Source organism: Bacillus sp. ISO11 (assembly GCF_003458115.1).
Lineage (GTDB): Bacteria > Bacillota > Bacilli > Bacillales > Bacillaceae_G > Bacillus_A > Bacillus_A cereus.
Genome location: NZ_QXCO01000023.1, coordinates 1 through 57,671, shown reverse-complemented (window position 1 = coordinate 57,671; position 57,671 = coordinate 1). Strand labels below are relative to the sequence as shown.

Sequence of the window (57,671 nt, the reverse complement as noted above, 5' to 3'; positions counted from 1 at the left end):
GAATACGTTTGCAAGAAACGTTTTCTTTTGTTCCTTTGAAATGTTCGGTTGCGTTAAAAAGCTATGTAGTTCTCCGTTCTTTACATAAACGTTTTGTACAAGGCGTAATTCCTCTTCAAACATTTCTAATACGTGTTTTTCTTTAGCAATTTTAAAAAGAGCGACAGCATAACGTTTTGCTACAATCCCATTGCTCATCGCGCTTCTCCTACTTCTTTAATATAATCGCGAATTAACTTCACTTGATCTTCTTCTTTTAATTCTTTTTCAATTACTTTAGAAGCAATTTGAACAGATAAAGAAGCAACTTGTTCTTGTAAAGCAGCAATTGCTTGCTCTTTTTCGCGTTGAATTTCTTGTACAGCAGATGCTTTAATTGATTCTGCTTCTTCTTTCGCAGCAGCAACAATAACATCTTTTTGATCTACAGCTTGCTTTTTCGCTCTTTCGATTAACTCTTGTGCTTCAACACGTGATTGTTTTAACATTTCACGTTGTTCTTCTACTAACTTCTTCGCCTCAGCATTACTTCTTTCTGCAGCGTCGATTTCATTAGTAACATGCTCTTCACGTTCTTTCATAATTCCCATTAAAGGACCCCACGCAAATTTGCGTAGCATTACTAATAGAAGTAAGAAAATGAACAATGTATAAGCAATCGTTCCAAATGGAATGGCAGCACCTAATAATAAAGTTGGCACAAGGATTCACTCCCTTCAAAATATCTAAATTGATCATATGAAAAAAAAAGACATACGTTTCATTCATAAAGCAATGGCGAAGAAAGTTCGGAAAAACACTCTTCGCCATCTATGTAAGGGGAGTCTCCCTTATTTGTTCATTACGATGAATGCAATAACTACACCGATGATTGGAAGTGCCTCAACTAAAGCAACCCCGATGAACATAATTGTTTGAAGTGCGCCTTTTAATTCTGGTTGACGAGCAACACCTTCGATTGTACGTGATACGATAAGACCGTTACCAATACCTGCACCTAATGCTGATAAACCAATTGCAATTGCAGCTGCGATTACACCTAAACTCATTTAATTTGTCCTCCTTTGTATTATAAAAAATAAATTTTTTCTTACTTAAATTATATTAATGGTCATGGCTTACTTTATGAGCCATATAAACCATCGTTAACATAACGAAAATAAATGCTTGGATTGATCCAACGAATACACTGAATCCCATCCATGCTAACATTGGTACAAGCGCACCTAATGCCCCAAGGACTGATGCTCCGCCCAACTTAGCAAGTAATCCTAATAAGATCTCACCTGCATAAATGTTACCAAATAAACGAAGACCTAACGTTAATGTGTTAGCAAACTCCTCAATAACCTTTAATGGGAATAAGAATTTCATAGGTTGGAAATAACCTTTTACGTACTCTTTCGTACCCTTCATCTTAATTCCATAATAATGGGTGAGGGTAACTACCATCACGGCTAATGTTAATGTAACTGCTGGATCAGACGTTGGTGATCTCCACCATGCAATATGTTCGCCAGCTTCAGTTGCTGAATACATGAATGGTAAACCAAGGAAGTTCGATACGATGATAAACATGATAAGCGTAACGCCAAGCGTTAAGAAACGTCCACCTGTTTTCCAGTCCATCGTACTATTGATAATCCCTTTCACGAAGTCAAACACCCATTCCATGAAGTTTTGCATTCCGGTTGGGCGAAGAGCTAAGCTGCGAGTTCCAATAACAGCGATTAAGAAAACAATAACTGCTGCTACAGTAACCATCATAACTGATGACAAATCGAACGTTAAACCTAGAAATTCAACTAATTTACCGTGTTCCACTAGTAATTCACCTCTCTTCCCTGCTCTTATACTCTAAATAAAGAAAATCTATGATCATGACAAGGTATCCTGTCAGCAATCCTACACCTAGGCCCCACATCGCGATTAACTCTTGATATTTGGCTGCAAATAAAATTAATAACCCAATCGTGGCGAATCTTGAATATGTACTTACCGCTGTTGCCTTGAACTTCACGTTTTCTCCATTTGTTACGCGATCTAGCAGCTTGTCTGTTCTACGTGCAATGATGCGCAAACTAAGAAAACTGAAAATCGTCCCGATAATCAGTCCAAGAAATACATCCTTGTAAGAGGTAAATCCCCATCCTAGCACTAGAAGCGCAAGCAAGTAGTACATATATTTCTTTTGTCTTTGGACAAGTCCATGTACGTCTATCATCATTGCTCTCCCGAATAGTAATGTCGAATGAGTCGAATCATTGCGTATACCCCTGTTCCTAGTCCGAGTAATAACCCTATAATAAGAAACAACGGAAACGTTCCAACCTTATTATCAATCCACTGCCCACCAAAGATTCCAACAAGAATAGAACCGACTAATTGAGCAAGAATACCTGACATTAAAGCATAAGCTTTTATATGGCTGCGATCGTTTTTTTGCAAGGATTCATCCCTCCAATATGTAACCCTCATTCACGATGTGTTAATAATAACTCATTTTTTTGCATAAATCCTATACAAAACAAAAAGTTTACATTTTCGTCACGGAATAGATGTAATTTTGTCACTGAAAGCCCTACCATCTATCCCCGTTGTTAGCATACAATAGGGTATTAACAGTGTCAACGAGAAATCGTAAAAAATCTAAAAATTTGAGTATTAGGCATTTCCTCCCAAAAATGAAAACGTTCCCCTTCTAAATACTGGTTACATATATGCAATTTCTAACAGTTTTCTCTTTATAATAGAAGGAAATGTTCACAAGTTTGTCACTATTATATTTTCGAGATATAACGCTTTTCTTCCATAATATAGTGTTCCTCAGACGTAAGACTTCTATATTATATGTGAGGTGTATGCAACTTATGTTGTATATACGATGTATATTTATCCTCTCCCCCTCCCCTACTTGCTTACAACAAAAAAGACGAGCTGGGGAATCTCCCCTGCTCGTCAGTTGTCTTACTTCGTTCCGAATAAACGGTCACCAGCATCACCAAGACCTGGTACTACATATCCGTGGTCATTTAATTTCTCATCTAATGCTGCTACATAAATATCAACATCAGGATGTTCTTCTTGTACTACTTTTACCCCTTCTGGAGCTGCAACGATACACATTAATTTAATTTGTTTCGCACCGCGCTTTTTCAGAGAGTTAATTGCTTCAGCCGCAGAACCACCTGTTGCTAGCATCGGATCTAGTACGATAAAGTCACGCTCTTCTACATCCGTTGGAAGTTTCACATAGTATTCTACCGGTTGCAATGTTTTAGGGTCACGGTATAAACCAACGTGTCCTACTTTTGCTGCTGGAATTAATTTCAGAATTCCATCAACCATTCCTAAACCTGCACGTAAAATCGGAATTAAACCAAGTTTTTTACCAGCGATCACTTTTGTTGTCGCTTTGCTTACAGGTGTTTCAATTTCAATGTCCTTAAGTGGAAGGTCGCGAGTAATTTCGAAAGCCATTAAGCTTGCTACTTCGTCCACTAATTCACGAAAATCTTTCGTACCTGTATTCTTATCGCGAATATATGTAATCTTATGTTGAATTAACGGGTGATCAAATACATACAGTTTTCCCATGTGAATCTCTCCTTTAGATGATATTCATGCGTTTGCACGCTTTTTTACACTATTTACGATTGTAAAGAAAACGCTACTAATATTCAAGGGCAAATTTGGCAAAATCATGATTTTACGATGAATCTATCTAGTATCTTTACCAATTATGGGAGCTGTATCCTTCATTATATCGCCAAAATTTATTCATCATTTGTATACATACTTTAAAAATAATATATGTCCACAAAAAAGACCGCCAAAACAATTAAGTCTCGGCAGTCTTCTTCAATCTATTATAGATTTGGATACATTGTGAATTTGCTAGTTAACGCTTCTACACGCTTACGTACTTCTTCTAATGCAGCTTCATTTTCATGATTTTTTAATGTATAAGCAATAAGTGACGCAATTTCATCCATTTCTTCTAAACCGAAACCACGAGATGTTACAGCTGCTGTACCGATACGTACACCACTTGTTACAAATGGGCTTGCTGTTTCAAATGGAATTGTATTTTTGTTCACTGTAATACCAACTTCATCTAATACGTGCTCTGCTACTTTACCTGTGATTTCTAAGTTACGAACATCAATCAAGATTAAGTGATTGTCTGTTCCGCCAGAAACAAGTGTAAGTCCTTCTTTTTGAAGACCTTCAGCTAAGCGGTTCGCATTGTTAATGATATTTTGTGCATATGTTTTGAAATCATCTTGAAGTGCTTCACCAAATGCAACAGCTTTTGCAGCGATTACGTGCATAAGTGGACCACCTTGAATACCAGGGAAGATTGATTTATCAATTTGTTTTGCAAATTGCTCTTCACATAAAATCATACCACCACGCGGACCACGTAACGTTTTATGTGTTGTCGTTGTAACGAAATGTGCATGTGGTACTGGATTTGGGTGTAAACCAGCAGCTACTAAACCAGCGATATGTGCCATATCAACCATTAAATAAGCGCCCACTTCATCTGCAATCTCACGGAATCGCTTGAAATCGATAACACGAGGGTATGCACTTGCACCTGCAACGATTAATTTTGGTTTATGTTCTTTCGCTTTTGCTAATACATCATCGTAATTAATACGGTGAGAGTCAGCATCCACGCCATATTCTACGAAATTATATTGTACTCCACTGAAGTTAACAGGGCTTCCGTGTGTTAAGTGACCACCATGAGATAAGTTCATACCAAGTACTGTATCGCCTTGCTCTAAAATCGTAAAGTATACTGCCATGTTCGCTTGTGCACCAGAGTGTGGTTGAACATTTACGTGCTCTGCGCCGAAAATTTCTTTCACGCGATCACGTGCGATATCTTCTACTACGTCTACGTGTTCACAGCCACCATAGTAACGTTTTCCAGGATATCCTTCAGCATACTTATTCGTTAAAACAGAACCTTGTGCCTCCATTACTGCTTCACTTACGAAGTTTTCCGAAGCAATTAACTCAATCTTTGAACGCTGTCTTCCTAGTTCTGCCTCAATTGCAGCAAATACCTTTTCATCTTGACGTTTTAAATGATCCACCAAAATCCCCCTTTTCTGAACGAATTACATCGATTCCCAACAGTTTTTTCTTATTTATTCAGAAAAAACGAAAATTCAGGTTGTAATTCTTTCGAACCTTCATGTTTTCAACTACATTCTAACATGACTTTCTATATCATAAAAGAAAAAAAAGACCGAAAATCGGTCTTTTCTTTCTTCTATTATAAAGTCAGACAACATACCTTTTATCTTATGATAAACAGTTACTATATGACTTCCTAATTTCTCATATTTAACGGCAAGTGGTAGTCTCTTCCACTGCCGCATAGACAGCACGCGCTCCACCAATTAGTTTTCCACGTGTTTTGGCCATCGTTACATGCGCACTTCCAATTGCCTTCACACTTGTACGAACCGGAACAGCTACATGCTTTAAATGCATACCGATAAATGTATCACCAATATCCATTCCTGCATCAGCTTTAATAAACTCAACTACTACCGGATCTTTCAAATTGTGATACGCGTATGTCCCCAATGCACCACCTGCTGATCTAACAGGCGTAACTGTTACAATTTCAAATTGATATTTTATCGCTACTTCTCTCTCAACTACTAAAGCACGGTTTAAATGCTCACAACATTGAAACGCTAATTCAATACCTGTTTGCTCTTGAAATTGTTTTAACTCAGAGAAAATCGCCTCTGCTACTTCCATCGTTCCTGATGTTCCAATTCTTTCGCCTAGCACTTCGCTCGTGCTACAACCCACTACAAAAATTTGACCGCTTTGTAATGAAGCTTGTTCTTGGAAATCAGAAAGCGACATTTGTAGCTGTTCTCTTACCTTTACGATTTCTGTCATTACGCCTCTTCCTTTCACAGGTTGGTTCACCAAATTATATTTCACACTACTGATAGTTAGAATCTATTACTTTGTTTCGTATGTTTTAATTTTTCCTACGCGGTTTTCGTGACGACCACCTTCATAGTCAGTTGTTAACCAGATTTTCGCGATATCACGCGCTAGACCAGCACCAATTACACGCTCACCCATCGCTAGCATATTAGTGTCATTATGCTCTCTCGTTGCTTTCGCGCTGAAAGTATCATGAACTAACGCACAACGGATACCATTTACTTTGTTTGCTGCGATTGACATACCAATGCCTGTCCCACAAACTAAAATACCACGATCTACTTCACCATTCGCTACCATTTCAGCTGCTGGAAACGCAAAGTCAGGGTAATCAACAGAACCAGCTTCACATTCACAACCTAAATCAATATATTCAATATTTAACTCTTCTAATAAACTTACAAGTTCTTTGCGGATATTCATACCGCCGTGATCAGATGCTATTACTACTTTCATTTTTACCCCTCCAAAGTTTCAATCAATTATCTTCATTTCACACTCGCTACCTCACATAGGAAGAAGTGATCTCCAATATCGTATTATACACGAAACATCAACCTACTGAATGTTTTTTCAGTAAAGTTTGTACAAGTTTTTCCATCTCATCTAACGTTTCTTTATAAATAGAAAGCGAGCCTCCAAATGGATCTGAAATGTCCTTGCCTATACCTTCAGTTAATCCATATAACGTATTTAATTTCTTTTCAACGCTCGGATAATGCCCAAGTACAATTTGCTTATGGTTTTCTGTCATCGTTACGACAATATCAGCCCAATCAAGCAAAGTTTCATTTATTTGCTGCGCCGCATGATCAATTAAAATTCCTTTTTCAGCTAAAGCTTCCTTCGCATGTACCGATGCATCGCTCCCAGGATAGGCGAAAACACCAGCAGATTGCACTTCAAACTTATCTCCTCCGTGAAGACGAAGCAACGCCTCAGCCATTGGACTACGACATGTATTGCCAGTACAAACAAATAACACTCGTTTCATTCAAACCCACCCCTATATTCGATTTCTTACCATTCATCATAACTTACATTAGAATAGAACAAAAGAAATGTGAATATACAAAAGGCGCATTTCTCTTATATTTTTTCTAAGAAAAATGCGCCTTATCCACATATATGTGAAACCCTATTTCCAAGTGCCTAGAGTATTTTAACATACATGCTGAACATGCAACAAAAATAAGGAATCCATTTCATACGAAACGGATTCCTCTTATATTGCAATTATTTCATTGTAACTTTCATTACTTCTGTTGAACCTTTTGTAGCTGCTACGCCTACAGTTGTCTTAATAGACTCAGCTGCATCTGTGTTTGTAATAACAATTGGAGTAATTGTGCTTTTCGCTTTTTCACGGATTAATTCTAAGTCGAATGAGATTAATTTATCTCCAGCTTTTACAGCTTGGCCTTCAGAAACGTGAGCTTCGAAACCTTCGCCTTCCATTTTTACAGTTTCTAATCCAACGTGGATTAAAATTTCTGTACCGTTTTTCGCTTTAATTCCGATAGCATGTTTTGTGTGGAATAATTGTACGATTTCACCATCAACTGGAGATACAACTACACCTTCAGTAGGATCGATTGCAACACCGTCACCCATCATACGACCAGCAAATACTGGATCTGGTACTTCTTCAATATTTTTCACTGCTCCAGTTAATGGAGCTACGATTGTTTCTTCATTTGTTTTTGAACCAAGACCGAATAATTTTTTAAACATAGGATAGTCCTCCTTATAATTTACCTAAAAGTTTATAGGGCAATCCCTAGTAAAGCTCGGGATACATGTAAGACTTCATACTTCGAATATTATACTGTAAAAACGCTTTCGAAATAAATTACGTCATTACTAATAGACTCTTATTGTAGCGCTTCACAAAATTCCAGTCAATTCTGATTGTCTGAATAACAATTAGAAGTTAACTTCTATTTATATTTTCTCTTTTTTTGCCCAACTTGTCTAGAGGTCTTTACTACATTTTATTTTTTGTTGTTAATTTGTAAAATTTAATTCAACTTTTTTCGAAATTCACTTGACTAAAGTAAGTAACTATTTTATTATTACTTACGTAAGGTAAGTTAATAACTTTTAGGAGGTTTTTAAAAATGATGGATTTCGGTCTACTTATTATTCGTCTTATTATAGGAATTACATTCATGGGTCATGGCGCTCAAAAATTATTTGGTTGGTTCGGCGGTTACGGTTTAAAAGGAACAGGTGGCTGGATGGAGTCAATCGGTTTACGTCCTGGTGTATTTATGGCATTTATGGCTGGCGCAACTGAATTACTAGGTGGTTTCTTATTTGCATCAGGTATTTTCATTGTAGTTGGTTCATTATTTATCGTTGGAACAATGTTAATGGCTATCTTCACTGTTCACGGAAAAAATGGTTACTGGGTAACACAAAACGGATATGAATATAACTTAATGTTAATCGCTGTCGCTGTTGGTGTAGCTTTAATCGGACCTGGCGCATACGTTTTACTTTAATTTTTATCTCAAATTTGAGATTCTTGAAAAAAGAACTTACTTCATTACAATTGAAGTAAGTTCTTTTTATGAAACAAAATATTATTTCCAGCAGGATTTTCTCATCGTTATCTTGTAAACAAACAATAAGTATTCATATTTAGAAAGGGGATTACAAGCATGTTATCCATTAATCCAAATGAACAAACTGAAAAAGATAATTACAAATTACTTACTGGAAGTATCATCCCTCGTCCTGTCGCATTCGTTACTTCTGTAACAAAAGAAGGCGTACTAAACGGAGCACCATATAGTTATTTCAATATTGTCGCTGCTAATCCACCACTTATCTCAGTATCTGTACAACGAAAAGCCGGAGAAAGAAAGGACACTTCCCGAAACGCAATTGAAAAAGGAGAATTTGTCGTACATATTTCTGACGAATCATATGTAGCAGCAATTAACGAAACAGCAGCTAACCTCCCGCCAAATGAAAGTGAAATTGAACTAGCAAAACTAACACCAATCGAAAGTGAAGTCATCTCTGTTCCAGGTGTAAAAGAAGCAAATATTCGAATGGAATGCGTATTAGAACGTGCAATTCCACTTGGCGGAACGGAAGACTCACCAGCTTGTGATCTACTAATTGGACGCGTCGTTCGTTTCCACGTTGCCGAACATCTATATGAAAAAGGGCGCATTCACGCCGAAGGACTCAAACCAATAAGCCGCCTAGCAGGACACAACTATGCAAAATTAGGAGAACAATTTGAATTGGTTAGGCCAATCTAAAAGCGGAAGCGGCTCGTTCAGAATCGCAGGACACTTCAAGCTCTCGACCTTGAAGCGCTTTTTGCTTCATGCGAAGAGCTTGTCGCTGGAGCTGGATATATTTAAAAGCAAGGCGGCTAGATTCCTCCCATCACTCAAATATAAAATCCCCTGCTTTTTAGCAGGGGATTTTATCATTGTAATTCTTCCTTCTTTTCCTCTAAAGTAGGCATTTTCTCTTTTTTCGGCTTCCCTAGCTTAATTACGAAGAAGTATAGGGAAAGCAATGTGATAAGAAAAACAATTAAAAACGGGTACGGAGAGTAAAAGGCACGCGCCGCCTCAGTCTTTCCCGCAACAAATTTCAATGACTCAATATCTAAAAACTCAGCAAACATTTGTACACCGAGCATACTAAACCAAAAAACAAAAAAACTAATAATAATACCAAAAACTTGCTTCAATCTCGTCATTCATCTCATCCTTTCTATATCTGTAATTTTTAGCGCAATAAATATAGTACAAACAAAATATTCACAGAAAGGAACTATCTCACCATTCACGAATTAACTTAATCCAACCTAACATCGAAATTTGCAAAATAATACCCCAAATTATAAGTCTTCTTAGCCATCGAGGATAGAAGGTTAAAAATTTAACATACCATTCCAATAGCTTGTTCATAATTCCCTCCTACATAAAATTATATAGGAAAAAGGATATATAATCCAAACCCAACCAAAATGATACCACCTACTATCTCACCATATGTACCGAGCATATCTTTCGCATGTCTCCCAATTAATAAACCCATCCACGCTAATAACATGCTAACAAATCCAAAAAGTAAAATCGTAATAATTGTTTGTGCTCCATAAATACCAAGGCTAAGTCCTACTGAGAAACTATCTATACTGACGCCAAATGCAAATACGAATAAACTAATTCCAATAGGGGCTGTTCTAGTCTCTTCATTTTGTAAAATACTCGAATATACGATATAAAACCCTAGTCCGATTAATAAAATAGCACCCGCAAAATGTGCGATATCTCCATACTTCTCTGATAAAAAACGACCTAGTACCATTCCTATAAACGGCATAATAATATGAAATATCCCTATCGTCATACCAATATACAGGATTTGTCTTAACTTTAGGGGTATCATCCCCATACCAAGACTCACCGAGAACGCATCCATCCCTAAGGCGAATGCCATAATTATTAAAGGTATTAGCTGTTCAAACGTCATTCATGCCCCTCCTTGGACGTGCTACTTCACAATATGCTTATCCAAGGAGAAATATTCTGTTTGCTAATCTTACCTTATCATTCAATAATAATATGATGTCCTGCCGCTTTTGTTAAACGATTCATAATTGCATTCCCTATTCCTTCATTAGGGAATGACTCACTAAAAATAACATCCACTTCACTTGCATCAAATGTTCTAAGTACATCATATAATTTAGTCGCAACACTAGCTAAGTCACTTCTAACACCACAAGATAATATAACATCTGCACTATATACATGCTGATACTCTTCTGTCGTTAATACGCCTACTTTAAATCCTTCTTCCTTTTTCTCATCCACAAGATGCTGAATAAACTCACGTGAACCCTCAACAATACTAAGTGGTGCTTTCGGCGCATAATGTGTGTATTTCATTCCAGGCGATTTCGGTTTTTCCTTCTCATCCTTTAAAGCTGGATCTAAAGAAACAGTACCTATCACCGCTTCTAATTGTTCTTTCGTAATCCCACCTGGACGTAATATTGTTGGAACCGCGCTTGTACAATCAATTACAGTTGATTCAACGCCTACTCCAGTTGCACCACCATCAACAATACCTGCAATCTTCCCATTCAAATCTTCATATACGTGAGAAGCTAATGTTGGACTTGGACGACCTGAACGATTCGCACTTGGTGCTGCAACAGGTACATTCGCCACTTCAATAAGAGCAAGTGCAATTGGGTGATCAGGCATTCTTACTCCAACCGTATTAAGTCCTGCCGTCACCTTCTCTGAAATCCCTTCTTTTCTCGGCAAAATAATTGTTAATGGTCCTGGCCAAAAATGCGCCATTAACTTCTCTGCAACTGGTGGAATTTCTTTCACAATCCCATCTAACTGAGATTTTGTACCTATATGGACAATGAGTGGATTATCACTCGGTCTTCCTTTCGCTTTGAAAATTTTCGCGATTGCTTCATCATCCATCGCATTTGCACCTAACCCATATACTGTTTCCGTAGGGAAAGCCACCGCCTCATTTTCTCTTAATAATTTTGCTGCTTCTTGTAACTGTGGATAATATTTTTTTCTTTCCACAACATTATCCACAACCCACATGTTTGTATGCATTTTTTTCCACGTCCTTTTCTACCCTTAAATACTTGTCTATTTTTAGTTTACTATGAGATTTATCCAAAAGACAAACAAGGTTTATCCACAAAATGTGGATAAACCTAATTAATCCGTGGATAACTTTGTGAATAGCTGACAATTTAGTATTATTGCATTCTGCTCTTTTATATTTTTACAAAAATGTTCTAGCTGTTGAATTCCCTCTGGAACCTCATCCTTTTCTATAGTAAAAAAGTCAAAAAACTGAAAGATCGGTACAGATTGTGGATGATTTGTTAGTAAGTACAATTGTTGAACACTTCTTTCTTTCATATACTGCAAAAACATTTCAAAAAAATATAAGAAAGTCTGTTTATCCACATGAGGTGTGAATAAACAAGAACGAATAAGCACATCTTCCCCACTTTGTTCATAACCAATTACAGCTCGTATTTCTTCCGCTTCTTCCAAAATCATAAATTGTGCGTACAACTCATTTATTTTATCATCTTTTTTATTAGCTTGTCCGAAAAAAGAATGTAATCTTTCCACATCTGCTTTCGTAGCAAAATACACTTTCTTCATAATAAATCCCTCCTCATTTTTATATATGAAGAGGGATTTATTAATAGTACTATTTAGAGAATAAAGATGTAAAAGCTTCTACAATAAACAATTTAACTTCTGGCTTTTCTTCTTCCTCTTCTACTTTTACATATTCATTTTGCTTTTCTTGTTTTTTCTCCACAGGTTTCTCCACTTTTTCCACAGTTTTCATTTCTTCTTTACTTACAGGCTGCTCTTCGACTTTTGTTTCATTTTTTACTACTTTCTTTTCAGAAGCTGTTACTTTTTTTACTACTTCCTGCTTTACAGCTTTCGTTTCTTTTACCTTATCTACTTTCTTCTCTTCTTTATCTATTACTTCCTCATCTAGTTGTTTCACCTGCTCCTCTTCAGGAGATTCCGCCTTCACAACGTGCTCTTCTTTTCTTACAGCTGTCCCGCTCGAAAAATCTAAGAAACACATTGGTGGAAATAATACACACCACCAGTTCGCCCCTTCACCTTCTCCAATTGTGATTAATACTGCTTCATATTCTCCTGCTGGATAAATAAAATTCCCGTATACCTTTGTAGGAAACTTTACATTCTTACTAAATTTCACTTGAAATGAATCTTTACTTCCTTCTCTTTTTAACGTATTTTCCACCGTTTTCTCGATTTCTGGAATATGACTTTGAATTACTTTGCGTGCCTCTTCAAATGAAGTTAAATCCGCTACCCACCCATCAATTTGTGCTTTTACTTCATCACGCACTTTACGTTTCAATGCCTGGTCTTTATCTGAATCACTATTTGCTAAAATTCGTAATCGAACGGCCTCTTTCGGAATAACTGAAGGCCCTTTCGCATCAGCTTTCATATATCCAAACTGCACAAGTAACTGTGCACCAATTAATAGTATAAGAAGATAAGCAATAACTTGTTTTTTCATTTCCTCCACCGTCCCTTCTACAAACAGTGTGGACAGACTTTCATCTTTCTAAACTATTAAATTCAAAATCTATATGAATTTTTCCACAAAAAATAGAGTAAGGTGTGAACCTTACTCCATCTCTGCAAATACCATACGATCTTTTCCGTTAATATCGAAAACAACCTCAACATGAGCATGTGGAAAAGCTTGTTGTAACAATCTTTTTACATCCTCACCTTGTCCTACTCCAATTTCAAACGCCACAATCGCTTTCTTCTGCAACACATTCGGCAATTCTTCCATAAAACGGCGATAGAAATCTAATCCGTCTTCACCACCAACAAGTGCTCTCTTCGGCTCATGCTCTTTCACAACAGGAGAAAGACCACGCCAATCCTCTTCCGGTATATATGGAGGATTTGAAACAACAACATCTAGCTTTTGACCCGTTTTATGAAATGGTGACAATAAATCACCGTGATAGAACGTTACTTCTGCACCTAAAGCTTTTGCATTTTCTTTTGCAACTTCAATCGACTCTTGTGCAATATCTACTGTATACACATGAAGATTTTCATTTTCTAAAGCAAGCGTAATAGAAATCGCTCCACTACCTGTACCTATATCTGCTACATGTAGTTTCTCATCACCAAAATGGCGCTCGATTCTTTCTAATACTCCCACTATAAGCTCTTCTGTTTCCGGTCTTGGTATTAATACTTCTTCATTCACAAAGAAAGACCGTCCATAAAACATTTCATAACCAATCATATATTGAATAGGAATACCTTCTACATGCTTGTGGATAAACTCCGTAAAGCTTTTCTCTTGATCCTCAGTTATTTCTTCACGCATATTCATAAGTAATCCTGTTCTGTTCACCTTTAATACATGACAAAGGACAATTTCTCCCGCATTTTCATCTCGTCCATTTTCCTGTAAAAAAGAAGAAGCCCATTTCAGGGCTTCATAGACACGCATTACTCAGCTGCCTCCATCTTTTGAGCCTGATCTTCCATCACTAAGGCATTGATGAAATCATCTAACTTACCTTGTAAGATTTGATCTAGCTTTTGAATCGTTAAACCGATTCGATGGTCTGTAACACGGTTTTGCGGGAAGTTATACGTACGAATACGCTCTGAACGATCTCCCGTACCAACAGCTTGTTTACGGTTTTGATCATACTCAGCTTGCGCTTCTTGTCTAAACTTATCATAAACACGTGCGCGTAATACTTTCATCGCTTTTTCTTTATTCTTGATCTGTGATTTCTCATCCTGACAAGATACAACTACACCAGTCGGTAAATGCGTTAAACGCACCGCTGACATCGTTGTATTAACGCTCTGTCCACCAGGTCCACTAGAAGCGAATGTATCAACACGAACATCTTTCTCGTGAATATCAATTTCTACTTCTTCTGCCTCTGGTAATACAGCTACAGTTGCTGTAGATGTATGAATACGTCCACCAGATTCCGTTTCAGGAACACGTTGTACACGGTGAGCACCATTCTCGAATTTCAGCTTCGCGAAAGCACCTTTACCATTAATCATAAAGATAATCTCTTTATATCCACCTAACTCTGTATAGCTAGCCTCAATAATCTCCGTTTTCCAGCCCTGTACCTCAGCGTAACGGCTATACATACGGTATAAGTCACCAGCAAATAAAGCTGCCTCGTCTCCACCAGCAGCTCCACGAACCTCAACGATAACGTTCTTATCATCATTAGGGTCTTTTGGAACAAGTAAAATTTTCAGACGCTCTGATAATGTTTTATCTTGTGATTCTAACTCAGAAACTTCTTCTTTTACCATTTCACGCATTTCTGCGTCTAACTTATCTTCTAACATTGCTTTCGCATCTTTTAATTGCTCACGAACATCCTTATACTCACGATACACCTCTACCGTTTCCTGTATATCAGACTGTTCCTTTGAATATTCACGAAGCTTATTTGAATCACTAATAATCGCTGGATCACTTAACAATTCATTTAACTTCTCATAACGATTTTCTACAGCTTGCAAACGATCTAACACATCATTCACCTCTACATCCTAGTATCTAATACAAATAGTATATGGTACTTACTCAAAAAAACGCAAATTATATTTAAAAGTGGCGGTGGCTCTTTCAGCTCTGACCAGCTAAGGTTCTTTCGACCTAAAGGTGCTTTTTACCTTTTGGGCGGAAGGTTCTTAGATGCGAAGAGCTAGCCACCAGAACTAGATAATATATTTAAAAGTGGCGGTGGCTCTTTCAGCTCTGACCAGCTAAGGTTCTTTCGACCTAAAGGTGCTTTTTACCTTTCGGGCGGAAGGTTCTTAGATGCGAAGAGCTAGCCACCAGAACTAGATATATTTAAAAGCGTAAGCGGCTCACACCGCTCATTCTCTCTATTTTGAAAAAAACCCGCCTTGCGCAGCGAGTTTTACTTATCTTTGTTTGCAGGTACTGCATGACAATGACGACAACGCGGTTCATACGATTCTGAAGCTCCAACTAAAATAATTGGATCATCAAATGCCGCTGGTTCTCCATCAATTAATCGTTGTGTACGACTTGCTGGAGATCCACATACAGAACATACTGCTTGTAGTTTTGTCACATGTTCAGCAATCGCCATCAGCTGAGGAACTTGTCCAAATGGTAGACCACGGAAATCTTGGTCTAAACCAGCTACAATGACACGATAGCCACGATTTGCCAATACTTGCACCACTTCCACAATGTCCCCATCAAAAAATTGCACCTCATCGATTGCAATAACATCCAGCTCTTCTGTAATATGTTCAAATATATCCTTTGAAGCTGAAACAGGAACTGCTTTTACCTTTAATCCGTTATGTGATACTACATCTTCTTCACTATATCGATTATCAATACATGGTTTAAATACAATTGCATGTTGTTTTGCAAATTGCGTACGGCGCACACGGCGGATTAGCTCTTCTGACTTGCCAGAAAACATACTACCGCAAATCACTTCAATCCAGCCATTTTGATTTATTAAGTACATGAAGCTCTCCTTTCATCTACTTTTCAGTTAAAAGTAGGGTAAAGGTATAATATTTTCGCAAAAAAAACAGACAAGCGAATACATACACTTGCCTGTTTTATGTTTTTATTACTTAAGACCGTATTTCTTATTGAAGCGGTCAACGCGTCCGTCTGCAGTAGCAAACTTCTGACGTCCAGTGTAGAATGGGTGAGAATCAGAACTGATCTCAACTTTTAGTAATGGATAAGTGTTACCATCTTCCCACTCAACAGTTTCGTTAGATCCTTTAGTAGATCCGCTTAAGAATTTGAAGCCTGTGTTTGTGTCCATGAATACAACTTTCTTGTAATCTGGGTGAATTCCTGCTTTCATTCTTTTCATCTCCTTCCGCCCTGAATCATTTTCGAAACAGAGTTTTTCATCTTCAGCTGCATACACAACTATATTGATGAAACACATATGATGAAATTATAACAAGGCTAACTTCATTTTGCAACTACCTGTTTTTGTCTTTTTAATTTTAAAAGCGCAAGCGGCTCGTTCAGAATGGGAGGGGGATGGAGCTTCTGACGTAGAGGCGCTTTTTGCCTCGTAGGAAGACGCGAAGCCACCGACCATTCTAGCCGCTGGAGCTGGATATTAAATTTAAAGTGGAGGTGGCTCGCTCAGCTCTGACCAGCTAAGGTTCTTTCGCCCTAAAGGTGCTTTTTACCTTTTGGGCGGAAGGTTCTTAGATGCGAAGAGCTAGCCACCGGAACTGGATATTATCTTAAAGTGGAGACAGCTCGTTCAAAATCGCAGGGCATTGGAGCTCTCGACCCTGAAGCGCTTTTTGCTTCATGCGAGAGAGCAAAATGACCGGAGATTTTAGCCGCTGGAGCTCGATATTATCTTAAAGTGGAGACGGCTCGTTTAGCTCTGACTGGCTAAGGTTCTCTCACTTATTTCTCTCTTTAATATCACCTAAACAGCATAAAAAACTCGCTTACTATAAAATAAGCGAGTCCTGATTTTTTCCCTTTACTTAGTTGTTACATACCTTTTTGAGTCTGCAACAATGTTTTGTAAAAACTCTTCATTTGTCTTCGTTTGACGAAGCTTACGTAAGAAACTTTCAACGAAGTCTGGTGTATCACGCATTGTTTTACGAATGCCCCATAACTTGTCTAAATGTTCTTTTGGAATTAATAGATCTTCTTTACGTGTACCAGAACGACGAATATCGATCGCCGGGAAGATACGACGTTCAGCTAATGAACGATCTAAGTGAAGTTCCATATTTCCAGTTCCTTTAAATTCCTCGTAAATAACATCGTCCATACGTGATCCTGTATCAACAAGGGCTGTTGCTAAAATTGTTAAGCTACCGCCTTCTTCAATATTACGCGCAGCTCCAAAGAAACGCTTCGGTCTATGGAAGGCAGCTGGATCGATACCACCTGATAATGTTCTACCACTTGGTGGAATAACGAGGTTGTAAGCTCGAGCTAAACGGGTAATACTATCCATTAAAATGATAACATCTTTCTTGTGCTCTACAAGACGCATCGCACGTTCTAACACAAGCTCAGCTACTTTAATATGATTTTCTGGCACTTCATCAAAAGTAGAACTTACAACATCTCCTTTAACAGAACGTTCAATGTCTGTTACTTCCTCTGGACGCTCATCAATTAAAAGTACAATTAATTCTGCTTCCGGATGATTTGTTGTAACACTATGCGCGATTTCTTTTAATAGACTTGTTTTACCAGCCTTTGGAGGCGCAACAATTAAACCACGTTGTCCAAATCCAACTGGTGCGATTAAATCCATGATGCGTGTCGGTAACTTTTTAGGTTCCGTTTCCAATTTCATTTGGCGATCTGGGTATAATGGTGTTAATGCAGGGAAATGCACACGCTCTTTTGCTGAATCTGGATCATCTCCGTTTACAGCTTCAACTTGTAATAACCCAAAATAGCGTTCATTTTCTTTCGGAGGTCGTACTTTACCAGAAACCTTATCTCCATTACGTAAATCGAAACGACGAATTTGCGAAGCTGAGATATAAATATCTTCTGAGCTTGGAGAATAGTTGATAGGACGTAGGAATCCAAATCCTTCTGATTGAATAATTTCTAATACGCCTTCCATGAAAAAGAAACCTTCTTTTTCTGCTCGAGCTTTCAAAATAGAAAAAATTAACTCTTTTTTCGTTAATTTGCTATAATACGAAATCTTAAATTCTTTCGCAAGCTCGTATAACTCTTTTAATTTCATGTTTTCTAATGCTGCAATTGACAAATTCATTCAGACACCACACTTTAACGTTATTCTCTTTTTTCATGGGTAAAGGGAAAAAATACGGAAGGCAAATAATTAATAATGAAAGGCAATAAGTTCAAGTAGGGTAATATTCACTATTGTAACCCTTTTATCTAGTTTTAATCAATACGTTGGAACACAAATACAAGAAGCGAAGACAAGAAAATTTGTCTTCGCTTCTTATTTAATTTAGTTCCAGCTCCGATAGTTAGAAAAGTCGACCATTTTAACCTTTCTGAGCGAGCCGCTTGCACTTTTTATTTAATCCAGCTTCAGCAGCTAGAATGGTCGGTGGCTTCACTTCTTCCTACGAGGCAAAAAGCGCCTCTACGTCAGAAGCTCCATCCCCCTCCCATTCTGAACGAGCTGCTTACGCTTTTTATTTAATAACCAAGTTTGGTTTTTTATTCAAGCTATGACGTCCATCCACGAAGCGTACTGTGCCTGATTTTGCGCGCATAACAAGGGATTGCGTTGTTCCTACGCTACCTTTAAATTGAACACCGCGTAATAGTTCTCCATCTGTTACGCCTGTTGCTGCAAAGATTGCATCGTCACCTTTTACTAAGTCCTCCATACGAAGGATACGATTAATGTCTTCTATGCCCATTTTTTTACAACGTGCTAATTCAGCTTCGTTTTGTGGCAATAGTTTTCCGTGAATTTCTCCACCTAAACATTTTAAAGCAACTGCTGCTAATACACCTTCAGGTGCTCCACCAGATCCAAATAAAATATCTACACCTGTACGATCAAACGCTGTATTAATCGCTCCAGCTACATCTCCATCATTAATTAATTTAATGCGAGCACCAGCTTTACGAATTTCTTCGATAATTTCTTGATGACGTGGACGATTTAAAACTGTCGCTACAACATCTTCAATATCTTTATTTTTTGCTTTCGCAACTGCACGTAAGTTATCAATAATAGGCGCATCAATGTCGACCGCCCCGACTGCTTCTGGGCCAACCGCGATTTTATCCATGTACATGTCAGGGGCATGTAACAAATTACCGTGGTCTGCAATTGCAATAACAGCAAGAGCATTCCAGCCACCAGCTGCTACGATGTTTGTCCCTTCTAAAGGATCAACCGCAACGTCTACACGTGGTCCATATCCTGTACCTAATTTCTCTCCGATATATAGCATTGGTGCTTCATCCATCTCACCTTCACCAATTACAACTGTACCTTTCATCGGAATTGTATCAAATACATCACGCATAGCTGATGTTGCTGCACCGTCTGCCTCGTCCTTTTTCCCGCGCCCCATCCAACGCGCTGATGATAAAGCTGCAGCCTCTGTTACACGTACTAACTCCATAGATAAACTTCTTTCCACGATAATCCCTCTCCTTTAAGTCTTTATATTTCTGCCGTATTTTGTGAACCGTGTTTTTCTATAAAGTGTACTTCCGCAAGTAGTGATGCTTCGCTTCCCCCTTGCGGAAGTATCACTTATGCGTTCTTCATTTCTTCAATTTCTTGCTTTGTCATTTGTTCTCGCCAAATGTTTGCTCCAAGCCCTTTAAGCTTGTCCACTATATTCTCATAACCTCGATCAATATGCTCAAGTCCTGTTACTTCTGTAATTCCATCTGCCATTAAACCTGCAATAACAAGTGCCGCTCCCGCTCGTAAATCACTCGCCTTCACTTTTGCACCTTGCAGTAACACAGGACCAGTTACAATTGCCGAACGACCCTCTACTTTAATTTGAGCATTCATACGACGTAATTCATCAATGTGTTTGAAACGGGCACCGTAAATTGTATCTGTTACAACTCCCGTTCCGTGCGCCTTTGTTAAAAGCGTCGTAAACGGCTGTTGTAAATCCGTTGGAAAACCTGGATATACAAGCGTTTTGATATCAACTACTTTTAACTTTCTATTACCGTTCACCGTAATTTGATCATCGTTCGTTTCAACTTGAACACCAGCTTCTCTTAGCTTTGCAGTAACTGATTCTAAATGCTGAGGAATAACGTTATCAACCGTTACTTCTCCTCCTGATGCAGCTCCTAGAATCATATACGTACCAGCTTCAATACGATCTGGGATGATAGTATGGTGACAACCATGTAAAGAGTCAACACCATCTATTCGGATTACATCAGTACCAGCACCTTTAATACGTGCTCCCATGCTTGTTAACAATGTAGCTACATCAATAATCTCGGGCTCTTTCGCTGCATTTTCAATAACAGTTCTACCTTTTGCTCGTACAGCTGCTAGCATAATATTAATCGTAGCTCCTACACTAACAACATCTAAATAAATACGTGCCCCGCGTAGCTCATCTGCTCTTAAATAGATGGCACCTTGTTCATTCGTAACATGTGCACCTAGCGCTTCAAACCCTTTAATATGCTGATCAATCGGCCTCGGTCCTAAATGACATCCACCCGGAAGCCCAATAACAGCTTTTTTAAAACGGCCAAGCATTGCACCCATTAAATAATAAGAAGCGCGCAATTTTTTCACTTTTCCATTTGGCAAAGGCATTGCAACCATGTTAGAAGGATCGACTACCATCTCCTCCTCCTGTCCATAAGTTACTTTCCCTCCAATTTCCTCTAGTAAGTCTCCTAACATTTTCACGTCCGAAATATTAGGGACACCACCAATAGTTACTGGAGTATCTGCTAAAATTGTCGCTGGAATTAATGCAACGGCACTGTTCTTTGCACCACTTACTCGAATTGTTCCATTTAAAGCTCTTCCGCCTTCAATTAGCAATTTTTCCATATTGAGCTCCCTTCTTGTGAATGTATTTACTTTCTATCTTTTTATAGAAAGCTCCCCTTAAGAATCTCAATTACTCTTTCCATCCCAAAACTCAATAAATAGGAAACCATTATCTTCATTTCTCCTGTAGCACGAATAGATAAAGATCAACTATTCATCGAATGTACTTTATCAATTTAGATACGTTATCACATTTATTAATAGGACTATGCACATTATTTTCTATTTAAAGACAAAAATGATAAAATCTTTAGACTTGTTCACGCTTTCATTATACAACGAAAGGAAACCGTCTAAAAGACTAGACGGTTTCCAAAACGGAATTTTATTCTTACGCTTTACCGTTAGAACCGAATTCGCGAATTTTACCAATAACAGTTGCTTTGATAGCGTCGCGGCCAGGTCCGATAAATTTACGAGGATCGTAAACTTCTTGGTCTTTGTTTAATACTTCACGAACAGCTTTTGTAAACTCGATTTGGTTCTCAGTGTTTACGTTGATTTTTGAAGTACCTAAAGAGATAGCTTTTTCGATATCAGCAGTTGGGATACCAGTACCACCATGTAATACTAAAGGTACGCCAGTGAAGTCACGAACTTGTTCCATTTCAGCGAATCCTAAGTTAGGCTCACCTTTGTAAGGACCGTGTACAGAACCTAAAGCTGGAGCTAGGCAATCGATACCTGTTGCTTCAACAAGGTGCTTACACTCTGCTGGGTCAGCGTAAATTACGCCTTCAGCGATTACGTCGTCTTCTTGTCCGCCAACTGTTCCAAGCTCAGCTTCAACAGATACGTTACGAGCGTGTGCGTATTCTACTACTTGTTTAGTAGTTTCAACGTTTTCTTCGAATGGGTGGTGAGAAGCGTCGATCATTACAGATGTGAAACCTGCATCGATTGCTTCTTTACATTTTTCGAAGCTTGAACCATGATCAAGGTGAATCGCTACAGGAACAGTGATGTTCATTTCTTCGATTAAAGCTTTAACCATAGCTACAACTGTTTTGAAACCAGTCATATGACGAGCTGCACCCTCAGATACACCTAGGATTACAGGAGATTTTTCTTCTTCCGCAGCAGCTAAGATAGCTTGAGTCCACTCTAAGTTGTTCATGTTGAATTGACCAACTGCGTATTTTCCTTCTAGTGCTTTGTTTAGCATTTCTTTCATAGAAACTAAAGGCATGGTGAATCCTCCTAAAAAACGTTTTTTGTATCCGATAAGTTCTTATCGCTGGTAGTATGACCAGAATAAGGTAAAATATGTATATCTACATACCGGACTTTTTTCTACACTCAATAGGATAACAACTTGTACTCAAAAACTCAACCGTATTCACCTGCACAATAGTCCATGTAAACGCTTTTTTCCATATTTTTTATAAAAAATTCATTTTTACGCCTCTACAGCGAGCTCATTTCTCACAGCTTGACGAATTTCATCAATATCAAATGGTTTAGCAAAATGCATTAAAGCACCTAAATCTTTTGCTTCTTGGATCATATCAAGCTCTCCATAAGCAGTCATTAAAATTACTTTAATACTCTCATCAATTTCTTTTACATGCTTTAAAATCTCTATACCATCCATGCCTGGAATTTTCATATCTAACACTACTAAATCTGGATTATCTTTTTTCACGATATCTAAAGCTTGAAATCCATTTGCTGCTTGGAATGTCTGATAACCTTCTTTTTGGAACACTTCATGTAATAGCACACGAATCCCATATTGATCATCAACGATTAAAATTTTACCTTCCATAATTCCCAACCTTTCTGTGTAAGTACAAGATTTAAAGCTTCTTATATCTTAACGATTTATTTTCGCTATTCTTTGGCAAATTCCTTCCTATTCTTTCTTATTTTACCGTTTCTTATTTTGTTATGCTACCCTACGATTTCACCTTTCTAAAAAAATAAACTATAATGAAAGCCGGCAAACACGTACGAAGGGAGTAACATTATGTTAAAAATTTTTTCAACTCAATTAAGTGGTTATTTCTCCAGAGTTTCTCAAAAAGAAGAAATGAATATAGAAGATAGTGCTCGTTTACTTGCTCAAGCACTAGTTGGCGATGGTTTCATTTATTTACATGGTACAAATGAAATGGAAGGCGTTGTTGCCGAGGCACTATTCGGTGCTGAACCAATGAAGCAAGCAAAACGCTTATTTGAAAATGGTAAAGAAGCAGAAGTAACCTCTGCGGATCGTGTACTTCTTATTAGCCGTTTTTCAACAGATGAAGCGGTTGTAGAAATTGCAAAAAAACTACAAGAAGAGGGACACTCTATTGTCGGCATTTCTGCTCTTCAAGAAGGTACGGAATCACTCGAACGATATACAGACGTACATATTGATACAAAACTGTTAAAAGGTCTTATTCCAGACGATGAAGGTAATCGCTACGGATTCCCAAGTTTAATAGTAGCTTTATTTGCTTATCACGGAATCAAATTTACAATCGATGAAATGTTAAATGAATATTAAAAAAAGCGCCTTATTTCAGGCGCTTTTTTTATTACTTGCTCTCTTTATTCGTAATAGAAGCTCTTACGAAGTCATGGAACAATGGTTGTGGACGGTTTGGACGAGAAACAAGTTCTGGGTGGAACTGTGCTGCCACGAACCAAGGGTGGTCTTTTAATTCAATGATTTCAACTAGACGGCCGTCTGGGCTTGTACCAGAGAATACAAATCCTTCTTTTTCCATATCCGGACGGAACTGGTTGTTGAACTCATAACGATGACGATGACGCTCATATACAACCGGCTCATTATAAGCATTGTAAGCATTTGTTTCTTCAGCAAGCTTACATGGGTATAGACCAAGACGAAGTGTACCACCTAGGTCCTCTACATCTTTTTGTTCTGGTAATAAGTCGATGATTGCATATGGTGTGTCAGGGTTGATTTCAGAAGAGTTAGCACCTTCTAAACCTAATACATTACGTGCGAATTCGATTGATGCAAGTTGCATACCTAAGCAAATTCCTAAGAATGGAACTTTGTTTTCACGAGCATATTGAATCGCAACGATTTTACCTTCTACACCACGATCGCCGAAGCCACCTGGTACAAGGATACCATCTGTATCGCCAACTAATTCTTTTACGTTTTCTGCTGTTACATGCTCAGCATTTACCCATTTTACTTCTACATCTGTGTCGAATGAGTAACCAGCATGACGAAGTGCTTCTACAACAGAAATATAAGCATCTTGAAGTTCTACATATTTACCAACAAGAGCGATTTTTGTTTTCTTAGAAAGATTACGCACTTTGTTAACTAGCGCAGTCCACTCTGTCATATCTGCAGCTGGATTGTCTAATTTTAAGTGATCACAAACGATTTGGTCCATGTTTTGTTCTTGAAGAGATAATGGAACCGCATATAAAGTATCTGCATCGCGAGCTTCGATAACTGCTTTTGTATCGATGTCACAGAATAATGCAAGCTTGTCTTTCATATCTTGAGAAACAGGCATTTCTGTACGAACAACGATAATGTTTGGTTGAATACCTAAGCTACGAAGTTCTTTAACACTATGTTGTGTTGGTTTTGTCTTCATTTCACCCGCTGCTTTTAAGTACGGGATTAACGTACAGTGAATGTACATTACATTGTCACGACCGATGTCGCTCTTAATTTGACGGATTGCTTCTAAGAATGGTAGAGACTCGATATCACCAACAGTTCCACCGATTTCTGTAATAACAACATCCGCATTTGTTTCACGACCAGAACGATATACGCGTTCTTTAATTTCGTTAGTAATATGAGGAATAACTTGAACTGTTCCTCCTAAATATTCACCGCGACGCTCTTTTTGAAGAACTGAAGAGTAAATTTTACCTGTTGTTACGTTGCTGTATTTGTTTAAGTTAATGTCGATGAAACGCTCATAGTGACCAAGGTCTAAGTCAGTTTCTGCGCCATCATCTGTTACGAATACCTCACCGTGTTGGTATGGGCTCATAGTCCCTGGGTCTACGTTAATGTATGGATCAAACTTTTGAATCGTTACGTTTAAACCACGATTTTTTAAAAGTCTTCCAAGAGATGCTGCTGTAATACCTTTTCCTAAAGACGATACTACACCGCCTGTTACAAAAATATACTTAGTCATGAAAAAGCTCCCTTCTATTTTGCTGTTATATAATCACCGTTGCAAAGCGCAACGTATGTAGATAACACTGTATCCATCTTATTGTTAGACTCTTTTTATTTTCTAAACAAAAAACAAAAAAGAAAATTGCTCCCCTCATCACAAAAAGTAATAAGTAGGGAGCAATTTTCTTTTATATTTACACTTTAAAAGTATTATCGTCCTTTTTTAAAGAGCCCAAAAATGATTCTACATGGACGATAATGAAAAGTCAAGAACTACAGTTCTTCCTCTTCTTCTTCTTCAGTTTCATCATACTCAAGTTCTTCTTCAGCGAAGTCGTCGTCATCTTCGTCTAAATCATCAAGATCGTCGTCATCTCCGTCTTCTTCTTCAAGAACCTTGTCCAAATCTTCTACATCGTCTTCATCTTCACTTACGTCTGCATCGTCGAAGTCATCTTCGTCTTCTTCAATGTAGTCGTCAAAACCGTCTTCTTCAACTTTACGTTTCTTCTTCGGTTTTGGTTGAGGCAAGATTTCTTCATCAATTTGCTCATATGGGTACCAGCTGCGTAGTCCCCAACGATTTTCTCCTAAATTAATGAAACGTCCATCGATGTTTAAGTCTGTATAAAATTGTGCGATTTTCGCATTAACTTGCTCTTGAGATAGTCCCAGCACTTGAGCGATTTCTTGAACCAACTCGTTGAATGTCGTTGCTTGTTTTTTATCCCCTAAAACGCTATGTACAACTTCAATCATTGAACATTCTTTTAGCTCTTCTGGTGAATATTGCTTAAAATCCACTTATGCGGCACTTCCTTTCATCAAATATAACCTTATATATAACGGCCTGCTTAAAAAAATCCATACTATTCATTATAAACAAAAGTCGCACAAATATGCTACAAAAAAAACGGGAAACTTTTATAGGGTAGTAAAATTATAATTTGTCTGTTCCTTATTTCGGAAGCATATGGGCCCCTTGCAATACATACCTAATTTGCATTTCTGTATATTCTTCGAGCGTATACAGTTTTTGCAGCGCCCAGCGTCTAAATCCCCACATCTGTCCTTGTATAAAAATATTATGCGCAAGAAGCTGTATTTCTTTTTTATTTAATGTAAATGTTCCATTTTCCGTACACTGTTCTAAAATATTCTCGAACATTCCTACCATTTGAAACTCCTTTTCTAATACATACGGAAGTGATTCTTTCGGTAAAAAGCGTACCTCTTGATACATTATCAATACTTCTTCCTGTAATTCGTCCATCACTTTAAAGTAATTCGTTATTGCTATCTTTAAACTTTCTATACTCCCTTTTTCTGTACACACTACTTCCTCTAATCTTTCTTTTACATGTTCATATATACTATCACAAACTAAATATAAAACATCATCTTTTGTACGAATGTACTCATAAAGTGTCCCTATACTAAACCCAGCCGCTTTTGCAATCTCTCTCGTTGTTGTACGCGGAAATCCTTTTTGTTTAAACAGTTGCACCGCACCTTTAATCATTTGTTCACGTCTTAACGCAACTAATTTTTCATCTTTCACCGATGCATGCACATTATGTTTAACCATTCCCTTCACCTCTCTCTATTATTTTTTGGAAGGAAAAAGCGTAGGAAAATACCTACGCTTTCGTTCCTACTTCGTTAACATACGAGAAATTACAAGCCTCTGAATCTCTTGTGTTCCTTCATATATTTGTGTAATCTTTGCATCTCGCATATAACGCTCTACTGGATAATCTTTCGTATAACCGTAACCACCAAATACTTGCACCGCTTCAGTCGTCACCTTCATCGCTGTATCTCCTGCAAATACTTTTGACATCGCTGATTCTTTTCCATACGGAAGCCCTTCTGATTCAAGCCAAGCCGCTTGATATGTTAAAAGGCGTGCTGCTTCTACATCTGTTGCCATATCCGCAAGTTTAAAGCCAATCCCTTGCTGCGCCGCAATTGGTTTTCCAAACTGATGGCGCTCCCTTGCATATTCTACAGAAGCATCTAAAGCCCCTTGTGCAATCCCAACAGCTTGCGCCGCAATACCGTTACGACCTCCATCTAATGTTTGCATCGCAACTTTAAACCCTTGCCCCTCTCCTCCAAGTAGATTCTCTACAGGAATACGGCAATCTTCAAACATAATTTCAGTCGTTGGTGAAGAGCGAATCCCTAGCTTGCTCTCCTTCTTCCCAACTGAAAATCCCGGTGTATCACTTTCTACAATAAATGCACTCGTACCGCGCTGCTTCGATTCAGGATCAGTTAGCGCAAAAACAACATAAATATCAGCAATACCGCCATTTGTAATGAAAATTTTTGATCCATTTAAAATATAATGATCGCCATCTCTCTTTGCGATTGTCTTCATTCCACCAGCATCCGATCCAGATCCTGGTTCCGTTAAGCCGTATGCACCAATTTTCTTCCCTTCAGCCATCGGCCGTAAAAACTTTTGCTTTTGCTCTTCCGTCCCAAATTTAAAAATTGGCCATCCCGCAAGTGAAGTATGCGCAGACAGTGTTACACCTGTTGAAGCACAAACGCGAGATAATTCTTCAATAGCGATTACGTATGCTAAGTAATCGCTTCCAATTCCACCGTACTCTTCAGGCCATGGAATACCAGTTAAACCAAGCTCTGCCATTTGATCAAATAACTCTCGATCAAATCGCTCTTCTTCATCACGCTCAGCTGCTGTTGGTGCCACTTCATTTTTAGCAAAATCTCGAACCATTTTTCTTATCATTTCATGTTCTTCTGATAGTTTAAAATGCATCTCCGTCTCCCCCTCGCCCTTTTATAAAGCACGGCTAATAACAAGTTTCTGTATTTCACTTGTTCCTTCATATATTTGCGTAATTTTCGCATCACGGAAAAATCGTTCTACTGGATAGTCTTTCGTATAACCGTAACCACCAAATACTTGCACCGCCTCAATCGCGACTTCAACCGCTGTCTTAGAAGCAAATAATTTCGCAATAGATGCTTCTTTACCGCATGGTAATCCTTGTGCCCTAAGAGATGCCGCTCTATATACGAGTAACCTTGCTGCCTCGACACTTGTTGCCATATCTGCAAGCTTGAAGCCAATCCCTTGCTGCGCCGCAATTGGCTTCCCGAATTGCTCTCTTTCTTTTGCATAATCAATTGCACAGCCAAGCGCCGCTTCAGCAATTCCTAAAGCCTGCGCACCGATTCCAATTCGCCCAACATCTAAATTCGCCATCGCCACTTTGAATCCTTGTCCTTCTTCCCCAAGTAAATTCTCAGCTGGCACTTTCATATCTTCAAAAGTAAGTTGTACTGTACGAGAACCGAGAAGTCCCATCTTATGTTCATCTTTTCCAATGATTAAACCAGGTGTATCTTTCTCTACTATAAATGCAGAAATACCACTTTTTCCTGCCTCTGGATTTGTAGAAGCGAATACAATGTATGTACTTGCTTCACCACCATTTGTAATAAACACTTTCGATCCATTAATAATATAATGATCACCTTTTTTCACAGCTCTTGATTTCAAACTCCCTGCATCTGATCCTGCATTTGGCTCTGTTAAAGCAAATGCACCTAAATATTCCCCGGTTGCAAGTTTAGAAACATATTTTTTCTTCTGTTCTTCTGTTCCAAAATATAAAATCGGATTCATTCCAACTGACGTATGTACAGCTAAAATTACACCAACTGTTGCACTTACCTTTGAGATTTCCTCAATTGCTAGAATGTAAGAAATAAAGTCCATTTCTGCCCCGCCGTATTTTGCAGGCGCTGGAATACCCATTAATCCAAGCTCACCCATCTTTTGCAAAATCTCTTTCGGGAACACCCCTTGTTCCATACTAGGAACAAAGGGAGCTATTTCCTTCTGTGCAAAATCCCGAACCATTTTCCTCATCATTTGCTGCTCTTCATTAAAACGAAAGTTCATATATTCCGCCTCCATTTGCTATATATCCTTTAAATAATTTGGTAAGACCACTATGTTGTAACAAAGGGGGCATTTATTCGTAAACGTAGAATCCACGACCTGTTTTACGCCCTAACCATCCTGCATTCACATACTTACGTAATAATGGACATGGGCGATATTTACTATCTCCTAATCCTTCATGCAACACTTCCATAATGTATAAACACGTATCTAAACCGATAAAATCAGCGAGTGTCAAAGGCCCCATCGGATGGTTCATACCAAGCTTCATGACTTCATCAATTGCTTCTTTCGTCGCTACACCTTCATATAACGTATAAATTGCTTCGTTAATCATCGGTAGTAAAATGCGGTTTGATACAAAACCTGGGAAATCATTCACTTCAACTGGTACTTTCCCAATTTTTTTCGTAATATCTTCAATTGCTTCATATACCGCATCATCGGTAGCCAAACCACGAATAATCTCAACAAGCTTCATAACTGGAACTGGATTCATAAAGTGCATACCGATTACTTTTTCCGGACGCTTCGTTACCGCTGCAATTTCTGTAATTGGCAGAGATGACGTATTCGTCGCTAAAATTGCGTGTTCTGGAGCAATTTCATCTAGATTCGCAAAGATTTTCTTTTTAATATCCATTTTCTCAACAGCTGCTTCAATAATAAGATCCGCTTCTTTCACACAATCTAAATCAAGCGTTACTGTAAGACGATTTAATGTCGCTTCCTTCTCTTCTTCCTTCATGCGGCCTTTTTCTACTTGGCGCGCTAAGTTTTTCGTAATGATAGCCATTCCTCTATCTAATTGCTCTTGCTTTAAATCTTGTACCTTCACGTCATATCCTGCCATTGCACATACTTGTGCAATTCCTGATCCCATTTGCCCTGCACCAATTACAACAATGTTTTGTACACCCATTTTTTCTTCCCCCTTAATTGTTAATAAATTTTATACCCTCGAACTTTAATTAGTGGACTTCAATCATCACTGCGTCCCCTTGACCGCCACCGCTACAAATCGAAGCAATTCCAATTCCGCCGCCGCGCTGCTTAAGTGCATGGATTAGTGTAACGATAATGCGCGCTCCGCTTGCTCCAATTGGATGTCCCATCGCTACCGCGCCGCCATTTACATTCAATTTTTCCGGATCAATTCCTGCGATTTCTGTACTTGCAATTGCTACCGCTGCAAATGCTTCATTAATCTCGAATAAATCGATGTCTTCAATTTTCTTGCCTGTTTTTTCAAGCAATGCGTTAATTGCATAACCTGGCGTTCTTGGGAAATCTTTAGATTCCACTGCAATTGCTGTATGTGCCAAAATTGTCGCTAATGGCTTTCTTCCTTCTTGCTTCGCTCTGTCTTCGCTCATTAATACAAGTGCGGCACCACCATCATTTAGTCCCGGCGCATTACCAGCTGTCACCGTCGCTGTCTTATCAAATACAGGTTTTAACTTTGCTAACTTTTCAATCGTTGTATCTTCACGTGGCGCCTCATCCTTTGCAACGACAATAGGATCGCCTTTTCTTTGCGGAATCGTTACTGGCACGATTTCCTCTTCAAAACGCCCTTCTTTATGCGCTGAAACCGCACGCTGATGGCTACGATATGCCCATTCATCTTGCGCTTCGCGAGAAATTCCATCTTCCTTCGCAACTTCTCCACCATAAACACCCATGTGTGTACCTGAAAATGCACATGTTAAACCGTCAGCAACGTTTAAATCAACAACTTCGTTATTGCCCATTCTGTATCCCCATCTTGCTCCGCGTAAAATGTAAGGACTGTTACTCATCGACTCCATACCGCCAGCTACAATTAGTGATTGATCGCCAGTACGAATAATCTGATCCGCCAATGTAACCGCACGAAGTCCTGATGCACAAACTTTATTCACTGTTTCCGTCTGCACTTCCCATGGGATTCCAGCAGCCCTTGCAGCTTGGCGCGATGGAATTTGCCCCTGTCCACCTTGAATAACCGTTCCAAATATAACTTCTTCAACATCACTAGCCGCAACATTTGCTCTTTCAAGCGCTGCTTTAATTGCAATTCCTCCAAGTTCCGTCGCTTTTACATCTTTTAAAGATCCTCCAAATTTTCCAACTGGTGTTCTTGCAGCACTTAAAATAACTGTTTTACTCATGTTTCTTTCCCCCATTTCATTTTTTAACACTGAGCGCTCGCTCGGTATCCCTACGTTGAGAAGAGGTGCAATCATTGCACCTCTTTCTAAAGTTGTATACATTCTTACAAACTACATCGCTTCTTTTTTCTGTCCGATAACAGATCGTTCTAAAATCTCTGTCACATCAAGAGTTTGAACCTTCTCTTCTACCTCTTTCGCTTTCGTTCCATCACTGATCATCGTTAAGCAATATGGACAACCTGTACCGATAATGGATGGCTGTACAGCTAATGCTTGTTCTGTACGAGCAACGTTAATACGTGAACCTGTTGTTTCTTCCATCCACATTAAGCCACCACCTGCGCCACAGCACATTCCCGTTTCACGGTTACGTGCCATTTCTACAAGATTCACTCCAGGAATCGCTTTCAAAATGTCACGTGGCGCTTCATACACTTCGTTGTATCTTCCTAAATAACAGGAATCATGGTACGTAACTGTTTCTTCAATAGCGTGAACAGGCTTTAAGCGCCCTTCTTTCACCCACTGAGCTAACAATTCTGTATGATGATAGACTTCTGCTTGCAAGCCAAAGTCCGGATACTCATTTTTAAATGTGTTATAAGCATGAGGATCAATCGTAACGATTTTCTTCACTCCTGCCTTTTCAAATTCTTCGATATTCTTTGTCGCCATCTCTTGGAATACAAATTCATTCCCAAGGCGGCGTGGTGTATCTCCAGAATTCTTTTCTTTATTACCGAGAATTGCGAATGAAATGCCTGCTTCGTTCATTAACTTCGCAAACGATATCGCAATCTTCTGACTACGATTGTCGTATGATCCCATTGAACCAACCCAGAATAAATACTCGAATTCCTCCCCAGCTTTTGATTTTTCTTTTACAGTTGGAACTGTTACTTCGTCATCACCTTGGCGCCATGTTTCACGCTCTTTACGGTTCAGCCCCCACGGATTTCCTTGACGCTCGATATTTGTCATCGCGCGTTGTGCTTCCGCGTCCATTTTCCCTTCAGTCAAAACGAGATATCGACGTAAGTCAATAATTTTGTCAACATGCTCATTCATAACTGGGCATTGATCTTCACAGTTACGACACGTTGTACATGCCCAAATCTCTTCTTCTGTAATAACATCTCCGATTAAACTCGGATCGTAAGCGAGCGTTGTAGACGCTGATTCTTGTTGCCCTTTTCCAGCTGCCATCATCGCTAACTGATTTCCTTGTGTATTATTGAAGGCAACTACTGGAACCCACGGTGCTTTTGATGTTACCGCAGCTCCTTTATCAGTTAAATGATCGCGAAGTTTTAAAATTAAGTCCATCGGTGATAACATTTTTCCTGTTCCTGTTGCCGGACACATGTTTGTACAACGGCCACACTCTACACAAGCGTATAAGTCAATAAGTTGATTTTGTCTAAAGTCTTCAATTTTACCAACACCAAATGTTTCTTGCGTTTCATCTTCAAAATCAATCTTTTCAAGCTTCCCTGGGTTTGAAAGACGACCGAAGAATACATTAGCTGGTCCTGCAATTAAATGCGCATGTTTTGATTGTGGAACATACACTAAAAACGTTAACAAAATTAGTAAATGCACCCACCAAGAAAAATAGAACACTGAAATGGCTACGGTTTCATTTATCCCGCTAAAAACGTAAGCGATTGCAGAAGCAATTGGTTCACTCCATGAAAGCTCCTCGCCATGCCATATAAGTCCCATACCGTTACCAAGTAGCACAGAAATCATTAAACCACCGATAAAAATAAGAACAAGACCTGATTTGAAGTTACGTTTTAAACGAACAAGCTTTTCTACATAACGTCTATGAAAAGCCCAAAATACTGCAATTAAAATAACAAGTGTGACAATTTCCTGGAAGAATGTAAATGCAGGGTATAGTGGTCCAAGTGGAAGATGTGATCCTGGTGCGAGTCCTTTCCAAACGAAGTCAATTGCTCCAAATTGGACAAGAATAAATCCGTAAAAGAACATAACGTGAATGATGCCGCTTTTCTTATCTTTCAGCAGCTTTTTCTGACCGAAAACATTGACCTTAAGGAGATCCCAACGCTCTTTAAAACGACGGTCAAACTCAATTTTTTTTCCTAATTGTATGTAGGCCATTCTCGTCCGTATAAGATATACAAACAAATATCCTGCATAAGCAATAACAGCAATGGCAGCCAGCCAATTAATAATCAGTAAGCTATTCATTTTTATGCTACCCCTCTCTTTGTAAGCCCTCTTTCTTTTTGAATCTTCAAAAATATATAATTTTCTGAATTATATCCCCTATCCCCATTATATAATGAGTGAGCATTCAGTCAACAGTTTTTTGTTATAGAACAACACATTTTTTCATAAAGCTGTTTATTTCGGTGAAACTATAAAGTGAAACTTTAACCAGTACAACATCTATCCTCTAAAGAAATTTATAATAACAGCCGTGATACCCATATCATTTGTAACACACTGAAGGTGAAAAGAATGCAAAGGAGGGAATTCACTGATGCTCTACTTATCTCTTTTGTTAATATCCGTTGCTCTTTGGATTACAATTGACCTTTCATACGGGCGACTTCTTCATTTAAAACGAGTAAGCTCTCGCACTTTCCCTTTACGTCAAAGTGATTTTCACCTTTATACATACGGGAAAGATTTATATGACGCTTTATTTACTGATATAAAACAAGCACAGCATCACATTCATATTTTATTCTTCATTGTAAAAAATGATAAAATCAGTCGTGAATTTTTAAAATTGCTGATTGATAAGGCTCAGGAAGGAATTGAAGTACGACTTTTACTTGATCGATTTGGCAGCCATTCTTTATCAAACGAAGCTATTCGCTCCCTGCAAAAACATGGTATATCTTTTTCATTTTGTCATAAGGTAAAATTTCCTCTGCCTTTCTTTTCTGCTAACCAAAGAAATCATAGAAAAATTACAGTGATTGATGGGAAAACCGGCTATATCGGGGGATTTAATATTGGCGAAGAGTATCTAGGGCATAATGAACACTTAGGATTATGGCGAGACTATCATTTACGTCTTACAGGAGAAGGGGTTCAAGATTTACAAAAGCAATTTTTGCATGATTGGTTTGATGATACGAAACAGAATTTATTGGATGCTTCTCTTTATTTTCCAAAACAACAACCAGGTACCATCCTGCATCAATTTATTCCGACTGATGGTGCTTATTTACAGCATACTTTTTTACATTTAATTAACGGGGCAAAAAAAGAAATCTGTATCGGTACACCATATTTCATTCCTGGAAAAAAAATTATGAATGCCTTATTAAAAGCAAGAGAAAGAGGGGTTCAAATCACAATTCTTGTTCCAGAAAAAGCTGATCACCCTCTCGTTCGGGAAGCAAAATTCCCGTACTGCCGAAAATTAATACAGGCTGGTTGCAATATTTATGCATTTCAACAAGGTTTTTTTCACGCCAAAATTATTATAGTAGACGATGATATTTGTGATATCGGAACGGCAAACTTTGATATGAGAAGTTTATATATTAACCATGAAATAAACTGCCTGTTATATAATAAACATTTCATTCAAACAGTAAAAAATAAATTCCATGAAGATCTAGAGAATGCATGCGTACTTTCCTATAGTGATGTAAACCCGCCTTCTCTTATCGATAGAGGAAAGGAATGGATTGGAACAATGTTTGCTTTCTTTTTATAGGAAAGACAATGAATAAAAGAGGTGTATCTCATATGCTTATACGGTTTGGATATGTCTCACATGCAATGGCACTCTGGGACTGTTCTCCTGCCAAAACAATGACGTTTACAAGCTTTAAGAAACTCAGCAAGCAAGAGCGAGAAGACAAACTGCACCATGTTATAAAGCAAAATTTAGAGCACACAATACGTATCCTTCATTACAATATAGCGCATGAAATCCCACTATATCGCCTATCGTCTTCCATCGTCCCACTTGCAACACATCCCGAAGTCGAGTTTGACTATATTGGGGTATTCACACCACTTTGGCGTAAAATAGGGACTTTAATTAAAGAACACAATTTACGAATAAGTTTTCATCCAAATCAATTTACGCTATTTACAAGCGACAAGCCACATATTACTACTAACGCTATTACGGATATGACTTATCATTATAAAATATTGGATGCTATAGGCATTGCAGATTCTTCTTACATTAATATTCATGTAGGTGGAGCCTATGGAAATAAAGAAAAGGCTATTGAGCGCTTCCATGAAAACATAAAAAAACTTCCTACACATATAAAAAAACAAATGACTCTTGAAAATGATGATAAAACCTATACAACCGCTGAAACTTTATCCATTTGCCAAAAAGAAAATATTCCATTTGTATTTGATTATCATCATCATATGGCCAATCTTTGCGAGGAACCACTAGAAGAGTTGCTTCCTGCAATTTTTGAAACTTGGTCACATACAAATATCTCTCCTAAAGTTCACATTTCCTCCCCGAGATCGGAAAAAGAATTTAGGGCTCATGCTGAATATATCGATTTAGAGTTTATTAAGCCTTTCTTACACATTGCAAAAAAACACAATCATAATTTCGATATTATGATTGAAAGTAAACAAAAAGACTTAGCACTATTCCAATTAATAGATGAACTTTCTGCTATAAGAGGAATTAAAAGAATAAGTGGTGCAATGTTACAGTGGTAAATTGTAACTTTGCACCATTTTTTCAAAAAAGTAATTTTTATAGTAAAAAATATTCTATTTTATATGCTATTACTTAAATTAGCATTTTCTCCCCGAGATTCAACTTTATTGAAACGGAGTCACAATATGATTAATCAAAAAAAATATATACAATCTGTCATAATATACATATTTATATTTGCTCTTTGGATATTCCTTATACCAAATGAGTCGAATATAAAAGAAATCGGGATTCTTTTCTTATTCTGTTTCGCTGCACTTTTTTCTTGCTATTGCTTATGTAAAGCGATTAGAAAAATGACGCATGGTGATAAATTATTTTGGATTTTATTATTATGTACTTGTCTATGCGGGTTAGCTATGGAAATAACTTTATTTCTTCCTTCACTTTCTATTCATAAGCAAGTTATATTCTCATATAAAGCATTACCTTTTTTTATCATACAATATGTTTTACTCTTTGTTGGATTTGCTATAAAGTTTATAAAAATTTACTCTATTAAGGGTCTTGCTCAATTTTCATTCGATAGCATCTTTATTGTTATTATGAACATTTATTTCACTTTAACTTTTATCTTGGACCTTTCAAACTTCCGTATGTTAACAAAGGAAACTTGGATTTTAATTGGCTATTTCATTGCACAATCATTAGTAATTTACGCCGTTATTAGTCTATATAGAAGAGAACAATATTCTTCGAGTAGAATCGCATTAATTATCGGTTTCACTATTATACTCGTATACGGTTACATTCATCTGTTTCAATTAAATTTTGGGATGAAAACTTCTCCTGAATTTAATTATTTAATACACACTGCTTCTATTTTATTAATTGGACTTTCTTCCATACTATATATCTTGGATAAACCAATGCAACATGAAACGAAAGCAAAATATTATCGATTCGATTATGTACGTTTTATACTACCTTATTTTAGTATAATTATTACTTTTTCCTTTATTATCATTCAACCTTGGGATGATAAATTTATGTTAATTGGTCTCGTATTATCACTTATTTTGTTATTCTTGCGGCAACTTTACATGTGGAAAGATAATCAAGCACTAATCCTTACATATGAACAGTTGACTACACAACTAGAGGACGAAGTTGAAGAAGGTGCATTTGCATTATCAAAAAGTGAACAACGCTATAAGTCTTTATTCGAAGATCATCCCGATGCCGTTTTCTCTTTAAATATGAATGGCATTTTTCAACAATCTAATAAGGCATGCGAAAGCTTATTTACTGCCTATTATTGTGAAGTAGCAAGCTATTCTCTGGTACACTTCATTGATTCAAAAGACCACGAACTACTAAAGAAGGCTTTACAAATTACAAAGGAAGGTAGGCCACAAACGTTAGAAGTTCGTACAAAAGAACAAGAAGGCTATTATTATTATCTTCATATTACACTTATCCCTACTTTTATAAACAAAGAAGTGGTCGGAATGTTTGGGATAGCGCGTGATATTACCACTCTATATGAAAAACAAAAACAAGTAGAGCATTTAGCCTTTCACGATGCACTTACTGGATTACCAAATCGTCGAAAGTTCGAAAAAGATTTAAAAGCCATTTTAAATACAGCCCAAACTAACGCAAATGATGTCGCCGTCATATTCCTTGATTTAGATCGATTTAAAAAAATTAACGATAGACTTGGCCATGACGTTGGAGATTTATTATTAATTGAAGTAGCAAAAAGATTACGCGGTTGCTTGCGTTCAAAAGATATCGTCGCTCGCCAAGGTGGAGATGAGTTTACAATTCTGTTACCAGAAATGTACTCAGAAAAAAGTGCAATTTTTATAGCTGAACAGATTTTAACTATTTTAAACAAACCATTCTTCATTCAAGGCGAAGAACTCTCTATTACACCAAGTATTGGAATTGCGATGTACCCTGATTATGGAACTGATGTAAATGAATTAATGAAAAATGCTGATATGGCTATGTATCGTGCGAAAGCAAATGGAAAAAACCGATTTGTTTTCTTCTCAAAAGAAATGAGTATCGCTCAAAATGAAATTCAATTCTTAGAAGGTGAACTTTCAAAAGCATTACAACAAAATGAATTTTTCCTTGAATACCAGCCACAAGTAAGCACAAAAACAAAACAAATTATCGGTTTTGAAGCATTAATACGTTGGAAGCATCCAAAACTCGGTATCGTATCTCCTGCCCAATTTATTCCTCTAGCAGAGGAAACTGGTTTTATTATTGAACTTGGCAATTGGATTTTACGTACTGCCTGTTTAGAGGCAAAAAGATGGCATAATCAAGGTTTCTCTCACTTAAAAGTTGGTGTAAATTTATCTGTTGTTCAATTTAACCATGCAGATTTAATCCCAACTATTTCAAAGGTGTTGGAAGAAACAGAACTGAAACCAGAAGCACTAGATATTGAAATTACGGAAAGCATCGCAATTAATCAAAATCAATCTGTAGTTGCAAAACTAGAACAACTTCAAAATCTCGGTATTCAAATTTCAATCGACGACTTTGGAACTGGTTATAGTTCTTTAGCTTATTTAACAAAATATCCAATCAACACATTAAAAATCGCTCGAGAGTTTATTTGTGGAATTACAACTAGCCCTTTAGAAGAAGCAATTGTCTCTTCCATTATTACACTATCAAAAGAACTAAATTTAGAAGTGATTGCAGAAGGTGTAGAAACAGAAGAAGAATGGAAATTTTTACATAAACAAAATTGTGATCACATTCAAGGATTCTTTATTAGCAAACCTGTTTCTAGTAAAGACGTTTGGATGTTACTCCATAAAAAAACAACCGTCTAAGTAAGACGGTTGTTTTTTAGAACTCAAAAGGTACTTCATTAGCTAATTGTATCTCTTGATTATTATGAGAAATTATTTGGTTTTTCTCTAATGCTGTATCTCCTAATGAAATACCCCATGCCATCGCTAACGTTAGTAAACTACCAATAAGTAGTTTTTTCATATTCCATCACCCGCATTTTTTCTTTAAATATATCATGAAAAATTATCCAGATTTTATGCAATTATGCATATTTGTTCTTTATGTCTTTTTTATTTCTTCATTTTTTTAATAAGTGATTCTTTTAATTCATGGTTTCCTAATATATCAAAAAAGAAGCATGCTTTTTCGTAAGCATCTTCAATTTCTGCTCTATCACACCCAAGTTTTGCTAAGCATTCACCTTTTCGAAAGTATAACTGTCCAATCAATGTCATACTGTTAATTCGACACGATAGGTCAATGGCTTTATTTGCGTGACAAAGCGCTTCTTCGTATTGATTGTCTATGTATAATGCTTTTGCATGATTATGTCTCACCTTCACATCAAACTCTTTATTATCATGCAATGCCTCTAATTGTTTTAATATATTTTCAAACAAATCAATACCCTGCTTCAAATAGCCGTTTTCAGCATAAATGTTTGCAATTGCGTTTTCAATATAAAGGTTCTGATATACATCTATTCCTACCAGTTGTTGATTGAGCAATTTCTTTAATTCTAAAATGCAATATTCGTAATCGATTTTTTTCAATACGTAAGCAGCTACATAATATTGCCATTGAAGAAATTGCTGAAGCTCGGGATGATATTCTTCCTTTTTCAATTCATTGCATACTCTATTATAAATTTCTTTATATTTTTTTTGCTTACAAAGCAGAATAATTTGATCTTTTAACTGCTTATTCCTCTCAATATCAGAATAAATAAGTACCTCATAAAAATGAATGATGGGAACTTGTAATTTTGCTGCAATACCTTGCAATATATCCATACTTGGGTATACCGCGCCCGATTCAATTCGACTTACTTCCGATTGATGACATATGTTCTCGGATAACTGTTTTTGTGTTAATCCTCTCATCACCCTAATTTTCTTAATTTCACTTCCTAATTTTTCTGCGTGCATACTTACTCACCATCCCATTATAACAATCTAATTTTTTAAGTTGTCATACCACTACAATAATGTGAATTCGACAATTTTTGATATGAAATAATGCATAATATATATATAATTCGGCAAATTTTTCATACAATTCATCTCACATACAATAATAGATTAGGAGTGTTATAGATGAATTATAGAAAACTTGCTAGTGCTTTCGTTACATTCGGTCTTCTTTGCCCTTTATCAACAGAAGCTATTCATGCTCAAGAATTAGACAAAAGTGTAGTCAAAGTTGAAATTGCTCAGCCTGGTTTAACAATCGGGAAATTAACACAACCTCAAAATGATACGAAAGAAAATATTGCTAAAAAGTATTTAAAAGGTGAGGTAAATGGGGCGAAAGCTCAACAAGAACAAGTCACTACTGAAAAAAATGTAGATTTCCAACCTACAAATAAAGAAACCAAAGAAAATCAAACCGAAGTTCGCCTTGCACAAACATATAAAAACTATAAAGTATATGGCCAAGATCTCATTGTAAAAGTAGATAAAAATGGAGTGATCACAACTGTTAGTGGTAAAGTTGTTCAGAATTTAAATCAACAACCTAATCTTACTATAACAAATTTTTTGTCGAAAAATGAAGTAAAATCTAAATTACGCGATATAGTTCAAATTCCAAGTGATGCAGTTGAGACAGAATTCTCTAGCGAAACCGTTGTTTATAAGAAAAAAGATGGCTATTATACATTCGCAACTGTTATTACATTTACTTATGAAAACAATGAACAAATTATAAACGGCAATGCTATCGTTGATCTAAAAACTGGCGAAGTACTTTTCCAAGAAAAGTTCATTAAAAACAAAGAGAATAAGACTATAAATCAAGTAACATCACCTAGATTATCCCCTGCAAGTGAGCAAGGAACTGGGAAAAATGCACTTCAAGAAAACATCTCTTTCAATATTGCCAAAGGAACTGATGGGAAATTTTATTTAGCGGATTTATCACGCGGAAATGGTATTTATATTTATAATGCAAACTACGCCGATTCCCTCGGAGGATATAGTCAAGCTGGTTATCCAGGGACACTAATTTCAAGTAGTACTCCTAATTTTGCAGATAAAGAAGCCGCGGGCGCTATGAAGAATATGAGTGATATTTACGATTACTTTAAGAAAGAACATAATCTAAAAAGTTACGACAATAAAGATTCAAAAGTTGTTGCTAGTGTACACGGTTTTGATTCTACTGAAGTTAGTGATGGTGTAAAAGAAGACTATGTAAATGCATTTTGGCATCCCGCTTGGAACCAAATGGTATTTGGTGATGGTTTAGGCGGAAAACTAACATCCGCTCTTGATGTAACAGCTCATGAATTTGGACATGCTGTATTCAGTGGCACGACGAAAAATAAAGTCGTGAGATATCCAAGCGCTGAAACATCTGCACTAAACGAGGGATTAGCGGATTTCTGGGGTACACAAATCGAATATTACGTAAAGAAAGATAAAGGAAACTGGATTATGGGCGATACATTAGGTGGCCTAACAATTCGTGATATCCCAAGGGAAATTGGTGACGGCGGTCATAAATTATATACAAATTTACAAGATTTCTATAACGATGGTAATAATCAAGAATCACACGTGAATTCTGGTATTATCAGTCACGTATTATATCAATTAGCTGAAGGTAAAACATATAACGGTGTTGCTGTTCAAAAACAAGGCAATGAAAAAGTAAGTAAAGTTGTTATGCGTGCATTGCAAAATTATGCAACTTCCGCTGAAGACTTTGAATCACTTCAATCTCATATTGTACAAGCTGCAAAAGATTTATATGGCACTGCCGTATCAAATGAATTTGCAAAGGCATTTGAAGCACACGGTTACAAACCGTTACAAAAAGTAAATCAAGTAATAGAAGTACAATAATTATAAAAAGAAGGTTACCTCTCATAGGTAACCTTCTTTTTATATCCAACCCTTTTCTTCCGCAATTGTAATTGCTTCAATTCTATTTTTCGCATCAAGCTTCGCTAATACTTCAGAAATATAATTACGTACTGTACCCGGCGAAAGATAAAGTGCCTTCGCAATTTCGTTTGCCGTCTTTCCTTCTTTCGCAAGCAACAATACTTCCTTTTCGCGATCTGACAACGGATTTTGCTCCTGCCATAAACCAAACATTAAATCTTGGGAGACCTCTCGTTTCCCCTTCATTACATTACGAATTGCTGCCGCTAAATCTTCACTTGGGCTATCCTTTAATAAATAGCCGTGCACACCAGCTTTCATTGCTCGTTCAAAATATCCCGGCCGTGCAAATGTTGTTAAAATCATTACTTTGCATGATGATTTTTCTTTCTTTAAAGTCTCAGCGACATCCAATCCACTTTGAATCGGCATTTCAATATCCATAATACTTATATCCGGTTTTAACGATTCAATTAATTTTAGCGCCTCTTCCCCGTTTGCCGCTTGTCCAATTACTTCGATATCATCTTCTAGATCAAGCAGAGCCCCTAACGCACCACGAAGCATCCGCTGATCTTCTGCAATAATAATTCGGATCATGCCCTCACCTCATCTTTTCCTGTTCTAATAACAACTGGAACTTTTACTGTTAACAACGTCCCTGGATTGATTGTACCTAGTTCAACAAATCCATCAATAAGAGCAATTCGTTCTTTCATGCCGCGAATACCATTTCCATCATGATTTTGATCTGTTAAACCAATTCCGTTATCTTCTACTTTCAAAATTAGTTCACCTTGTGATTCTAATACAGAAACTGCGCACCGCGTCGCCTTACTATGTTTTACAACATTTGTAACGGCCTCACGTAAACACATCCCGACAATATTTTGTTCAATTGGTGATAACGAGCTCGATCTTGCTTCTTGCCTCACTTCTAATTCAATATTAGCTGCTTGTAAGATTGCTTTTATTTGCTCTAGCTCTTCTTCTACCGTAATCATACGCATATCAGAAATTAATTCTCTCAGCTGTTTTAAGGCTGTACGAGACGTTTGTGTAATTTCCTTCGCTTCCGCACTTGCACGCTCCGGATTTTTCACAATTAACTTCTCTACAAGCTGGCTTTTCAAAGTAATAAGAGATAGCGTATGTCCTAATGTGTCATGAAGATCTCTTGCAATCCGCTGCCGTTCTTCCCGTTTTACTAAGTCTTTAATTTGCTCGTTCGCCTCATCTAATTGATTTCTTAACATCTTTTTCTGATTAAAATTACGCATACCAAATGGCGTAAGAAGCATTAAAATAAACATCGGGACGATATTTACTAAACTTGTTGGTGTTAGTTGATTTATATTTACAAATACAAATGCTCCAAGCATTATAACTAACGAGCATAACAGCACTTGAAATACTTTCTTATTCGGCGCAAATCCCATCGCACTTGCTGTGAAAAAGCCAAAAAATATCATAAAAGGATTATAAAATAAAGCAAATAAAAAAATGAGTATCATTTGAATGCATGCCCATAAAATAAACGTCTTCTGAACAAAATAAAGCTGACGGTATGTGATAATAAAAAGTATCAACATACCGCTCCCTAGCACAAGCTTCCATCCTGATGCTTGTGCTAAGTGATAAATTGGAAATAATAGATAAACAAACCACATGTACGGAAAGAATCCCATATGTTTCGGAAAAATCTCAATCCTCTTCTTCTCTATCATTTATACCGCTTCCTGTCTTTTTCTTATATATATTGATACTACAACAAATATAAGGAAATAACCTCCTAATACCGCGATATTTTCCCATCCAATTGATTTTCCAGCTACAATATCCCACGCACCACTTCCGAAATGGTATGTTGGTGTCCATTCACCAATCGTTCTTAATATTTTGGGGAATACTTCAATCGGCATCCATAACCCGCCAACTATAGCTAAACTCATATTTAAAATATTTGCTAAGCCAGCAGCTGCGTCCGCCTTCTTAATGGAACCTATTACTGTTCCTAACGCTAAAAATGGTGTTACCCCTAACAATAACCATAACCCCGCACCAATCCATTGCCCTACCGTTAACTCAACATGATTAATTAGTATCCCTGCAATAAAGATAACTAATATTGAAAAAGCATTTACTACTGTTTGAGCGATAATTTTCGCTGTTAAATATGCTCCCTCTGGAAGCGGTGTAATTTTTAAAAGATGTGTCCATCCTTGCCCTTTTTCCTGAGAAAGTCTCACACCGAAACTAAAGAGTGCAGTCCCTACAATACTGAAAGTTGCCATCGAAATTAAATAATGTGCTTTCCACGCATCTCCGTTTTGTGGTACTTGAACAACATTTGTAAAAATGTAGTAAAACATAACAGGCATTAATAATGAGAAAAAGATAAATAATTTATTGCGGAATGTACGTAAAATTTCTATTTTACACTGCATCCATAACGCTCTCATGCGATTTCCTCCTTCTGATTTGCGACAAACTGTTCAAATGCCTCATCAAGGCTTCCACGTTCAACTGAAACATCTGTTACAGGTAAACTCCTTTGATAAATGGCTTTTAAAGTTGCATCCGTATCCTCCGTTGTTAAAATGAAGCGGCCTTCGTTTGACTTTACTTCTATTACATTTGGTAATTCCTTTAGTAATTTTGTAGGAATGCTTTCCTTTGAGTAAAATGTGATTGTTTTTCTCGAAATCGTTGCTTTCATTTCGTCTGGTGTACCATCTGAGATAATCTTTCCGTTCGCAAATAATAAGATACGATTTGCTAAAGCATCTGCTTCTTCTAAATAATGCGTCGTTAAAATAATCGTTTTCCCTTCACTTGCTAACTTTCGAATCGTTTCCCAAAACGTTCTTCGAGACGTAATATCCATTCCGACTGTCGGCTCATCTAAAAATAACAAATCCGGATTTCCCGCAAGTGCAAGCGCAAAGTTTAACCTTCTTTTTTGCCCACCTGATAATTTCTCACATCTTTGCTTTCGCTCTGATTCTAAATTTGCTAACTGCAGTAACGTTTCTTTCTCTATAGGATTCGTATAATAACTACGGAATAACTCAATTGCCTCTTCCACCGTAATACTATCAATGACACTTACTTCTTGCAGCATCGCACCGAGGCTATTACGAACATCTCTATGCTTTGGACTCTTTCCAAATATAGAGACCTTACCTTCCGTTGGTTCCTTTAATCCAAGCATCATCGACATCGTCGTTGTTTTCCCCGCACCATTTGGACCAAGCAACGCTACTATTTCCCCTTTATTTACATGAAATGAAACATTATTTACTGCGTTTTTATGTTTAAATGTTTTAGAAACATCATTTACTTCAATAATCTTTTCCATCTCTCCACCCCCGCTGTTTCTTATATTTACATTGTATTCCTTGGAAAACTTAGGAAACAGTATGATGCGTCATGACATCGATATGACAATTGTCATGTATTCTTTATGAGAGGAATCAGCCCCCATACCGCAAGCGAGTAGCAGGACGAAAATAAACATGATACAATCGGATAAGATATATATTCGAGGAAGGACAGTGGTTTTCATGATTATTCGTAATGAACAAGATTTAGAAGGCTTACGAAAAATCGGCCGCATCGTTGCGCTTGCACGTGAAGAAATGAAAAAACAAGCGAAGCCAGGTATGACAACGAAAGAGCTTGATTTGATCGGTAAAAAAGTATTAGATGAGCATGGTGCTATTTCTGCACCTGAAAAAGAATATGATTTTCCAGGTGTAACTTGCATTAGTGTAAATGAAGAAGTTGCTCATGGTATTCCAGGAGATCGTGTATTAAAAGAAGGCGACTTAGTAAACGTCGATGTATCCGCTGCACTTGATGGCTATTATGCAGATACAGGCATTTCATTTGTTCTTGGAGAAGACGAGGCAAAAGAAAAACTTTGCCAAGCAGCGGTTGATGCATTTTGGGCAGCAATGAAAAAGGTTAGAGCTGGCTCAAAACAAAATCAAATTGGTCGTGCTGTTTCAAACTTCGCACATAAAAGTGGATACAATGTTATCCAAAACTTAACTGGTCACGGCATTGGTCTTAGCTTACATGAAGCACCAAATCACATTTTAAGTTACTATGACCCAATGGATAATGCGCTTCTAAAAGACGGTCTTGTTATCGCTGTAGAACCGTTCATCTCTATGAAAGCTGATCATATTATTGAACGTGGTGACGATGGTTGGACATTCGTTACACCAGATAAAAGTCTTGTTGCACAATGTGAACATACCGTTGTCGTAACACGCGGTGAACCAATAATCTTAACAGAAATCTAATACCAAAAACGGCTGTTTTGTAGATTTATTCCACATAAAACAGCCGTTTTTTATTTTTGGGAAAATATGTGAACTAGTGTTGAACTCTTTATCATTTAAGTATATAATCTTTAGCGGAGGTTACTTAAGCTTATCTTTACTAAAAAGATATTGTAACTAAGGAGTAAAACACCTTCTTTCCTATTGTTTAAACAGGCTCAAAAATGACCGTAGTAACGTGTTAGTCGAATATTCTGTAATCCTTATATTTCTCTAACAATGTAAGAAACTATCACCTTTCAACTTCGGTCCACTAATCGCACAACTCTCTTTAGACAAAATAAATGACTATTTTCAAAGTACATATTGTCTTCATTCTGACCAAAACCAACCCTATCTAGATTTTTATTTCCACATAACTTTAAGGCAAAAATAAGCCTTCACAAAGGGATACACTACATTGGTTAGTATGTATCGTAAAACTTACCTTTATAACCATTCTTTTTTACTAGATATACATGAAAACTATCTCACATATAAAGGTCTGATATCATTATTTATATCAGTATTTTTTTCGACATTTTTTGTCGAATTGTGTATATTTCCATAGAACTGTGTAAATATACATTTTGTTTTACGTTAAATAATATTGCTTTGAACATAATTCTGTTTGTCTGAGAACGCGTATAGAAACGGAGGGATAACAAAAATAAATAGCTTATAACAAATACTTTTAATATTCCATTTGTTCATGTGGAATAAGTCCCCAATGGACAAATGAATGTTCAGAGGAGGAAAAATGAAAAAACTTTTTAATGTATGTTTAATTGTATTCGTACTATTTTCGCAACTTGCTAGTTTTCCATACAATCAAGTAAAAGCGGAAACCTTAACAGGAGATTCCTTATTTGACACTGTTGAAATGAAAGATGCGACGAATCATATTATTGACGAAGCAAAAAATCCTAACAATTTAATAAAGATAGGATCAACCATTCAAGTAGAATACGCTTGGTCAATAAAGGATCAACAAGTTGCACACGCAAATGATACAGCAGTAGTTCAAATACCACTTGCATTAAAAGTATCTAAAGATTTGCAAGGGGATTTAGTAACAGATCAAAAAAATATTGGTCAATATTTTATAACAGCTAAAGATAATAAACTAAAATTAATATTTAATGATCAAGTAGAAAATTTGAAAGACGCTAAAGGAAAAATTAAAGTTGATACCGTGTTTAACTCAACTTTAAAAACTGGGGAAAAATCAGTTCAAATCGCTTTTCCTTTAGGAACAATGGTTCAGCCTATATCAGTTCCTGTTCAAGTAGAAAACTCTAAAGAAGATGGCACCAAACAGGATACTAATAAACAAGCGCAAGATCCAGTAGCTAAACCTGTTACTGACAATCCGGAGCAAGATCCAGCAACTAAAACTGTTACTGATAATCCGGAACAAAACCCAGCAACTAAAACTGTTACCGATAATCCGGAACAAAACCCAGCAGCTAAAACTGCCACTGATAATCCGGAACAAAACCCAGCAGCTAAAACTGCCACTGATAATCCGGAACAAAACCCAGCAGCTAAAACTGCCACTGATAATCCGGAACAAAACCTAGCAGCTAAAATTGCTACTGACAATCCAGAACAAAAGCTATCAAGCGACCCTGCTGAGAATACAAATTCAGGTCCAAAGCAAATAACAACAAACATTTTAACCGGTGTAAAGTTGACGGATAAAGACGGAAAACCATTTACAGAGGATAACCGTCCAAGTACAGATTCCCCTGCCAATATTGAGTTTACATGGGAACTTTTAAAGTCAATGAATGTGAAAAATGGAGATTACTATATTTTTGATCTTCCTAAACATTTTAAGATTTACAATACAATTAACAGTCCTTTATATGATAGTGAAAACCATCAAATTGGTAATTTTACTGTTACAAAAGATGGAAAAGTCACGATGAAATTCAACGATTATGTTGAAGAGCATCCAGATGTTGCTGGTAACCTACAATTAAAGACAGAATTTAATAAAGCTGAAATTAAAGGTACAACAACACAAGAAATTCCTTTCCCGATTAAAGATAAGGATGTTTCTATTACAGTTGACTTTAAGCCTAATGTACAAACAGCTACGAATAAAAAAGGATTACCTGATAGACCAATTAATACAAATGAAATTAATTGGAAAGTAGAGATGAACAAAACGCAAGACACCCTTAAAAACGCTATTTTTAAAGATAACATTCCACAAGGTACAAACTTAAATAAAGATTCTATTAAAGTTTATTATTTAGAAGTTGATGTTAATGGGAATGTAACGCGTGGTGCAGAAGCTGAGCCAACAGATTACAATATTATTTCATCAGATGGCTCAAAATTGGAGATTGCTTTTAAAGATTCTATCAATAAAGCATATCAAATCGAATATGCCACAAAAATTACTGATGAAAATATTAAAAGTTTCCGAAATAACGTTACGATAACGAGTGATAATCAAAAGCAACAAAACGCAAGCTCTACTGTAACGGTTTCTCGTGGTACACACTTAAATAAAACAAGTAAATATGATCCAAAGACGCAAACAATTGAGTGGACAATTACTTACAATGGTGATCAAAGAGAGATCAAAAAAGCAGATGCGATTTTAAAAGATATTTTTGACGATACACACGAACTAGATGCAAATTCTATTGTTGTAAAAAACGCTTCATATAATGAAAAAGGAACGCTTGTAACAGGAGACGCTGTTAATAATTACACTGTAAGTAACAAGAAGAATGGCTTCGATTTACAGTTTAATGATGATATTAATAGTGCTTATGTGATTACCTATAAAACCAAGCCAACTAATAAAGTTATAGAAGATGGAAAAGTAAAAAATAAAGTTACAGCTGATAATGATTCAAGTAAAGAAAATGAAGCTAGCTTCAAGCAGCAAAATATTATTAAATCTAATAATAAAGCTGAAACAAATTATAAAGACAAAACAACAACTTGGACAATTATAGTAAATAATAACAACTATCCATTAAACAACGCGATCATTACGGACACCTTTGATCATGGTGGATTACAATTAAAAGATAAGAAACTAGAAATTAAAGACGGAAATTATACCCTTCAGGCTGGGACTGACTATATTTTAGATACAACAGATAAAGGCTTCAAAATTACTCTTATAGGTACGTATCAGTCTAATATGACAAAGACATTAGTTGTAAAATATACGACAGACTTTGATTATACAAAGCTAGAAAGTGGTAAAACTTCATTTAAAAATACAGGTAACCTATCTTGGATAGATACGGATTCTAATCCACAATCAAATCAAGTTGAAGCTAATTTTGATCCTGATACTTTCACAAAAGCAAATGGTTATAAATACGGTTCTTATAACGCCCAAACGAAGGAAATTACTTGGATAATAGGCTTTAACTATAATAATGTTGAGATTAAAGATCCTTATGTTATAGACGTCATACAAGATAAACAAAAGTTAGTGCCTGGATCCATTGAAGTGCGCGATATGATTTTAAATGGAAATCCTAATAATGCACAACCTGGTAATGCTGTACCAACTGAGCAATATGAACTTGAAGAACCTACAGAGAACAATAAAAACACCCTAAAGGTTCATTTCAAACAATCAATTAATTCACCTTACTATATTATCTTTAAAACAAGCCTTGATGGTGAACTTATCCAAGGTACCTACAAAAACGAGGCAGATTTAAAAGATGGCTCTAAAATTGTAAACACCCTTACAGGTGACACTCAAGTAAATAAAGGTGGCAGCTTTGTTACTAAAAAAGCTGTGCAAGACGACAACTATATTAATTGGAGTATCGCAATTAACGAAAGCCAATCAACCATTGCAGATGCCGTTGTAACAGATGACCCAACCGAAAATCAGGTAATTATGGAAGATTCATTCCACTTATATCCTACAACTGTTGATCCATATGGAAATTTAACAAAAGATACAGTAAACGAATTAAAAGAAGGAACAGACTATAAACTCAAAATAACAACAGACAATAATACCGGAAAGCAACATTTCGAAATTGCCTTCTTGAAAAAAATTGATCGAGCTTATATTTTAGAATATCGCTCACTTATTAATGCAGACGATAAAGAAAAAGTAAGTAATAAAGCGAAAATCACAGGCAATAAGTTGACAGTTAAAAACACAGAAACTACTGAAACGATTGAAGTGAGAATGTCTTCTGGTTCAGGCGGAGGATCTGCTACTAAAGGCCGTGGAAACCTTGAAATTATAAAGGTAGATAACGACAATAAAAACGCACTATTAGCTGGGGCAGAATTTACTTTATACGATCGTACAGGTAAAACTGTTATCCGTAAAATTACAACAGACAAAGACGGTATCGCTAAATTTAATAATTTAAAACGCGATAAATATTTATTAAAAGAAACAAAGGCTCCTGAAGGCTATGTAATTAGCTGGGATTTAAAACAAGGAAAAATTGTTGAACTTGGTACACAAGAGACTACAACATATAAACTTGCAAATAAGAAGTTTGTCGGTAAAGTAGTTTTAACAAAGTCTGATGACCTGAATAAAAACGTCACACTGCAAGGTGCCGTTTTCACACTACTTGATAAAGATAAAAAAATAATTTCAGAACACGAAAAATTAACAACAAATGATAAAGGACAAATTACTGTAGATAATTTAAAACCAGGAACTTACTATTTAAAAGAAATAAAGGCTCCTGAGCATTATCAATTAGATGATCGACTTATTGAATTTACAATCGAGGAAGATCAAACAACAGTAATCAATAAAACGGCCCAAAACAGCTTAATTAGAGGCTCAGCTATCCTAACAAAAGTTGATAAAGAGGGTAATACTTTAGAAGGTGCTGTATTTAGTGTACGGGACCAAAATAACAAAAGAATTCCTGGTTATACCAAATTAACGACAAATGGTAACGGACAAATCGAAGCGAAAAATTTACTTCCTGGAGAGTACCAGTTTGTTGAAGAGAAAGCACCTGAACATTATGAAATAGATAAAAAACCGCTTAAATTTACAATTGAAAAAAGCCAACAGAAAGCACTTACTGTTACCGCGACAAATCACCTCATTAAAGGTGGTGTCACTTTAACGAAAGTCGATGATGTCGATGGCACTGCCCTTGAAGGTGCTGTATTTAAAATTGTCGATGCGAATGACGAGAAACAAGTAATTCGTGAAAATATAAAAACAGGTTCAGATGGAAAAGTTACCATTAAAGATCTAGAGCCTGGTGTTTATAAATTTATCGAAACAGAAGCTCCTAAGGATTATACGTTAAGTACAAACCCTATCGAGTTTACAATTGATAAAAGCCAACAAGCTCTTGCTACTGTTACGGCAAATAACAGCTTAAAAACGGGCGAAGTTGAATTATTAAAAGTTGATGAGTTTGGTGAGAAAAAACCACTTGAAGGTGCAGTATTCAAGCTTGTCGATACAAATAATAATGACGTTTCCCCTTACACTAACTTAACTACTGATAAACACGGTAAAGTTAAAGTTAGTAACCTACGTCCTGGTACGTATAAATTCATTGAAATAGCTGCTCCTGAACATTACGTTTTACGAGCAGAACCTATTGAATTTACAATCGATAGAAGTCAGAAAGAAACTCTACTTGTGAAAGCTGAAAATGCTTTAAAACCAGGAGATGTTGAATTAACAAAAGTTGATGATATCGATGGTACAGCTCTTGAAGGTGCTGTATTTAAAATTGTTGATGCAAATGATGAAAAGAAAGTCATTCGCGAAAATGTAAAAACTGGTGCGGATGGTAAAGCTATCGCTACTGGCTTACGCCCTGGCGATTATAAATTTATCGAAGTAACAGCACCGAAGTATTACGACAAAAATACAAAACCAATTAAATTTACGATTACAGAAAGTCAAACAACTCAGGCTACTGTTACCGCTAAAAACAGCTTAACAAAAGGCGGTATTGAGTTAACAAAAGTGAATGCTGCAGATGAAAAGGAAACACTTGAAGGTGCAGTATTTAAAATCGTTAATAGAGATACTAATGAAGATGTTCGTACGGACCTTGTTACGAATAATAAAGGAATGCTAGTTGTAGATGACTTACGTCCTGGTAACTATAAACTTATCGAAACAAAGGCTCCAACTTATTACGATGTAAATGTAGAACCAATTGAATTTACAATCGAAAAAGGACAACAAAAACTCCTTCCACTTACATTTAAAAATAGTTTAACGAAAGGAAAAGTTAAACTTATTAAAGAAGATGATGTGGAAAGTAGTAAAGCTCTTGCCGGCGCTGTATTCACATTGCAAGACCCAACTGGCAAAGAAATTATGAAAGATTTAACAACAGATGATCACGGAGTATTAGTTATTCCTGATTTAGCACCAGGGGATTATCAATTTATCGAAACAAAAGCCCCTGAACATTATAAATTAGACAAAACACCTATTAAGTTCACAATTAAAAAAGGTAGTAAGGAAGATCTTCCTATCCCTGTTACTGTAAAAAATAGTTTACTTACAGGTGGCGTCACTTTAACAAAAGTTGATGATGTTGATGGCACTACTCTTGAAGGTGCAGAATTTATAATCGTTGACGCTCATGATACTAAAAAGGTAATTCGAAAAGATTTAACGACTGATAAAAACGGTAAAATTACTGCTTCTGATTTACGTCCTGGAGACTATCAATTTATTGAAGTAAAAGCTCCAAAAGACTATACCTTAAGCAAAGACCCTATTCCGTTCACTATCGAAAAAAGTCAAAAAGAGAATATTACTGTTACCGCTACTAACAGTTTAAAGAAAGGTGCAGTAACATTAACAAAAATTGATGACATCGATCGTACGATGCTCGAAGGTGCAATCTTTAAGATTGTGGATATGAATGGTAAGGAAGTTCATACGAATCTTGTTACAGATAAAAACGGAAAAATTTCTGTTTCTGATTTACGCCCTGGAGACTATCAGTTCATTGAAACAAAAGCTCCTGAGCACTATGTATTAGATGAAACAACGATTCCATTTACAATTGAAAGAAGTCAAACGAAAGAGATCAATGTTACAGGCAAAAATGCTTTGAAAAAAGGTAGCGTTGAACTAACAAAGATTGACGATATTGATATAAATACAAAACTTGCTAACGCCGTATTTAATTTATTAGATGCAGACGGTGAGCTAGTTGAAGAAGGCTTAAAAACAAATGCTGAAGGTAAAATTGTTGTTGAAAATCTACGTCCTGGTACGTATCAATTCGTTGAAACAATTGCTCCTGAACATTACGATTTAGATAAAAAACCTATCGTATTTACAATTAAAAAGAGCCAAACTGAAACTCTTCATATCACTGCTACAAATGCTTTAACAAAGGGTGCAGTTAAACTTTCTAAAGTAGACGATATTGATGGCACTGTTCTTAAAGATGCAGTATTTAAAATTGTTAATATGAACGGTGATGTAGTTCATAAAGACCTTGTTACAAATGAACAAGGAATAATCGAAATTAACGACCTACGTCCTGGTGATTACCAATTCATCGAAACGAAAGCTCCTAAGCATTACGTTTTAGATGAAACACCAATCAAATTCACTATTGAAAAAGGACAGAAGAAAGTTATTTCTTTAACTGCTACAAATAGCTTAAAACAAGGTAGTATCGAATTACTTAAAGTTGATGATTTAAACACTCAAACAAAACTTGCCGATGCGGTATTTAATTTACTAGATCAAGATGGCAAAGTACTTAAAACAGATTTAAAAACAAACAGTGAAGGTAAAATCGTTATCGAAAACTTACGTCCTGGTACGTATCAATTCGTTGAAATAACGGCCCCTGAACACTATGATTTAGACAAAAAACCAATTATATTTACAATTGAAAAAAGCCAAAAAGATATTGCTACCGTTACTATGAAAAATAGTTTAACAAAAGGCGGCGTGGAACTTTCTAAAGTGGATGACGTCGATGGCACTACTCTTGAAGGCGCAGTATTTAAAATTGTGGATATGAATGGCACTGTAATTCGCAAAGATCTTGTTACGAATCAACAAGGTAAAATTAGCGTTTCTGACCTACGTCCTGGTGATTATCAATTCATCGAGACAACGGCTCCGAAACACTATGATTTAAACAAAGAGCCAATTCCATTCACAATCACAAAGAGCCAAGCTGATCCTATCTCCGTTACAGCTACAAATAGCTTAACGAAAGGCACTGTGGAACTTTCTAAAGTAGATGATGTAGATGGTACTGCTCTTAAAGATGCGATATTTAAAATTACTGATATGAATGGTAACGACATTCGCACTGAACTTACAACAGATGTACATGGAAAAATTTCTGTTTCTGATTTACGTCCTGGGGACTATCAGTTTATTGAAACGAAAGCTCCTGAACACTATAAATTAGATAGTACACCTATTAAGTTTACAATTAAGAAAAGCCAAAAAGAAAAGCTCCAAGTTACTGCTACAAATAGCTTAACTGAGGGTGCTGTAGAATTAATAAAAGTGGATGATATAAATCCAGATACAAAACTTTCTGATGCAGTGTTTAACATCATCGATGCGAAAGGTAAAATTGTTCGCACTGATTTAACTACTGATAAAGATGGGAAGATTTCAGTTTCTGATTTACGTCCGGGAGATTATCAGTTCATTGAAACGAAAGCTCCAACTGGCTATGATTTAAACGTTAAACCAATTCCTTTCACAATTACGAAAGGACAATCTCAGGTTACCTCTGTTACAGCCTTAAATAGTTTAACAACAGGTTCAATTGAGTTAACTAAAGTTGATATTGATCACCATGGAACACTTGAAGGTGCCATTTTCAATATTTTAGACCAAGATGGAAAAGTCATCCGAGAAGGTTTAAAAACAGATCAACACGGAAAAGTAATCGTAAATGATTTGAAACCTGGTAATTATCAATTAGTAGAAACAAAGGCTCCTAAAGGCTATCAATTAGATGCATCACCAATAAACTTTACAATTGATAAAGCCCAAGCTAAGCCACTACAAATTACAGTTTCAAATAAAAAAATTGAATCTTCTTCAGGTGGAGATGACAAGCCAATTACTCCTCCAAATAAAGAAGATAACAAAGGCAATGAAACATCTGAGAAACACGAAAACGGAACTTCTGAAGAACAAAATAATGAAACACCTGAGAAACACGAAAACGGAACTTCCGAAGAAACATCGAATAAAACAGATAACAAACAGCAAGATGATCGAAATACGGATAAGCACCTTCCAAATACAGGTCATAAAGAAGACCCTACACAAACAGTAGGTATTGTTCTTCTACTAGCTGGATTATTAAGTATTTTAGCTACAAAACGCAAAAAAAATTATTAATAATTTTTTCACATCCAATCAATCTCTCAATTGATTGGATGTTTTTTTATACAAAAAGGACGATACATAAAGTATCGTCCTTTTAACGGGGTGAGGCTGCCCAAAAGTACGGAAAACCTTTGAACAGCCTCTTATTTTCATATGGATGCCTTACATATATCACTGATAATAATTATGAAATGCGGAAACATAATTACCATCAACTGATTCAAACATGAGAAATGAAACCCTACAGTGGTTCCATTCCTCTACATAATCTAAAGTTTGGGTACACTAGATTCATGCAATGTAGGAGCTTTCAGAGTAGAAAGCGAACCTTCGTTTAAAATGATAGCATACATATCTCCCTCAAAAATATGCAAATATGCATATATCGTTTTTTTATTTCTCAATGTCAGAATATTGAAAAATAAAAGGTGTGAAGGTAAAATAAAGTCATTATCCGTCTTCTTTTGTCAGTCAGAGAGAATAGAAGAATAGGAGAGGAAAAAATGAGAAAATCATTGAAACAAAAAATAGTAAGCTCTTTGCTTGCTGTATCACTTGCTGTTAGCTTAGCTCCAATTGGGCAAGCAAAAGCGGATTCCACGTCAGAGGTTACACAAACTCCATCTATTACAAAACAGATTGATCCAAACCGCGCGATTGAACATGTTCGTTTCTTATCTGAAACAATTGGTCCTCGCCCCGGTGGAACAAAATCCGAAGAATGGGCTTCTCGTTACATTGGTATGCAGCTTAAATCAATGGGCTATGAAGTAGAATATCAACCATTTCAGGTGCCCGATCAATACGTTGGATTCATTGAATCACCCCTATCAACAAAACGTAATTGGCAAGCTGGTGCTGCTCCTAATGCACTAATTTCTACAGAAGCTGTTACAGCTCCCCTTATCTTTGTTCAAGGTGGGACAAAATTAGAAGATATTCCAAATGAAGTAAACGGTAAAATTGTTTTATTTGAAAGAGGAACGACAGTTACCGACTATAATAAACAAGTTGAAAATGCTGTTAGCAAAGGTGCAAAAGGTGTTCTTTTATACAGTTTAATTGGCGGACGCGGAAATTATGGACAAACCTTCAATCCCCGCCTAATGAAAAAGCAATCTATCCCTGTCTTTGGTCTTGCTTATGCGCAAGGAAATGCATTTAAAGAAGAAATCGCTAAAAAAGGGACAACAATTCTTTCCCTAAAAGCGAGACATGAATCTAAATTAACATCTCTAAATGTTATCGCCAAAAAGAAACCAAAGAAGAGTACAGGTAATGAAAAAGCAGTCGTTGTAAGCTCGCACTATGATAGTGTTGTCGGAGCACCTGGCGCAAATGATAATGCTTCTGGAACTGGATTAGTATTAGAACTAGCTCGTGCTTTTCAAAATGTAGAAACTGATAAAGAAATTCGCTTTATTACCTTTGGTTCTGAAGAAACTGGATTACTTGGTTCGGATTATTACGTGAATAGTCTATCCCAAAAAGAACGCGACCGTATTTTAGGTGTCTTTAACGCCGACATGGTTGCAACAAATTATGATAAAGCAAAGAATTTATATGCTATGACACCTGATGGCTCTACAAACTTTGTAACAGACGCTGCCTTGCAAGCAGGTAAACAACTAAATAATAACCTCATCCTACAAGGTAAATTCGGTTCTAGTGATCATGTTCCATTTGCTGAAGCTGGTATTCCTGCTGCTCTATTCATTTGGATGGGTGTCGATAGTTGGAACCCATTAATCTATCATATTGAGAAGGTATACCATACACCTCAAGATAACGTATTAGAAAACATTTCACCTGAACGAATGAGAATGGCATTAGACGTTATCGGAACAGGAGTTTACAACTCGCTTCAAAAACCTGTTCCTCAAACTGAACAGAAAGCTGCTTAATCATTTAAAAGACCACTGATTTGAAGTGCACCCCAATTGTTAGACACATAACTAACAATTGGAGGTGCATTTTTTATGGCTAAATTTTCTTCAAAAGATAAAATACAAGCAGTAAAACGATATCTAGAAGGTACGGAAGGCGGAAAAA

At 36.8% G+C, this 57,671-nt stretch carries 52 protein-coding genes (1 of these 52 running past the window's edge); 10 read left to right on the top strand and 42 right to left on the bottom strand.

The window, feature by feature from the left end:
* From atpH to D1166_RS21610, 13 genes are all read right to left on the bottom strand, one after another.
* A protein-coding gene (gene atpH, locus D1166_RS21670) for a F0F1 ATP synthase subunit delta (RefSeq protein WP_118043424.1) crosses the window boundary here: on the bottom strand, window positions 1-198 show its 5' end (the start). The gene continues 345 nt to the left of window position 1, outside the view; 198 of the gene's 543 nt are visible here — the first part of the coding sequence; the start codon lies at window positions 196-198; its stop codon lies off the left edge, out of view.
* Window positions 195-701 (bottom strand): F0F1 ATP synthase subunit B, encoded by a 507-nt coding sequence (gene atpF, locus D1166_RS21665; RefSeq protein WP_001142618.1) that lies wholly within the window; start codon window positions 699-701, stop codon window positions 195-197. The genes atpH and atpF overlap by 4 nt, the downstream gene beginning before the upstream one ends.
* 129 nt (window positions 702-830) lie before the next feature.
* On the bottom strand, window positions 831-1,049 hold the full coding sequence (gene atpE / locus D1166_RS21660) for a F0F1 ATP synthase subunit C (RefSeq protein WP_000052064.1): 219 nt from the start codon (window positions 1,047-1,049) through the stop codon (window positions 831-833).
* Window positions 1,050-1,104: 55 nt separating this feature from the next.
* Window positions 1,105-1,824 carry a F0F1 ATP synthase subunit A gene (gene atpB, locus D1166_RS21655; RefSeq protein ID WP_000399871.1) on the bottom strand — a complete coding sequence of 240 codons (720 nt, stop codon included), beginning with the start codon at window positions 1,822-1,824 and terminating at the stop codon, window positions 1,105-1,107.
* Between the two features lie 7 nt (window positions 1,825-1,831).
* A complete protein-coding gene (locus D1166_RS21650; RefSeq protein ID WP_000567600.1) occupies window positions 1,832-2,224 on the bottom strand; it encodes an ATP synthase subunit I in 393 nt (130 codons plus the stop codon).
* Entirely contained in the window at window positions 2,224-2,448 is a 225-nt protein-coding gene (locus tag D1166_RS21645) for an AtpZ/AtpI family protein (protein WP_001171223.1), read from the bottom strand. The genes D1166_RS21650 and D1166_RS21645 overlap by 1 nt, the downstream gene beginning before the upstream one ends.
* Before the next feature lie 26 nt (window positions 2,449-2,474).
* On the bottom strand, window positions 2,475-2,588 hold the full coding sequence (locus D1166_RS21640) for a DUF4024 domain-containing protein (protein WP_000232962.1): 114 nt from the start codon (window positions 2,586-2,588) through the stop codon (window positions 2,475-2,477).
* A gap of 379 nt (window positions 2,589-2,967) precedes the next feature.
* Window positions 2,968-3,597, bottom strand: a complete 630-nt coding sequence (upp, locus tag D1166_RS21635; protein WP_000517539.1) for a uracil phosphoribosyltransferase — start codon at window positions 3,595-3,597, stop codon at window positions 2,968-2,970.
* A 272-nt stretch (window positions 3,598-3,869) separates the two neighbouring features.
* On the bottom strand, window positions 3,870-5,111 hold the full coding sequence (gene glyA, locus D1166_RS21630) for a serine hydroxymethyltransferase (RefSeq protein WP_000349807.1): 1,242 nt from the start codon (window positions 5,109-5,111) through the stop codon (window positions 3,870-3,872).
* Between the two features lie 253 nt (window positions 5,112-5,364).
* Entirely contained in the window at window positions 5,365-5,937 is a 573-nt protein-coding gene (locus tag D1166_RS21625; protein WP_000136376.1) for a TIGR01440 family protein, read from the bottom strand.
* 66 nt (window positions 5,938-6,003) lie between these two features.
* Window positions 6,004-6,447 carry a ribose 5-phosphate isomerase B gene (gene rpiB / locus D1166_RS21620; RefSeq protein WP_000869542.1) on the bottom strand — a complete coding sequence of 148 codons (444 nt, stop codon included), beginning with the start codon at window positions 6,445-6,447 and terminating at the stop codon, window positions 6,004-6,006.
* A gap of 97 nt (window positions 6,448-6,544) precedes the next feature.
* Window positions 6,545-6,985: a low molecular weight protein arginine phosphatase gene (locus tag D1166_RS21615; protein WP_118043423.1), complete on the bottom strand. Its 441-nt coding sequence runs from the start codon at window positions 6,983-6,985 to the stop codon at window positions 6,545-6,547.
* Window positions 6,986-7,227: 242 nt separating this feature from the next.
* Complete coding sequence (locus D1166_RS21610) at window positions 7,228-7,725, bottom strand: PTS sugar transporter subunit IIA (protein WP_000473665.1); 498 nt, start codon at window positions 7,723-7,725, stop codon at window positions 7,228-7,230.
* A gap of 386 nt (window positions 7,726-8,111) precedes the next feature.
* Between D1166_RS21610 and D1166_RS21605 the strand changes: the two genes are divergently transcribed.
* Together D1166_RS21605 and D1166_RS21600 are read left to right on the top strand one after the other, a co-directional pair.
* Window positions 8,112-8,498 carry a DoxX family protein gene (locus tag D1166_RS21605; protein WP_000968616.1) on the top strand — a complete coding sequence of 129 codons (387 nt, stop codon included), beginning with the start codon at window positions 8,112-8,114 and terminating at the stop codon, window positions 8,496-8,498.
* Between the two features lie 159 nt (window positions 8,499-8,657).
* Complete coding sequence (locus D1166_RS21600; RefSeq protein WP_000949054.1) at window positions 8,658-9,269, top strand: flavin reductase family protein; 612 nt, start codon at window positions 8,658-8,660, stop codon at window positions 9,267-9,269.
* A 173-nt stretch (window positions 9,270-9,442) separates the two neighbouring features.
* Here D1166_RS21600 and D1166_RS21595 read toward each other — a convergent pair whose 3' ends face one another.
* The 15 genes from D1166_RS21595 to spo0F form a co-directional block, all read right to left on the bottom strand.
* Window positions 9,443-9,721: a DUF3935 domain-containing protein gene (locus tag D1166_RS21595; protein ID WP_000197472.1), complete on the bottom strand. Its 279-nt coding sequence runs from the start codon at window positions 9,719-9,721 to the stop codon at window positions 9,443-9,445.
* Window positions 9,722-9,800: 79 nt separating this feature from the next.
* Window positions 9,801-9,932 (bottom strand): hypothetical protein, encoded by a 132-nt coding sequence (locus D1166_RS31865; protein WP_001037636.1) that lies wholly within the window; start codon window positions 9,930-9,932, stop codon window positions 9,801-9,803.
* 19 nt (window positions 9,933-9,951) lie between these two features.
* Complete coding sequence (locus D1166_RS21590) at window positions 9,952-10,500, bottom strand: manganese efflux pump MntP (RefSeq protein ID WP_000142463.1); 549 nt, start codon at window positions 10,498-10,500, stop codon at window positions 9,952-9,954.
* A gap of 77 nt (window positions 10,501-10,577) precedes the next feature.
* Window positions 10,578-11,618, bottom strand: coding sequence for an L-threonylcarbamoyladenylate synthase (locus D1166_RS21585; protein ID WP_098283739.1), 1,041 nt, complete (start codon window positions 11,616-11,618; stop codon window positions 10,578-10,580).
* Window positions 11,619-11,726: 108 nt separating this feature from the next.
* Window positions 11,727-12,185, bottom strand: coding sequence for a GNAT family N-acetyltransferase (locus D1166_RS21580; protein ID WP_118043422.1), 459 nt, complete (start codon window positions 12,183-12,185; stop codon window positions 11,727-11,729).
* Window positions 12,186-12,234: 49 nt separating this feature from the next.
* Window positions 12,235-13,098 carry a stage II sporulation protein R gene (gene spoIIR / locus D1166_RS21575; protein ID WP_002097913.1) on the bottom strand — a complete coding sequence of 288 codons (864 nt, stop codon included), beginning with the start codon at window positions 13,096-13,098 and terminating at the stop codon, window positions 12,235-12,237.
* Between the two features lie 111 nt (window positions 13,099-13,209).
* On the bottom strand, window positions 13,210-14,061 hold the full coding sequence (gene prmC / locus D1166_RS21570) for a peptide chain release factor N(5)-glutamine methyltransferase (RefSeq protein WP_001267055.1): 852 nt from the start codon (window positions 14,059-14,061) through the stop codon (window positions 13,210-13,212).
* Entirely contained in the window at window positions 14,061-15,128 is a 1,068-nt protein-coding gene (prfA, locus tag D1166_RS21565) for a peptide chain release factor 1 (protein WP_000887064.1), read from the bottom strand. Before prfA ends, prmC begins: the two co-directional genes overlap by 1 nt.
* A gap of 392 nt (window positions 15,129-15,520) precedes the next feature.
* Window positions 15,521-16,108, bottom strand: a complete 588-nt coding sequence (locus D1166_RS21560; protein WP_000280859.1) for a thymidine kinase — start codon at window positions 16,106-16,108, stop codon at window positions 15,521-15,523.
* 108 nt (window positions 16,109-16,216) lie between these two features.
* The gene (locus tag D1166_RS21555) at window positions 16,217-16,462 is read right to left on the bottom strand and encodes a type B 50S ribosomal protein L31 (protein ID WP_000643433.1); all 246 of its coding nucleotides are present in this window, start codon (window positions 16,460-16,462) and stop codon (window positions 16,217-16,219) included.
* Window positions 16,463-17,110: 648 nt separating this feature from the next.
* A complete protein-coding gene (rho, locus tag D1166_RS21550) occupies window positions 17,111-18,382 on the bottom strand; it encodes a transcription termination factor Rho (protein ID WP_001053903.1) in 1,272 nt (423 codons plus the stop codon).
* A gap of 394 nt (window positions 18,383-18,776) precedes the next feature.
* Entirely contained in the window at window positions 18,777-19,742 is a 966-nt protein-coding gene (glpX, locus tag D1166_RS21545) for a class II fructose-bisphosphatase (RefSeq protein ID WP_000442340.1), read from the bottom strand.
* A gap of 116 nt (window positions 19,743-19,858) precedes the next feature.
* A complete protein-coding gene (gene murA, locus D1166_RS21540; protein WP_000413254.1) occupies window positions 19,859-21,148 on the bottom strand; it encodes a UDP-N-acetylglucosamine 1-carboxyvinyltransferase in 1,290 nt (429 codons plus the stop codon).
* Window positions 21,149-21,479: 331 nt separating this feature from the next.
* Window positions 21,480-22,337, bottom strand: coding sequence for a class II fructose-bisphosphate aldolase (locus D1166_RS21535; protein WP_001131855.1), 858 nt, complete (start codon window positions 22,335-22,337; stop codon window positions 21,480-21,482).
* Between the two features lie 210 nt (window positions 22,338-22,547).
* Window positions 22,548-22,916, bottom strand: coding sequence for a sporulation initiation phosphotransferase Spo0F (spo0F, locus tag D1166_RS21530; RefSeq protein WP_000398594.1), 369 nt, complete (start codon window positions 22,914-22,916; stop codon window positions 22,548-22,550).
* 201 nt (window positions 22,917-23,117) lie between these two features.
* Between spo0F and D1166_RS21525 the strand changes: the two genes are divergently transcribed.
* A complete protein-coding gene (locus tag D1166_RS21525; protein ID WP_000912402.1) occupies window positions 23,118-23,642 on the top strand; it encodes a DUF2529 domain-containing protein in 525 nt (174 codons plus the stop codon).
* Window positions 23,643-23,673: 31 nt separating this feature from the next.
* On the opposite strand, the gene pyrG is transcribed toward D1166_RS21525, so the two are convergent.
* The 8 genes from pyrG to D1166_RS21485 form a co-directional block, all read right to left on the bottom strand.
* Window positions 23,674-25,281, bottom strand: a complete 1,608-nt coding sequence (gene pyrG / locus D1166_RS21520; RefSeq protein WP_000170460.1) for a CTP synthase — start codon at window positions 25,279-25,281, stop codon at window positions 23,674-23,676.
* A 257-nt stretch (window positions 25,282-25,538) separates the two neighbouring features.
* Entirely contained in the window at window positions 25,539-26,069 is a 531-nt protein-coding gene (gene rpoE / locus D1166_RS21515; protein WP_000346280.1) for a DNA-directed RNA polymerase subunit delta, read from the bottom strand.
* Window positions 26,070-26,223: 154 nt separating this feature from the next.
* Entirely contained in the window at window positions 26,224-26,853 is a 630-nt protein-coding gene (locus D1166_RS21510) for a TetR/AcrR family transcriptional regulator (RefSeq protein ID WP_000238599.1), read from the bottom strand.
* Between the two features lie 66 nt (window positions 26,854-26,919).
* Window positions 26,920-28,059 carry an acyl-CoA dehydrogenase AcdA gene (gene acdA / locus D1166_RS21505; RefSeq protein WP_050822179.1) on the bottom strand — a complete coding sequence of 380 codons (1,140 nt, stop codon included), beginning with the start codon at window positions 28,057-28,059 and terminating at the stop codon, window positions 26,920-26,922.
* Window positions 28,060-28,080: 21 nt separating this feature from the next.
* Window positions 28,081-29,211 carry an acyl-CoA dehydrogenase gene (locus D1166_RS21500; RefSeq protein ID WP_001011179.1) on the bottom strand — a complete coding sequence of 377 codons (1,131 nt, stop codon included), beginning with the start codon at window positions 29,209-29,211 and terminating at the stop codon, window positions 28,081-28,083.
* A gap of 73 nt (window positions 29,212-29,284) precedes the next feature.
* A complete protein-coding gene (locus D1166_RS21495) occupies window positions 29,285-30,136 on the bottom strand; it encodes a 3-hydroxybutyryl-CoA dehydrogenase (RefSeq protein WP_000538880.1) in 852 nt (283 codons plus the stop codon).
* A gap of 49 nt (window positions 30,137-30,185) precedes the next feature.
* Window positions 30,186-31,469 (bottom strand): acetyl-CoA C-acetyltransferase, encoded by a 1,284-nt coding sequence (locus D1166_RS21490; RefSeq protein ID WP_002005994.1) that lies wholly within the window; start codon window positions 31,467-31,469, stop codon window positions 30,186-30,188.
* 9 nt (window positions 31,470-31,478) lie between these two features.
* The gene (locus D1166_RS21485; protein ID WP_001086776.1) at window positions 31,479-33,590 is read right to left on the bottom strand and encodes a (Fe-S)-binding protein; all 2,112 of its coding nucleotides are present in this window, start codon (window positions 33,588-33,590) and stop codon (window positions 31,479-31,481) included.
* A gap of 295 nt (window positions 33,591-33,885) precedes the next feature.
* Between D1166_RS21485 and cls the strand changes: the two genes are divergently transcribed.
* From cls to D1166_RS21470, 3 genes are all read left to right on the top strand, one after another.
* The gene (gene cls, locus D1166_RS21480) at window positions 33,886-35,079 is read left to right on the top strand and encodes a cardiolipin synthase (protein WP_030029542.1); all 1,194 of its coding nucleotides are present in this window, start codon (window positions 33,886-33,888) and stop codon (window positions 35,077-35,079) included.
* A gap of 32 nt (window positions 35,080-35,111) precedes the next feature.
* Complete coding sequence (uvsE, locus tag D1166_RS21475) at window positions 35,112-36,065, top strand: UV DNA damage repair endonuclease UvsE (RefSeq protein WP_097855700.1); 954 nt, start codon at window positions 35,112-35,114, stop codon at window positions 36,063-36,065.
* A gap of 126 nt (window positions 36,066-36,191) precedes the next feature.
* Window positions 36,192-38,870 (top strand): DUF4084 domain-containing protein, encoded by a 2,679-nt coding sequence (locus D1166_RS21470; RefSeq protein WP_000609929.1) that lies wholly within the window; start codon window positions 36,192-36,194, stop codon window positions 38,868-38,870.
* Between the two features lie 16 nt (window positions 38,871-38,886).
* Here D1166_RS21470 and D1166_RS21465 read toward each other — a convergent pair whose 3' ends face one another.
* Window positions 38,887-39,033 carry a quorum-sensing peptide PapR gene (locus tag D1166_RS21465; protein WP_000734726.1) on the bottom strand — a complete coding sequence of 49 codons (147 nt, stop codon included), beginning with the start codon at window positions 39,031-39,033 and terminating at the stop codon, window positions 38,887-38,889.
* A gap of 89 nt (window positions 39,034-39,122) precedes the next feature.
* A complete protein-coding gene (locus D1166_RS21460; RefSeq protein ID WP_000542925.1) occupies window positions 39,123-39,980 on the bottom strand; it encodes a helix-turn-helix domain-containing protein in 858 nt (285 codons plus the stop codon).
* 168 nt (window positions 39,981-40,148) lie between these two features.
* Between D1166_RS21460 and D1166_RS21455 the strand changes: the two genes are divergently transcribed.
* Complete coding sequence (locus D1166_RS21455; RefSeq protein ID WP_001109515.1) at window positions 40,149-41,900, top strand: M4 family metallopeptidase; 1,752 nt, start codon at window positions 40,149-40,151, stop codon at window positions 41,898-41,900.
* Window positions 41,901-41,939: 39 nt separating this feature from the next.
* On the opposite strand, the gene D1166_RS21450 is transcribed toward D1166_RS21455, so the two are convergent.
* Genes D1166_RS21450 through D1166_RS21435 form a run of 4 tightly spaced genes read right to left on the bottom strand, consistent with a single transcriptional unit; the run spans window position 41,940 to window position 45,303 of the window.
* Window positions 41,940-42,542, bottom strand: a complete 603-nt coding sequence (locus D1166_RS21450) for a response regulator transcription factor (protein ID WP_000619250.1) — start codon at window positions 42,540-42,542, stop codon at window positions 41,940-41,942.
* The gene (locus tag D1166_RS21445) at window positions 42,539-43,669 is read right to left on the bottom strand and encodes a sensor histidine kinase (RefSeq protein ID WP_097855685.1); all 1,131 of its coding nucleotides are present in this window, start codon (window positions 43,667-43,669) and stop codon (window positions 42,539-42,541) included. Before D1166_RS21445 ends, D1166_RS21450 begins: the two co-directional genes overlap by 4 nt.
* Window positions 43,670-44,404 carry an ABC transporter permease gene (locus tag D1166_RS21440; RefSeq protein WP_001202427.1) on the bottom strand — a complete coding sequence of 245 codons (735 nt, stop codon included), beginning with the start codon at window positions 44,402-44,404 and terminating at the stop codon, window positions 43,670-43,672.
* Window positions 44,401-45,303 (bottom strand): ABC transporter ATP-binding protein, encoded by a 903-nt coding sequence (locus tag D1166_RS21435; RefSeq protein WP_000411111.1) that lies wholly within the window; start codon window positions 45,301-45,303, stop codon window positions 44,401-44,403. The genes D1166_RS21440 and D1166_RS21435 overlap by 4 nt, the downstream gene beginning before the upstream one ends.
* Before the next feature lie 157 nt (window positions 45,304-45,460).
* Here D1166_RS21435 and map point away from each other — a divergent pair, with 157 nt between their 5' ends.
* The 3 genes from map (at window position 45,461) to D1166_RS21420 (ending at window position 57,523) form a co-directional block, all read left to right on the top strand.
* Window positions 45,461-46,255: a type I methionyl aminopeptidase gene (map, locus tag D1166_RS21430; RefSeq protein WP_003313889.1), complete on the top strand. Its 795-nt coding sequence runs from the start codon at window positions 45,461-45,463 to the stop codon at window positions 46,253-46,255.
* A 778-nt stretch (window positions 46,256-47,033) separates the two neighbouring features.
* Window positions 47,034-55,631, top strand: coding sequence for a SpaA isopeptide-forming pilin-related protein (locus D1166_RS21425; protein ID WP_118043421.1), 8,598 nt, complete (start codon window positions 47,034-47,036; stop codon window positions 55,629-55,631).
* 491 nt (window positions 55,632-56,122) lie between these two features.
* Window positions 56,123-57,523, top strand: coding sequence for a M28 family metallopeptidase (locus D1166_RS21420; RefSeq protein ID WP_001232226.1), 1,401 nt, complete (start codon window positions 56,123-56,125; stop codon window positions 57,521-57,523).
* The last annotated feature ends 148 nt before the right edge of the window (window positions 57,524-57,671 follow it).

Bases quoted from the DNA above. Each gene is read 5' to 3' on its own strand.
- D1166_RS21640 (WP_000232962.1), bottom strand. From the start codon at position 2,588: ATGGTAGGGCTTTCAGTGACAAAATTACATCTATTCCGTGACGAAAAT.
- map (WP_003313889.1), top strand. From the start codon at position 45,461: ATGATACAATCGGATAAGATATATATTCGAGGAAGGACAGTGGTTTTC.
- rpiB (WP_000869542.1), bottom strand. From the start codon at position 6,447: ATGAAAGTAGTAATAGCATCTGATCACGGCGGTATGAATATCCGCAAA.
- D1166_RS21580 (WP_118043422.1), bottom strand. From the start codon at position 12,185: ATGAAGAAAGTGTATTTTGCTACGAAAGCAGATGTGGAAAGATTACAT.
- rho (WP_001053903.1), bottom strand. From the start codon at position 18,382: ATGAATTTGTCAATTGCAGCATTAGAAAACATGAAATTAAAAGAGTTA.
- D1166_RS21420 (WP_001232226.1), top strand. From the start codon at position 56,123: ATGAGAAAATCATTGAAACAAAAAATAGTAAGCTCTTTGCTTGCTGTA.
- D1166_RS21535 (WP_001131855.1), bottom strand. From the start codon at position 22,337: ATGCCTTTAGTTTCTATGAAAGAAATGCTAAACAAAGCACTAGAAGGA.
- D1166_RS21595 (WP_000197472.1), bottom strand. From the start codon at position 9,721: ATGACGAGATTGAAGCAAGTTTTTGGTATTATTATTAGTTTTTTTGTT.
- D1166_RS21470 (WP_000609929.1), top strand. From the start codon at position 36,192: ATGATTAATCAAAAAAAATATATACAATCTGTCATAATATACATATTT.
- D1166_RS21510 (WP_000238599.1), bottom strand. From the start codon at position 26,853: ATGGTTAAACATAATGTGCATGCATCGGTGAAAGATGAAAAATTAGTT.
- pyrG (WP_000170460.1), bottom strand. From the start codon at position 25,281: ATGACTAAGTATATTTTTGTAACAGGCGGTGTAGTATCGTCTTTAGGA.
- D1166_RS21455 (WP_001109515.1), top strand. From the start codon at position 40,149: ATGAATTATAGAAAACTTGCTAGTGCTTTCGTTACATTCGGTCTTCTT.
- cls (WP_030029542.1), top strand. From the start codon at position 33,886: ATGCTCTACTTATCTCTTTTGTTAATATCCGTTGCTCTTTGGATTACA.
- D1166_RS21425 (WP_118043421.1), top strand. From the start codon at position 47,034: ATGAAAAAACTTTTTAATGTATGTTTAATTGTATTCGTACTATTTTCG.
- D1166_RS21560 (WP_000280859.1), bottom strand. From the start codon at position 16,108: ATGTACTTAATAAATCAAAATGGCTGGATTGAAGTGATTTGCGGTAGT.
- D1166_RS21500 (WP_001011179.1), bottom strand. From the start codon at position 29,211: ATGAACTTTCGTTTTAATGAAGAGCAGCAAATGATGAGGAAAATGGTT.
- D1166_RS21485 (WP_001086776.1), bottom strand. From the start codon at position 33,590: ATGAATAGCTTACTGATTATTAATTGGCTGGCTGCCATTGCTGTTATT.
- D1166_RS21555 (WP_000643433.1), bottom strand. From the start codon at position 16,462: ATGAAAGCAGGAATTCACCCAGATTACAAGAAAGTTGTATTCATGGAC.
- D1166_RS21600 (WP_000949054.1), top strand. From the start codon at position 8,658: ATGTTATCCATTAATCCAAATGAACAAACTGAAAAAGATAATTACAAA.
- D1166_RS21445 (WP_097855685.1), bottom strand. From the start codon at position 43,669: ATGATAGAGAAGAAGAGGATTGAGATTTTTCCGAAACATATGGGATTC.
- spoIIR (WP_002097913.1), bottom strand. From the start codon at position 13,098: ATGAAAAAACAAGTTATTGCTTATCTTCTTATACTATTAATTGGTGCA.
- prmC (WP_001267055.1), bottom strand. From the start codon at position 14,061: ATGCGTGTCTATGAAGCCCTGAAATGGGCTTCTTCTTTTTTACAGGAA.
- D1166_RS21450 (WP_000619250.1), bottom strand. From the start codon at position 42,542: ATGATCCGAATTATTATTGCAGAAGATCAGCGGATGCTTCGTGGTGCG.
- D1166_RS21650 (WP_000567600.1), bottom strand. From the start codon at position 2,224: ATGATAGACGTACATGGACTTGTCCAAAGACAAAAGAAATATATGTAC.
- uvsE (WP_097855700.1), top strand. From the start codon at position 35,112: ATGCTTATACGGTTTGGATATGTCTCACATGCAATGGCACTCTGGGAC.
- D1166_RS21610 (WP_000473665.1), bottom strand. From the start codon at position 7,725: ATGTTTAAAAAATTATTCGGTCTTGGTTCAAAAACAAATGAAGAAACA.
- D1166_RS21590 (WP_000142463.1), bottom strand. From the start codon at position 10,500: ATGACGTTTGAACAGCTAATACCTTTAATAATTATGGCATTCGCCTTA.
- D1166_RS21440 (WP_001202427.1), bottom strand. From the start codon at position 44,404: ATGAGAGCGTTATGGATGCAGTGTAAAATAGAAATTTTACGTACATTC.
- D1166_RS21585 (WP_098283739.1), bottom strand. From the start codon at position 11,618: ATGCATACAAACATGTGGGTTGTGGATAATGTTGTGGAAAGAAAAAAA.
- murA (WP_000413254.1), bottom strand. From the start codon at position 21,148: ATGGAAAAATTGCTAATTGAAGGCGGAAGAGCTTTAAATGGAACAATT.
- D1166_RS21435 (WP_000411111.1), bottom strand. From the start codon at position 45,303: ATGGAAAAGATTATTGAAGTAAATGATGTTTCTAAAACATTTAAACAT.
- D1166_RS21625 (WP_000136376.1), bottom strand. From the start codon at position 5,937: ATGACAGAAATCGTAAAGGTAAGAGAACAGCTACAAATGTCGCTTTCT.
- D1166_RS21615 (WP_118043423.1), bottom strand. From the start codon at position 6,985: ATGAAACGAGTGTTATTTGTTTGTACTGGCAATACATGTCGTAGTCCA.
- D1166_RS21605 (WP_000968616.1), top strand. From the start codon at position 8,112: ATGATGGATTTCGGTCTACTTATTATTCGTCTTATTATAGGAATTACA.
- D1166_RS21460 (WP_000542925.1), bottom strand. From the start codon at position 39,980: ATGCACGCAGAAAAATTAGGAAGTGAAATTAAGAAAATTAGGGTGATG.
- D1166_RS21490 (WP_002005994.1), bottom strand. From the start codon at position 31,469: ATGTATACAACTTTAGAAAGAGGTGCAATGATTGCACCTCTTCTCAAC.
- atpE (WP_000052064.1), bottom strand. From the start codon at position 1,049: ATGAGTTTAGGTGTAATCGCAGCTGCAATTGCAATTGGTTTATCAGCA.
- acdA (WP_050822179.1), bottom strand. From the start codon at position 28,059: ATGCATTTTAAACTATCAGAAGAACATGAAATGATAAGAAAAATGGTT.
- spo0F (WP_000398594.1), bottom strand. From the start codon at position 22,916: ATGGAAGGTAAAATTTTAATCGTTGATGATCAATATGGGATTCGTGTG.
- upp (WP_000517539.1), bottom strand. From the start codon at position 3,597: ATGGGAAAACTGTATGTATTTGATCACCCGTTAATTCAACATAAGATT.
- D1166_RS21495 (WP_000538880.1), bottom strand. From the start codon at position 30,136: ATGGGTGTACAAAACATTGTTGTAATTGGTGCAGGGCAAATGGGATCA.
- D1166_RS21525 (WP_000912402.1), top strand. From the start codon at position 23,118: ATGTTAAAAATTTTTTCAACTCAATTAAGTGGTTATTTCTCCAGAGTT.
- D1166_RS21465 (WP_000734726.1), bottom strand. From the start codon at position 39,033: ATGAAAAAACTACTTATTGGTAGTTTACTAACGTTAGCGATGGCATGG.
- D1166_RS31865 (WP_001037636.1), bottom strand. From the start codon at position 9,932: ATGAACAAGCTATTGGAATGGTATGTTAAATTTTTAACCTTCTATCCT.